55 protein-coding genes, 1 pseudogene and 2 riboswitches (2 of these 58 running past the window's edge) are annotated in these 57671 nt (G+C 40.3%); of the genes and pseudogenes, 7 read left to right on the top strand and 49 right to left on the bottom strand.

Going from position 1 to position 57671, the window contains the following annotated elements; translation table 11 throughout:
• The 5 genes from pflA to ACTQ1L_RS02340 all read right to left on the bottom strand — a co-directional run.
• Positions 1 to 637, bottom strand: partial view of a pyruvate formate-lyase-activating protein gene (gene pflA, locus ACTQ1L_RS02320; RefSeq protein WP_441365317.1) — the 5' portion only. 113 nt of this gene lie to the left of the window's left edge; only the first 637 of its 750 coding nucleotides appear in the window; its start codon is at positions 635 to 637; the stop codon falls past the left edge of the window.
• Between the two features lie 616 nt (positions 638 to 1253).
• The gene (gene pflB, locus ACTQ1L_RS02325) at positions 1254 to 3506 is read right to left on the bottom strand and encodes a formate C-acetyltransferase (protein ID WP_441365318.1); all 2253 of its coding nucleotides are present in this window, start codon (positions 3504 to 3506) and stop codon (positions 1254 to 1256) included.
• 181 nt (positions 3507 to 3687) lie between these two features.
• Positions 3688 to 3767: riboswitch (ZMP/ZTP riboswitch) on the bottom strand.
• A gap of 59 nt (positions 3768 to 3826) precedes the next feature.
• Positions 3827 to 4876, bottom strand: a complete 1050-nt coding sequence (gene rsmH / locus ACTQ1L_RS02330; protein WP_015515553.1) for a 16S rRNA (cytosine(1402)-N(4))-methyltransferase RsmH — start codon at positions 4874 to 4876, stop codon at positions 3827 to 3829.
• A 49-nt stretch (positions 4877 to 4925) separates the two neighbouring features.
• Positions 4926 to 6509, bottom strand: coding sequence for an ATP-binding protein (locus ACTQ1L_RS02335; RefSeq protein ID WP_441365319.1), 1584 nt, complete (start codon positions 6507 to 6509; stop codon positions 4926 to 4928).
• 137 nt (positions 6510 to 6646) lie between these two features.
• Entirely contained in the window at positions 6647 to 8032 is a 1386-nt protein-coding gene (locus ACTQ1L_RS02340; RefSeq protein WP_321112515.1) for an MATE family efflux transporter, read from the bottom strand.
• Between the two features lie 275 nt (positions 8033 to 8307).
• On the opposite strand from ACTQ1L_RS02340, the gene ACTQ1L_RS02345 reads away from it, so the two are divergent.
• On the top strand, positions 8308 to 9897 hold the full coding sequence (locus ACTQ1L_RS02345; protein WP_441365320.1) for an ATP-binding protein: 1590 nt from the start codon (positions 8308 to 8310) through the stop codon (positions 9895 to 9897).
• A gap of 126 nt (positions 9898 to 10023) precedes the next feature.
• On the opposite strand, the gene ACTQ1L_RS02350 is transcribed toward ACTQ1L_RS02345, so the two are convergent.
• The 16 genes and pseudogenes from ACTQ1L_RS02350 to ACTQ1L_RS02425 form a co-directional block, all read right to left on the bottom strand.
• Complete coding sequence (locus ACTQ1L_RS02350) at positions 10024 to 11523, bottom strand: sensor histidine kinase (RefSeq protein ID WP_321110566.1); 1500 nt, start codon at positions 11521 to 11523, stop codon at positions 10024 to 10026.
• A gap of 124 nt (positions 11524 to 11647) precedes the next feature.
• The gene (locus tag ACTQ1L_RS02355; RefSeq protein WP_321110565.1) at positions 11648 to 12337 is read right to left on the bottom strand and encodes a response regulator transcription factor; all 690 of its coding nucleotides are present in this window, start codon (positions 12335 to 12337) and stop codon (positions 11648 to 11650) included.
• A gap of 336 nt (positions 12338 to 12673) precedes the next feature.
• A complete protein-coding gene (gene metK, locus ACTQ1L_RS02360; RefSeq protein WP_441365321.1) occupies positions 12674 to 13855 on the bottom strand; it encodes a methionine adenosyltransferase in 1182 nt (393 codons plus the stop codon).
• 100 nt (positions 13856 to 13955) lie between these two features.
• Positions 13956 to 14058: riboswitch (SAM riboswitch) on the bottom strand.
• 296 nt (positions 14059 to 14354) lie between these two features.
• A complete protein-coding gene (locus ACTQ1L_RS02365; RefSeq protein ID WP_308499323.1) occupies positions 14355 to 15647 on the bottom strand; it encodes a UDP-N-acetylglucosamine 1-carboxyvinyltransferase in 1293 nt (430 codons plus the stop codon).
• Between the two features lie 187 nt (positions 15648 to 15834).
• Entirely contained in the window at positions 15835 to 16341 is a 507-nt protein-coding gene (locus ACTQ1L_RS02370) for a shikimate kinase (RefSeq protein WP_321110563.1), read from the bottom strand.
• Positions 16325 to 17545 (bottom strand): peptidyl-prolyl cis-trans isomerase, encoded by a 1221-nt coding sequence (locus ACTQ1L_RS02375; protein WP_441365322.1) that lies wholly within the window; start codon positions 17543 to 17545, stop codon positions 16325 to 16327. Before ACTQ1L_RS02375 ends, ACTQ1L_RS02370 begins: the two co-directional genes overlap by 17 nt.
• A gap of 163 nt (positions 17546 to 17708) precedes the next feature.
• A complete protein-coding gene (gene mfd, locus ACTQ1L_RS02380; RefSeq protein WP_441365323.1) occupies positions 17709 to 21242 on the bottom strand; it encodes a transcription-repair coupling factor in 3534 nt (1177 codons plus the stop codon).
• 208 nt (positions 21243 to 21450) lie between these two features.
• Positions 21451 to 22011 (bottom strand): aminoacyl-tRNA hydrolase, encoded by a 561-nt coding sequence (gene pth / locus ACTQ1L_RS02385; RefSeq protein WP_441365324.1) that lies wholly within the window; start codon positions 22009 to 22011, stop codon positions 21451 to 21453.
• 84 nt (positions 22012 to 22095) lie between these two features.
• Positions 22096 to 22899, bottom strand: a complete 804-nt coding sequence (locus ACTQ1L_RS02390; RefSeq protein ID WP_441365325.1) for a DNA-3-methyladenine glycosylase family protein — start codon at positions 22897 to 22899, stop codon at positions 22096 to 22098.
• Positions 22900 to 23006: 107 nt separating this feature from the next.
• Positions 23007 to 23420 carry a hypothetical protein gene (locus ACTQ1L_RS02395; protein WP_441365326.1) on the bottom strand — a complete coding sequence of 138 codons (414 nt, stop codon included), beginning with the start codon at positions 23418 to 23420 and terminating at the stop codon, positions 23007 to 23009.
• A 390-nt stretch (positions 23421 to 23810) separates the two neighbouring features.
• Positions 23811 to 24044, bottom strand: coding sequence for a hypothetical protein (locus ACTQ1L_RS02400; RefSeq protein WP_441365327.1), 234 nt, complete (start codon positions 24042 to 24044; stop codon positions 23811 to 23813).
• Positions 24045 to 24055: 11 nt separating this feature from the next.
• A pseudogene (locus ACTQ1L_RS02405) lies at positions 24056 to 24313 on the bottom strand (MerR family transcriptional regulator); the annotation flags it as partial.
• Between the two features lie 185 nt (positions 24314 to 24498).
• Positions 24499 to 24849, bottom strand: a complete 351-nt coding sequence (locus tag ACTQ1L_RS02410; protein WP_148873226.1) for a hypothetical protein — start codon at positions 24847 to 24849, stop codon at positions 24499 to 24501.
• Positions 24850 to 25005: 156 nt separating this feature from the next.
• Positions 25006 to 25503: a nucleotidyltransferase domain-containing protein gene (locus ACTQ1L_RS02415; RefSeq protein ID WP_009247521.1), complete on the bottom strand. Its 498-nt coding sequence runs from the start codon at positions 25501 to 25503 to the stop codon at positions 25006 to 25008.
• A gap of 84 nt (positions 25504 to 25587) precedes the next feature.
• Complete coding sequence (locus ACTQ1L_RS02420; protein WP_441079823.1) at positions 25588 to 27132, bottom strand: ATP-binding cassette domain-containing protein; 1545 nt, start codon at positions 27130 to 27132, stop codon at positions 25588 to 25590.
• A 622-nt stretch (positions 27133 to 27754) separates the two neighbouring features.
• Entirely contained in the window at positions 27755 to 28066 is a 312-nt protein-coding gene (locus tag ACTQ1L_RS02425; protein ID WP_441365328.1) for a hypothetical protein, read from the bottom strand.
• A gap of 227 nt (positions 28067 to 28293) precedes the next feature.
• Between ACTQ1L_RS02425 and ACTQ1L_RS02430 the strand changes: the two genes are divergently transcribed.
• Positions 28294 to 28947: a recombinase family protein gene (locus tag ACTQ1L_RS02430; RefSeq protein ID WP_441365329.1), complete on the top strand. Its 654-nt coding sequence runs from the start codon at positions 28294 to 28296 to the stop codon at positions 28945 to 28947.
• Positions 28948 to 29153: 206 nt separating this feature from the next.
• On the opposite strand, the gene ACTQ1L_RS02435 is transcribed toward ACTQ1L_RS02430, so the two are convergent.
• From ACTQ1L_RS02435 to ACTQ1L_RS02455, 5 genes are all read right to left on the bottom strand, one after another.
• On the bottom strand, positions 29154 to 29834 hold the full coding sequence (locus tag ACTQ1L_RS02435) for a FadR/GntR family transcriptional regulator (RefSeq protein WP_321111532.1): 681 nt from the start codon (positions 29832 to 29834) through the stop codon (positions 29154 to 29156).
• 26 nt (positions 29835 to 29860) lie between these two features.
• Complete coding sequence (locus ACTQ1L_RS02440) at positions 29861 to 31276, bottom strand: sensor domain-containing diguanylate cyclase (RefSeq protein WP_441365330.1); 1416 nt, start codon at positions 31274 to 31276, stop codon at positions 29861 to 29863.
• Between the two features lie 666 nt (positions 31277 to 31942).
• Positions 31943 to 32386 (bottom strand): Hsp20/alpha crystallin family protein, encoded by a 444-nt coding sequence (locus ACTQ1L_RS02445; protein WP_321111536.1) that lies wholly within the window; start codon positions 32384 to 32386, stop codon positions 31943 to 31945.
• Between the two features lie 520 nt (positions 32387 to 32906).
• Positions 32907 to 33920 carry a DUF7662 domain-containing protein gene (locus ACTQ1L_RS02450; RefSeq protein WP_441365331.1) on the bottom strand — a complete coding sequence of 338 codons (1014 nt, stop codon included), beginning with the start codon at positions 33918 to 33920 and terminating at the stop codon, positions 32907 to 32909.
• A 403-nt stretch (positions 33921 to 34323) separates the two neighbouring features.
• Positions 34324 to 35064: a hypothetical protein gene (locus ACTQ1L_RS02455; RefSeq protein WP_441365332.1), complete on the bottom strand. Its 741-nt coding sequence runs from the start codon at positions 35062 to 35064 to the stop codon at positions 34324 to 34326.
• Between the two features lie 114 nt (positions 35065 to 35178).
• On the opposite strand from ACTQ1L_RS02455, the gene ACTQ1L_RS02460 reads away from it, so the two are divergent.
• The gene (locus ACTQ1L_RS02460) at positions 35179 to 35370 is read left to right on the top strand and encodes a hypothetical protein (protein ID WP_441365333.1); all 192 of its coding nucleotides are present in this window, start codon (positions 35179 to 35181) and stop codon (positions 35368 to 35370) included.
• A 34-nt stretch (positions 35371 to 35404) separates the two neighbouring features.
• Here ACTQ1L_RS02460 and ACTQ1L_RS02465 read toward each other — a convergent pair whose 3' ends face one another.
• The 4 genes from ACTQ1L_RS02465 to ACTQ1L_RS02480 form a co-directional block, all read right to left on the bottom strand.
• Positions 35405 to 37546, bottom strand: a complete 2142-nt coding sequence (locus ACTQ1L_RS02465) for a sensor domain-containing diguanylate cyclase (RefSeq protein ID WP_441365334.1) — start codon at positions 37544 to 37546, stop codon at positions 35405 to 35407.
• Positions 37547 to 38148: 602 nt separating this feature from the next.
• Positions 38149 to 38412, bottom strand: coding sequence for a septation regulator SpoVG (gene spoVG / locus ACTQ1L_RS02470; protein WP_321112214.1), 264 nt, complete (start codon positions 38410 to 38412; stop codon positions 38149 to 38151).
• A gap of 23 nt (positions 38413 to 38435) precedes the next feature.
• The gene (gene glgD, locus ACTQ1L_RS02475) at positions 38436 to 39554 is read right to left on the bottom strand and encodes a glucose-1-phosphate adenylyltransferase subunit GlgD (protein ID WP_321112215.1); all 1119 of its coding nucleotides are present in this window, start codon (positions 39552 to 39554) and stop codon (positions 38436 to 38438) included.
• A complete protein-coding gene (locus tag ACTQ1L_RS02480; RefSeq protein WP_321112222.1) occupies positions 39551 to 40801 on the bottom strand; it encodes a glucose-1-phosphate adenylyltransferase in 1251 nt (416 codons plus the stop codon). The genes glgD and ACTQ1L_RS02480 overlap by 4 nt, the downstream gene beginning before the upstream one ends.
• A gap of 553 nt (positions 40802 to 41354) precedes the next feature.
• Between ACTQ1L_RS02480 and murC the strand changes: the two genes are divergently transcribed.
• The 4 genes from murC (at position 41355) to ACTQ1L_RS02500 (ending at position 46424) form a co-directional block, all read left to right on the top strand.
• Positions 41355 to 42734, top strand: coding sequence for a UDP-N-acetylmuramate--L-alanine ligase (gene murC, locus ACTQ1L_RS02485; protein WP_441365335.1), 1380 nt, complete (start codon positions 41355 to 41357; stop codon positions 42732 to 42734).
• Between the two features lie 257 nt (positions 42735 to 42991).
• Positions 42992 to 44155 (top strand): DnaD domain protein, encoded by a 1164-nt coding sequence (locus tag ACTQ1L_RS02490; RefSeq protein WP_441365336.1) that lies wholly within the window; start codon positions 42992 to 42994, stop codon positions 44153 to 44155.
• Between the two features lie 37 nt (positions 44156 to 44192).
• Positions 44193 to 45176 carry an ATP-binding protein gene (locus ACTQ1L_RS02495; protein ID WP_441365337.1) on the top strand — a complete coding sequence of 328 codons (984 nt, stop codon included), beginning with the start codon at positions 44193 to 44195 and terminating at the stop codon, positions 45174 to 45176.
• 54 nt (positions 45177 to 45230) lie between these two features.
• On the top strand, positions 45231 to 46424 hold the full coding sequence (locus tag ACTQ1L_RS02500; protein ID WP_441365338.1) for a ribose-phosphate pyrophosphokinase: 1194 nt from the start codon (positions 45231 to 45233) through the stop codon (positions 46422 to 46424).
• A gap of 256 nt (positions 46425 to 46680) precedes the next feature.
• Here the strand turns inward: ACTQ1L_RS02500 and ACTQ1L_RS02505 are convergent, their stop codons facing one another.
• From ACTQ1L_RS02505 to rplX, 19 genes are all read right to left on the bottom strand, one after another.
• Positions 46681 to 47205 carry a bL17 family ribosomal protein gene (locus ACTQ1L_RS02505; protein WP_015515540.1) on the bottom strand — a complete coding sequence of 175 codons (525 nt, stop codon included), beginning with the start codon at positions 47203 to 47205 and terminating at the stop codon, positions 46681 to 46683.
• Positions 47206 to 47471: 266 nt separating this feature from the next.
• Entirely contained in the window at positions 47472 to 48431 is a 960-nt protein-coding gene (locus tag ACTQ1L_RS02510) for a DNA-directed RNA polymerase subunit alpha (protein WP_012741353.1), read from the bottom strand.
• Between the two features lie 90 nt (positions 48432 to 48521).
• Positions 48522 to 49115, bottom strand: a complete 594-nt coding sequence (gene rpsD / locus ACTQ1L_RS02515) for a 30S ribosomal protein S4 (protein WP_055061004.1) — start codon at positions 49113 to 49115, stop codon at positions 48522 to 48524.
• A 19-nt stretch (positions 49116 to 49134) separates the two neighbouring features.
• Positions 49135 to 49530 (bottom strand): 30S ribosomal protein S11, encoded by a 396-nt coding sequence (rpsK, locus tag ACTQ1L_RS02520; RefSeq protein WP_012741351.1) that lies wholly within the window; start codon positions 49528 to 49530, stop codon positions 49135 to 49137.
• A 124-nt stretch (positions 49531 to 49654) separates the two neighbouring features.
• Positions 49655 to 50023 carry a 30S ribosomal protein S13 gene (gene rpsM / locus ACTQ1L_RS02525; RefSeq protein WP_012741350.1) on the bottom strand — a complete coding sequence of 123 codons (369 nt, stop codon included), beginning with the start codon at positions 50021 to 50023 and terminating at the stop codon, positions 49655 to 49657.
• A gap of 306 nt (positions 50024 to 50329) precedes the next feature.
• The gene (gene rpmJ / locus ACTQ1L_RS02530) at positions 50330 to 50443 is read right to left on the bottom strand and encodes a 50S ribosomal protein L36 (RefSeq protein WP_003022746.1); all 114 of its coding nucleotides are present in this window, start codon (positions 50441 to 50443) and stop codon (positions 50330 to 50332) included.
• Positions 50444 to 50566: 123 nt separating this feature from the next.
• Positions 50567 to 50785: a translation initiation factor IF-1 gene (infA, locus tag ACTQ1L_RS02535; protein ID WP_012741348.1), complete on the bottom strand. Its 219-nt coding sequence runs from the start codon at positions 50783 to 50785 to the stop codon at positions 50567 to 50569.
• A 47-nt stretch (positions 50786 to 50832) separates the two neighbouring features.
• Positions 50833 to 51627, bottom strand: a complete 795-nt coding sequence (gene map / locus ACTQ1L_RS02540) for a type I methionyl aminopeptidase (protein ID WP_441365339.1) — start codon at positions 51625 to 51627, stop codon at positions 50833 to 50835.
• A gap of 2 nt (positions 51628 to 51629) precedes the next feature.
• A complete protein-coding gene (locus ACTQ1L_RS02545; RefSeq protein WP_308650172.1) occupies positions 51630 to 52274 on the bottom strand; it encodes an adenylate kinase in 645 nt (214 codons plus the stop codon).
• 76 nt (positions 52275 to 52350) lie between these two features.
• Complete coding sequence (gene secY / locus ACTQ1L_RS02550) at positions 52351 to 53670, bottom strand: preprotein translocase subunit SecY (protein WP_321112135.1); 1320 nt, start codon at positions 53668 to 53670, stop codon at positions 52351 to 52353.
• Positions 53670 to 54110 carry a 50S ribosomal protein L15 gene (gene rplO / locus ACTQ1L_RS02555; protein WP_441365340.1) on the bottom strand — a complete coding sequence of 147 codons (441 nt, stop codon included), beginning with the start codon at positions 54108 to 54110 and terminating at the stop codon, positions 53670 to 53672. The genes secY and rplO overlap by 1 nt, the downstream gene beginning before the upstream one ends.
• Before the next feature lie 23 nt (positions 54111 to 54133).
• A complete protein-coding gene (gene rpmD / locus ACTQ1L_RS02560; protein WP_118003832.1) occupies positions 54134 to 54316 on the bottom strand; it encodes a 50S ribosomal protein L30 in 183 nt (60 codons plus the stop codon).
• 13 nt (positions 54317 to 54329) lie between these two features.
• The gene (gene rpsE, locus ACTQ1L_RS02565) at positions 54330 to 54839 is read right to left on the bottom strand and encodes a 30S ribosomal protein S5 (RefSeq protein ID WP_012741342.1); all 510 of its coding nucleotides are present in this window, start codon (positions 54837 to 54839) and stop codon (positions 54330 to 54332) included.
• Positions 54840 to 54851: 12 nt separating this feature from the next.
• Positions 54852 to 55220, bottom strand: coding sequence for a 50S ribosomal protein L18 (gene rplR / locus ACTQ1L_RS02570; RefSeq protein ID WP_321112133.1), 369 nt, complete (start codon positions 55218 to 55220; stop codon positions 54852 to 54854).
• A gap of 19 nt (positions 55221 to 55239) precedes the next feature.
• A complete protein-coding gene (rplF, locus tag ACTQ1L_RS02575) occupies positions 55240 to 55779 on the bottom strand; it encodes a 50S ribosomal protein L6 (RefSeq protein WP_117918971.1) in 540 nt (179 codons plus the stop codon).
• Between the two features lie 342 nt (positions 55780 to 56121).
• On the bottom strand, positions 56122 to 56523 hold the full coding sequence (rpsH, locus tag ACTQ1L_RS02580; protein WP_041254423.1) for a 30S ribosomal protein S8: 402 nt from the start codon (positions 56521 to 56523) through the stop codon (positions 56122 to 56124).
• A 243-nt stretch (positions 56524 to 56766) separates the two neighbouring features.
• A complete protein-coding gene (locus tag ACTQ1L_RS02585; RefSeq protein ID WP_015515536.1) occupies positions 56767 to 56952 on the bottom strand; it encodes a type Z 30S ribosomal protein S14 in 186 nt (61 codons plus the stop codon).
• 14 nt (positions 56953 to 56966) lie between these two features.
• Positions 56967 to 57506, bottom strand: a complete 540-nt coding sequence (gene rplE, locus ACTQ1L_RS02590; protein ID WP_321112132.1) for a 50S ribosomal protein L5 — start codon at positions 57504 to 57506, stop codon at positions 56967 to 56969.
• Positions 57507 to 57529: 23 nt separating this feature from the next.
• On the bottom strand, positions 57530 to 57671 hold the final stretch of the coding sequence (rplX, locus tag ACTQ1L_RS02595; RefSeq protein ID WP_012741337.1) for a 50S ribosomal protein L24. The gene runs 170 nt beyond the window's last position; the window shows 142 of its 312 coding nt (coding positions 171-312); its start codon lies off the right edge, out of view; its stop codon occupies positions 57530 to 57532.

Genomic DNA, 57671 nt, shown 5'->3' on the forward strand with positions numbered 1-57671 from the left:
GTGTGTGGTACGGCAGCACCTCAACCCTGTCCACCGTTTTAAGTGTGTCGATAAATTCTCTAAGCTGCTTTAAATATCTCTCATCCGTGGTGATTCCAGGCACAAGCACATGACGTATCCACATTTTTTTACCGTTTTTTGAGAGATATTGTGCCATATCAAGAATATTCTTATTTGTCTGTCCCGTAAGCTTTTTGTGCTCCTCGTCATCTATATGCTTGATGTCCAGCATGAAGAGATCTGTATATTTCATCAGCTCATTAAATTTGCCGAAAAACGGTTCTTCCACGGTAAACGGATTTCCTGATGTGTCAAGGCATGTGTTTACACCTTTTTCCTTTGCAAGCTTAAATAGCTCTGTGACAAAGTCTATCTGCAAAAGTGCTTCACCTCCGCTTACTGTGATGCCGCCTGTTTGCTTCCAGTACGCTTTATAGCGCATGGCGGTCTTTAGCACCTCCTGCGGTGTCATCAGCTTTGCACCGTCATTTTCGCCGCATTTGGCCCATGTATCCGGGTTGTGGCAGTATTTACAGCGCATATTGCAGCCCTTCAAAAATACTATATATCTCACTCCCGGGCCGTCTGCTGAGCCAAAGCTTTCTACCGAGTGTACTCTTCCTAGTGTTTCTCCCATGTTTTACCTCCTTCAGGTTGTTGTTGCTGCTACTTTTATTTTATGGTACGGAATTTTCGGCCCCCCGCCGACCGGGACTTTTCAATGCTCAGGTTCTTCGGGCTAAGAGGCTGTATGAATTATGATTTAGGTTTTCTATGCTTGACGCGACCGGCTTTTACGCGCCTTCCATGGCGCATAACGCCTTGCCCCTGCGTCCATGCATGGGCATCGCTGGCTGTGTTCATAATTCTAACAGCCTCTAAGCCCTGCGAAATTCGCATTGCAAAGTCCCGGTCGGCGGGGTGCCGAAAATTCCTTACGCTGTGGTGTTATTTAGTACATATACAGTTTATTTGGAAATCAGAATATGCAGGCACTTGGCCTGCACATTCTGGAATATCTATAATTGTATATTAACTCTGTAAATTTATACCACATACATAATATATGGCATATCCTAATATGATCTACGAATTGCTCCGTTGTCCTGCAACTTACGCAATTCTACAACCATTCGCAATCCGCTTCTTTTCTTACGAAAATCGCTTCTTGCTCATGTTTGTTCGGGTCACAAGAGCATACTACTCTTTCTGCAAGCAGAATCGTAGTACACTCTGTGACACCTTAGATCATATTACATTCTCTCGTGGCATGTACGTGAGATTACATCGAGCTGCTGCTCTCTTGTGAGGTCGATAAACTTAACTGCGTATCCTGATACTCGGATTGTGAAGTTTGCGTACTCCTCCTTCTCAGGATGCTCCATTGCATCGATGAGTTTCTCTTTACCGAATACATTTACATTGAGGTGATGTGCACCCTGATCGAAGTATCCGTCCATTACGTTTACAAGGTTGTCTATTCTCTCTCTCTCGTTGTTTCCGAGTGCTCCCGGGTTGATGGTCTGTGTATTTGAGATTCCATCAAGTGCCCACTCATATGGAAGCTTTGTGAGTGAGTTTAAGGATGCGAGAAGTCCATTCTGCTCTGCGCCGTATGACGGGTTTGCTCCAGGTGAGAGTGGTTCTCCGGCTTTACGTCCGTCAGGCATTGCTCCTGTAGCTTTTCCGTATACTACGTTTGATGTAATTGTAAGGATTGATGTTGTAGGCTCTGAATCACGGTATGTGTGATGCTTCTTTAACTTTTCCATGAATGTCTTAAGAAGCCATACACCGATTTCGTCCGCGCGGTCATCATCGTTTCCGTATTTAGGGAACTCTCCCTCAATTTCGAAATCCTTTGCCAGTCCGCTCTCGTCACGTACTACTTTAACCTTTGCATATTTGATTGCTGAAAGAGAATCGATTACGTGTGAGAATCCTGCGATTCCTGTTGCGAATGTTCTCTTTAAGTCTGTATCCATGAGTGCAAGCTCTGCTGCCTCATAGTAGTATTTGTCATGCATGTACTGGATAAGGTTTAATGTATTTACATAGATATCTACTAACCAGTCCATCATCTTGTCGTATTTCGCCATTACCTCGTCATAGTCAAGGTACTCTGCTGTGATAGGTGCGTAGTTTGGTCCTACCTGCTCACCTGATTTCTCATCAACACCACCATTGATAGCGTAGAGGAGACATTTTGCAAGGTTTGCACGTGCTCCGAAGAACTGCATCTCTTTACCTGTCTGTGTTGCAGATACACAGCAGCAGATTGCATAATCATCGCCCCATACCGGCTTCATTGCGTCATCGTTCTCATACTGGATTGAGCTTGTCTCAATTGAGATGCGGGCTGCATAATCCTTGAAGGTCTGAGGAAGCTTTGATGAGTAGAATACTGTGAGGTTTGGCTCCGGTGCAGGTCCCATGTTCTCTAATGTATGGAGGAAACGGAAGTCTGTCTTTGTAACCATTGAACGTCCGTCCACACCTGTTCCTGCCACGTCAAGTGTTGCCCATACAGGATCACCTGAGAATAACTGATTGTATGAAGGGATACGTGCAAATTTAACCATACGAAGCTTCATTGTAAAATGGTCGATGAGCTCCTGTGCTTCCTGCTCTGTGAGGATGCCCTTGTCCATATCTCTCTTGATGTAGATATCAAGGAATGTAGATACACGTCCTACTGACATTGCTGCACCATTCTGTGTCTTGATTGCTGCAAGGTATCCGAAGTATAACCACTGAACTGCCTCTTTTGCGTTTGTCGCAGGTCTTGAGATATCGTATCCGTAAATCTCTGCAAGCTTCTTCATCTCCTCAAGACATTTAATCTGCTCTGCGATTTCCTCTCTTAAACGGATAACATCATCTGTCATCTGTCCACAGCCACAGTTTGCCTTATCCTTCTTTTTCTCCTCGATGAGGTAATCAATTCCGTATAATGCTACTCGACGGTAATCACCCACGATACGTCCACGGCCGTATGTGTCAGGAAGACCTGTAAGGATCTTTGCGTGACGAACCTTCATCATCTCAGGTGTGTATGCATCGAATACTGCTGTGTTGTGTGTCTTATGATATTTTGTGAAAATCTCCTTAAGCTTGTCGCTTACATCGTAACCATATGTCTCAGCAGCCTGTACCGCCATCTTGATTCCACCGTAAGGCATGAATGCTCTCTTTAACGGCTTATCTGTCTGAAGACCTACAATCTGCTCGAGGTCCTTTAATGACTCATCTATATATCCAGGGCCGTAAGCTGTGATTCCTGTTACAACCTCTGTCTCCATGTCAAGAACTCCGCCCTTGGCACGCTCTTCTTTCTGTAATTTCTGGAGTGCGTCCCACAGCTTGTTTGTAGCATCTGTCGGATCAGCTAAAAAGCTCTCGTCTCCGTCGTATGGAGTGTAGTTGTCCTGAATAAACTGACGGACGTTGATTTCCTCTTTCCAAAGACGTCCTTCAAATCCATCCCACTCTTTCATTTCTATCATTGTAATATCCTCCTTAAAATGTGTGAATGTTACTTCGTTTGATTAGTTTTGTTTAACTGTGGTTAGTATATACTCACTACAGCATTTTTGTCAATATCCATGTTGTTTCTTTTGAGATACATTTCCTGGTTATTTATACAACTATGGCTGATTTTATAATCAAAAAGAGCCAACTGTCCGGGTTTATCGCCCAGACGGTCGGCTCTTATTTGTTATATTTCATGTGGTTATTCCACTTATCCGTCAGTCATATAACACGTTCATAGTAGACTATTTTTCTCAATAAAGCAATAGTGTTTTAGAACTATTTTTATTCTTTTCTATTCCGCACGAACCGCCCAGCGCATCTTCGTGGACCTGGCACGTCCGTTCTGAGCACATTCCTGTGCTGATGGGCGAATCACATCCTTGGAATAGTCGCTGTATATTCCTGCTTTATATCCTGCCTTGAGTGCCTTTTTGACCAGCTTGTCCTCTCCTGAATGAAAGGTAAGGATGGCAGCTCTTCCGCCGGGCTTTAATGCTCCCGGAAGCTTTTCCATAAACTCATATAGTACCTCAAACTCATGGTTTACGTCTATGCGAAGCGCCTGGAATGTGCGCTGACAGGTCTTTTTGATGATGTCCTTCTTATCCTTTTCAGGCAGAAAATCAAGTGTCTGTTCTATAATGTGACGAAGCTTTGTGGTCGTATCTATGCGGTTGCCCTTCCTGATTTCGTCTGTGATTGCCTTTGCAAGCTCCTCGCAATACGGCTCATCTGAGTTCTCATAGAGCATACCCGAAAGTTCCTCACGGGATATATTATCAAGACGCTCTGCCGCACTGATACCGGCATTTGGATTAAGACGCAGATCCAATGGTCCATCCACCTTAAACGAAAATCCACGCTCAGGATTATCTATCTGCATTGATGAAACTCCCAGATCGGCAAGTATGAAATCAAAGCCTCCTACTTCCTTTGCAATCTCATCTATTGTGCAGAAGTTCTGAAGCTTTATGGTGAGAATATCCTCTCCAAAGCCGGCTTCAGCGAGACGCTTTTTTGTCTTTTCAGACTCGATTGGGTCAACATCTGTAGCAAACATATGTCCCTGTCCTTCAAGCTTTTCAAGCATTGCCCTTGTGTGGCCACCGTATCCGAGTGTGGCATCAAAGCCTGTCTGTCCCGGCTTTATGTCCAGAAAATCTATGATTTCTTTTACCATTATAGATATGTGCATGCCCGCAGGGGTATTTCCCTTGCTGATGACATGCTCAATTGTATCCTTGTATTTCTCCGGATTTAACTCCTTGTATTTTTCCTCAAATTTTTTGGGATATTTTCCGCTATAATGCACGCGGCGCTTGTGCTGTTTTTCTTCGCTCATTTTATGCTCCGTTTCATTCTGGGTTAGAACTGTTACGCTTAATTAAAAATTATACAACAACCTCAAGTATTTTTTTACCATCGTATTCCAGTTCATTCACACCGATCTGTTTATTTTTATTGAAGTTAAAGCTCAGAAGATATCCTCTATCTTCTTTGTAGTAATCTAAATAGTCAAATAGCTGCTTTTGTCCTCTCAGATTATACTCATTTCCATGCCATATTTTCAGTTCAATAATAAATCTTTTTCCTTTATAGTCAACTATAACATCAGTGCGGCGATTATCTCTGGTTCTTGCCTCTACATAATAATTCCCGGTTCCGTTTATTATAGGTTTCAGATATAAAAGGAACAATTTTCTGCCATTTTCCTCGATAAATTTATGATCATTCTCCGTGTATATTTCTTCAAAATATTCATAGAATTTTTTCATGACCAAATCCATCTGCAGCATATCAGATGCTATATACTGATTTCTGTTTGAAGCAGCATCTATATATAGCTTGTCATTCACCGCCATCTCAGACAAAAATGTATCATAAAGCTGTGTCTCAAATATTCTGTTCGCAACTGCAACGATACCATTTCTGTCCTTCAAAAATCCAAATGTAACCCCAAGATCTATTATCGGATTTTCTCTCTTGAAAGGAAAATCTATTCCATCGAAAAGTATCTTTTGAAGCATATCTTTTAATGCCGGATAATCAAGCAGCTTCTTAGTCATATCATCAAACAAAGTATTAGGTTCTTTCAGAAGAAGCTTTATTGCCTGTAAAAGACCGGTTTTCGTCCATGCCTTTTTTTCATCTGCGTCTTTTTCATATGATGCAATTCTTTCATCTGTCAACTGGCATATTCGCGACACCAGATACGGATAACCTGATGTATAATCATATATTATTGATGCAATCTGTCCTATATCCATGCCCGTATTATGATCTCTCTCATAATCCTCAAGCATAGATTTTATATCGTTTATGTTAAAACTCATATCCATAGAAAAATCAACAGCTATATTCCATGGACTGTTATATTTTGTTTCTTCCTGCGGATGTATCTTTAATTTTAAAGATTTTACATCATAAACACCTGCCAGTATCACTGACTGAAATGTGATGTCTTTTCCCTGTTGACATTTCAGATATTTTTCTCTGAGCAGTCCTAAAAATGACAAAAAAATCTGATTATCTGAGCTTTTATCAACCTCATCTATCATAAGCACAACTTTTTTATTGCTGGCTTTGCATAGCTTGGTAATCTTCATTCCCAATGAACGCAGGGGAAATTTATCTGATAGCGGTTCATTCCACTCTTCAATAATAATCTCCGAAACGTTCTGATTTTTCAGACATTCCGCAATATCCATCATCAGTCCCTCCGCCAGAGTTCCCAGCGATGCAAAATACTCATCTACCGCCTCAAAGCTAAGACTGATAACCAGATAATCACTTTTAAGCCTCTGTTCGAGCATATAGAGCGTGGTCGTTTTTCCATATTGTCTGGCACGGTTTATTGTAAAATACTGACCTTTATCAATATAGTCATGAATAATCATGTCTACTCTGCCACTTATATCAACCATATAATTTTTTGCCGGTATACATGTTCCGGTAACGCAAAACCGCTTTGACATGTGTGCCCCTCCATACTCATAAAAATATGCCATACCTTTGTTACCGGTCACACTGTAATGTGAACAGTAGCAAGATTTCCTTAATAGCTACAGTATAACTTTTATTTCATTTTTCCGCAAGATAATGACTTACATTCCTATACCATCTGCACGAGCCACACGTCGCTTTTCACCATGAAGTATCCGATGACTACCTTTATCAGCTCTGTGGCCTGCACGAGGAAGTACACCGCTACTATGCCAAGTGCTGTGTATTTGGCGAGCACAAATGCCACCGGCACCACTATCACCCACGTAAATACGGAGTCAAACAGAAATGTAACCAGTGTCTTGCCGCCTGAGCGGAGTGTGAAATATGACGAATGTGTAAATGCACAAAACGGCATAATTATCGCTGATACCGCTATGAAGCTTGTTGCGAGTGACTTGATTTCATCTGTTGTGTTATATATCTGAGGGAAAAATCCTCCTACCAGAAGCATGACCGCCGCCATTATAGAACAGCAGAACACACTGAACACTATCATCTTGTTATCCGCATCCTTTGCCTTTTCAAGCTCACCGGCTCCAAGATACTGCCCTACAACTATACTGATGCATGCGCCAAGCTGTATAAACACGATATTGAAAAGGTTTGTTATCGTTGTCGCAATGTTTAAACCTGCGATTACCGAGAGCCCACGTACTGAATAGCACTGTGTAACCGTTGTCATGCCTGCTGCCCAAAAAAGCTCATTGAGCATGAGTGGCAGTCCCTTGATGAATATAGTCTTAAACTCACCAAACGGCATTCCTATTCCTCTGTAAGCGCCCTCGAGATATCTGTTCCTATCCCTGTTTTTATGCGCCCACAGCACAACTATTATTGTCTCAATATATCGCGACATCACCGTGGCAATAGCGGCTCCCGCCACACCCAGCTTTGGTATCGGTCCTATTCCGAAGATGAGCAGAAAATCAAGCACCGCATTGCTTCCAACTGATGCAAAGCTTGCAACCATCGGTACAAAAGTCTGTCCTGTTTCCTTTATGTTTGTCGCATAGGCCTGTGTCACCGCAAACGGTATGAGACCTATCATAACAATTTCCAGATATTCCTTTCCATATGCCAGTGCTACCTCCGTGGCACCGTTTCCTGCCGTATCTGTCAGATAAAGTGATATTAAACCTGTTCCGTTCGTGATAAACAGTGTCATCGCTATTGCTGTAACAAGCAGCGCTGCATACAGCTTGAATCTGAAGGAATACATATGCCCCTTATGATTTCCCTTGCCAAAATACTGTGCTCCGAATATACTTGCCGCTGACACCGCCCCAAACACAGCCAGATTGTACACAAATATGAGCTGGTTTACGATTGCTACTCCTGACATCTGCTCTGTACCAAGCTGTCCTACCATAATGTTGTCCAGAAAGCTTACCAGATTTGTGATTGCATTCTGGATTATCATTGGTATGGCCAGCATGAGATAGCGCTTATAAAATGCTTTGTCTCCTATATATTTTTGTCTGAATTTATGCATGTTTGTCCCCCTTTCGATTTCTCCATGGTTCTTTCGTGCAATGTTACTATTCTACTACGTCAGACTTTATTTTTCAAATATTTTATGTATTTTTCCTTAACTTATTTTAGAGTTGGAAAATTTAATTGAATAACGTGTTTAAAAAAACGGTTGTAACTCAATTTACAGCCGTTTTATTTTAAATTTTTCATTTCAAATCTCAAGTTATCTGATATAATGAGCGTAACGAATTATATCACATAAACATACCTATAATCATTCAGGAAGGAAATAATATGTCAAAAAGATTTAACACAACCGCAGTGTGTATCCCATCTGAGCATTACATGGTAAACATCGATAACCGTTTAAAACAGATAAAACAGCTTGTCGATGAAAACAAATATTTTACCATCAATCGTGCAAGACAATATGGAAAAACCACCACTCTGCGTGCGTTATACCGCTACCTGAAAAGTGAATACTATGTTGTGCTTATGGATTTTCAAACATTTGGAAGTCTTGATTTTGAGTCTGAACATACTTTTGCAATCGCGTTTGCAAATTCCTTTGTCAGGTTATTTCTCCGCAATGATCAGGCTCTTGATAATCCGGTAAATCCGTTATCAAAGCTGACTACTGACTCACAGAATGAGAATTTTTCTTTGCGAATATTGTTCAATGATTTAAATTATATATGCTCTGTTTCTGATAAACCGATCGTACTAATGATAGATGAAGTCGACAGTGCCGCAAACAATCAGGTATTTTTAGATTTTCTGTCACAGCTTCGAGCCGGATATATTGACAGGGATTTAGAACCGACTTTTAAATCCGTAATACTCGCCGGAGTCTATGACATAAAAAATTTAAAACATAAACTCAGAAACGACGATGAGCACAAATACAACAGTCCATGGAATATTGCAGCCGATTTTAATATTGATATGAGTTTTTCACAAAAGGATATCTGCGGAATGCTTTCAGACTACGAGGATGATTATCATACCGGCATGGACATTGAGCATATATCCGGTCTGATTTATTCTTATACATCCGGATATCCTTATCTCGTCTCACGAATATGCCAGATAATGGATGAAAAGCTGCCCGAAAAATATACATCAAAGCATGATATATGGACTGTTTATGGATTTAATTCTGCCATTAGGATTTTATTATCCGAAAAAAACACTCTATTTGAATCACTAAGTGAAAAGCTTAATTCATATCCAGGTCTTTCTGATATGCTAAAAACTCTTTTATTTACCGGCAAAAGCATATCCTACAATTACTATGAAGAGTCAATAAATATCGCTACAATATTTGGCTTTGTAAGAGATAATAACGGAGTACTTGTAATTTCAAACAGAATTTTTGAAACATGGCTTTATAATTTATATCTTTCCACTGCCGAAATGCAGCAAACTGATATCTATAAGGCTTCTTTGCAGGACAAGAGTCAGTTCATTGTAAATGGACATCTGGATATGAAACATATCCTCGAAAAATTTGTTATCCATTTTCATGATATATTTGGAGATAAGAATGATAAATTTTTGGAGGACGAGGGCAGACGTTACTTTTTATTGTATCTGCGTCCTATTATAAACGGCACCGGAAACTATTATATCGAAGCTCACACCAGAGACTTACGCAGAACCGATATCATCGTCGATTACCTTGGAAACCAATATATTATTGAAATGAAAATTTGGCATGGTGAGGAATACAATAACCGCGGTGAAAAGCAACTAGCTGATTATCTTGACTTGTATCATTCCAATACCGGATATATGCTCAGCTTCAACTTCAATAAAAACAAACATATCGGCGTACATGAAATAATGATAGATGATAAAAAAATCATCGAAGCTGTTGTATAATAACAGTACTATTTTCCAATAATTAAAGCTCCCGGCTGACAACACTATTTGTGCTGTCACTCGGGAGCTCTTAATTTAATTTTTTATTATAGTTTTACTTTTTATGTCAATATCCTGTTTATTTGTTTACTGCCGGTTCATATCCTGTGTTTCCTGATACTTTCTGATTACGAAAAACATGGTAGTTCCATCACCCTCTTTACTGATAGCCCATATCTTGCCGCCGTGATCCTCTATAATCTTCTTTACGATGGAAAGTCCTATGCCACTGCCTCCCGTGGCCGAATTTCTCGACGCATCCGCTCTGTAAAATCTGTCAAAAATATATGGCATATCTCTCTGGTCGATTCCTCGTCCATTGTCCTCGATTTCAACCTGTATAAAGTCACCAACATCATTTATCCTGATATCTATATAGCTTTGTGTCTTGTTCATATACTTCACCGAATTGCCGACTATATTATTAATCACACGGCGAAGCTGCTCCGGATCAGCAATGATAAGCACGTTGCCATCCACATGATTCTCATATGAAAGCCTGATATTTTTTGCCTCAAGATCGAGTCCTATTTCCTCAACACAGTCGTTAAAATAATCTGTGACATTTATCTTCGCAAAATTGTATGGAATCCTGTTCGTGTCAATCTTCGAGTAAAGTGTCAGCTCATTAATGAGCTTATCCATATCGTTTGCCTTATTGTAAATGGTTCTGACGTATTTATCGACCTTTTCAGGGGTGTTTGCCACTCCGTCAATTATGCCCTCGGCGTAGCCCTTTACCGCAGTAATAGGAGTCTTTAAATCATGCGCGATATTGCTTATTAACACTCTGTTTTCAGACTCATTCGTCACCTTTTCCTCGGCATTTTTCTTGAGGCGGGCACGCATCTGCTCAAACGCAGTACACAGCTCGCCAATCTCTCCGTCGCTCGGACTCGTCTCAAGCTCAAAGTCCAGATTGCCATCCTTGATATTTTCAGCGGCAATACGCAGCCTCTCTATCGGTGTGATGATACTCCTGTATATCCACACTATAAGCATGGCAGCCGTAGTAAGAAGTATAAATACAAGTGCAAATGCTCCCTCTATCAAAACAGTCCTGACCTCGGGAATCACGCACGCAGTTGATGTCACTATGTAAAGACTCGCCTCGTCACCATCACTGTCACGAAAATTAAGCTGCTTTATGAGCACCTTGTCATCACTGTCCATATAGCTGCTCACATCAGAGCTGCTATGCTTATTGGATATTCGCGGAAGCTTTCTCAAAATATCATCATTGTCAATTCCACCATTGAAAATGAGCTCTCCTTCACTTTTCACTATGAGATATGAATACTTCTTCTCCAGCTTCTTATTTATCTTAGTCAGATAATCACTATCAAGAAGCTTGGATGGTTCTATGAGCGATGTCTTCTCGAGCTCATCATATGTGTGCCCTGTCACCTTGTTCAGAAACTGCACCGTGTCAGTGAGTGCGAGCATGCCCGCATCCTCCATGCCATATGTCTTGTTTATGGCCTTTAGCTGAATATTATTGAAACCCACAAGCACTATACTGGTGAGCACAACAGGCACAAAAATAATTATGCAGAATGATATAGCAAGTTTTGTTTTTATCTTCATAGTATTCTCCATTTGAATAAATTAATAAGCCACTTTATATATACAACAAGGACATATCCTTTCTCATTTGAATTTGATATGTCCTATTAATACTACAATATCTACTATAATTTTATAAAAATCACTACAACTTAAATCTGTATCCCACACCCCAAATAGTCTCAATGTACTGAGGCTTTGCAGTGTTCATCTCGATTTTCTCACGAATCTTCTTGATATGTACAGTGACTGTCGCGATATCTCCTACCGAATCCATATTCCAGATTTCCTTGAAGAGCTCCTCCTTGGTAAACACATGGTTTGGATTCTCCGCAAGAAATGTGAGCAGGTCAAATTCCTTTGTGGTAAACTGCTTTTCCTCTCCGTTTACCCACACACGGCGAGCTGTTTTGTCAATCTTGATACCACGAATCTCAACGATATCATTTTCAGGTGCAGCGCTTCCAATGAGACGCTCATATCTGGCCAGATGAGCCTTTACCCTGGCAACAAGCTCTGATGGTGAAAATGGCTTTGTGACATAATCATCTGCGCCGAGTCCGAGTCCTCTTATCTTGTCGATGTCATCCTTCTTGGCTGAAACCATGAGTATCGGTGTGTTCTTTTTCTCACGAATCTGTTTGCAAATCTCAAATCCATCAATTCCAGGCAGCATAAGGTCAAGAATAAACAAATCAAAATCCTCCGCCAATGCCCTTGCGAGACCGCTTGTGCCATCATTCTCCACCTCTACCTCAAAGCCACTCAGCTCCAGGTAATCCTTCTCAAGATCAGCAATTGCAACCTCATCCTCTACTATCAAAATTCTGCTCATATCCGTTCCTCCTCAAAATTTATTCGTTATCGTCTGCCTATAGATATGTTTATAGTTACATTTAAAATTTTATTATTCGCGTATCACTTATACCTTCGATATGTTACCTGATAATCTCAGATTATTATAAATCATTATAATCCTCATTTGATTAATCTCTTACGACTAAACCATATATAAAAAAGCCATGGAAACCGACTCAATGTCAGTCCCATGACTTAATTATATCATATATCCGATAACTTCTGTCTAAATTTTCTCTAAATTCTTTCTAAGAAATATAATGTATACTATCCGGCACTCACAACCTAAAAAGCGCGAAGCCCCACATATTGTTTAGAGATATTTCTTGAGGTCCTCAACCTTATCAAGTGCCTCCCAAGGCAGCTTGATATCTGTACGTCCGAAGTGTCCGTATGCTGCTGTCTGGCGGTAAATAGGTCTTCTGAGATCAAGCATCTTGATGATTCCTGCCGGACGAAGGTCGAAATTCTCTCTTACGATTTCAACAATTCTGTCATCTGCAAGCTTTCCTGTGCCGAATGTATCAACCATGATAGATGTTGGCTGTGCAACACCGATAGCATATGAAAGCTGAATCTCACATCTGTCAGCAAGTCCTGCTGCTACAAGGTTCTTTGCTACGTATCGTGCTGCGTATGCTGCTGAACGGTCTACCTTTGTACAGTCCTTTCCTGAGAAAGCTCCGCCGCCGTGACGTGCATATCCACCGTAGGTGTCTACGATAATCTTACGACCGGTGAGACCTGCATCTCCGTGTGGTCCACCTATTACGAAACGTCCTGTAGGATTGATAAAGAACTTTGTCTTATCGTCAATCATTTCCTTTGGAAGAATTGGATCAAATACATATTTCTTGATGTCCTCATGGATCTGCTCCTGGGTAACATCCTCGTCGTGCTGTGTTGAAAGTACAACTGCCTCAAGTCTTACCGGCTTTCCTGCCTCATCGTACTCTACTGAAACCTGTGTCTTTCCGTCTGGACGAAGGTATGTAAGTGTGCCGTCTTTTCTAACCTTTGTGAGCTGGAATGCAAGCTTGTGAGCGAGTGCGATTGGGTATGGCATGTACTCCTCCGTCTCATTTGTAGCATATCCAAACATCATTCCCTGATCTCCGGCTCCGGTGTCGAGGTCGTCTGTAAGGTCGCCCTCTTTGGCCTCGAGTGCCTTGTCAACTCCCATGGCGATATCAGCAGACTGCTTGTCGATTGAAACCATTACTGCACATGAGTTTCCGTCGAGTCCCTTCTTTCCGTCATCATATCCGATCTCAAGTGCTGTTTTTCTGACGATTGCAGGAATATCAAGCTGTGCCTTTGTGGTAATCTCTCCTGTTACAAGGATGAAGCCTGTACAGCTTGCTGTCTCACATGCGACACGGCTCATCGGGTCCTGCTGTATGCATGCATCAAGGATGGCATCTGATACTGCATCGCAGAGCTTATCCGGATGTCCCTCAGTTACTGATTCTGATGTAAATAATAATTTCTCCATTAATTATCTGTTGCTCCTTTCATACTATGTGACCAATATTTTTCCAATAAAAAAACCACTTACTTTAAATAAGTGGATTAAAATTAAGATAATAAAAATCCTCTTATTGTTCGATTACTCGCTCAGGTTGGCACCTTCCTGTTTTCTAACGGGGTTGCCGTGACTTCATAGATCCTTTGTATCTCCATCACTCTGAATAAGAGAAGTTACAATATAGAATTTTTCAAATCTCTGTGAGCTATATTACTACCACATGATATATATGTCAAGTACCATTTTCGATACAATTTTTATGCTATCGCGCACCACTTTGTCCGTTCGCTGTCATATCAAGCTTTGAGAGTGAAGGTTTTACAAAGTACAATACAAAGTTCCTGCTTTTGTTTTTGAAAAAAGGGTTACGGAGTAGTTACTCAAAAAAATTATAAAATAACCAAAAATAAGAACCGTACATCTACAGTAAGATGCTGCCGGTTCTTATTTTATATATACCTATCTATTACGATACCTTGAGTATGAACTTCTGAAGCTCCTTCTCATCCTCTACCCTGGCAATCTTTGCGCCAATCTTTGTAAGCTTCTCCTCGAGTGCCTCATAGCCTCTCTGGATATAGTAGATATCATCAACCACTGTGATGCCCTCTGCTGCAAGACCTGCTATAACCAGTGCAGCTCCTGCTCTTAGGTCAGGTGCATTCACTCTGGCACCTGTGTATCTTTTCACACCGCTGATGATTGCTATATTGCTCTCTACCTTTATATCAGCTCCCATTCTGGTGAGCTCGTCAACATACTTGAAACGATTCTCAAATATGCTCTCTGTCACTGTACTGGTGCCCTCAGCGATACCCAAAAGCACCGCCATCTGTGGCTGCATATCTGTCGGGAAGCCCGGATATGGAAGTGTGGTGACCTGTGTATGCTTTAAATGTCCGTCTGATATTACTCTGACTGAGTCATCAAACTCCTCTACCTGGCAGCCCACCTCCAAAAGCTTTGCTGTGGTGGCCTCAAGATGCTTTGGAATGACATCCTTTACCAGCACGTTGCCTCCTGCTGCCGCAACTGCAAACATGAATGTACCGGCCTCAATCTGATCCGGAATGACAGAATACTCTGTAGCATGTAATTTCTCCACACCTACAATTCTGATGACATCGGTTCCTGCGCCCCTGATATTTGCTCCCATGCTATTTAAGAAGTTTGCCACGTCAACGACATGAGGCTCCTTAGCCGCATTCTCGATAACAGTCTTGCCATCTGCCATGGCTGCAGCCATCATGATATTGATTGTGGCACCTACAGAAACCTTATCCATATATATGTGTGTGCCCTTAAGCTCCTTTGCCCTGGCGATGACAAGGCCATGAGCTATGTCTATGTCCGCTCCCATGGAGCGGAAGCCCTTCATATGAAGGTCAATCGGCCTGCTTCCGATATCACAGCCTCCCGGAAGCGCAACCTCTGCATGCTTGTATTTTCCAAGTAATGCACCAATTAAATAATATGATGCCCTGATTCGTCTGATGAATTCATTATCGACATTTACGCCCCTGATAAATGAACCGTTTATCTTTACCTTGTGTATATCCACGCGCTCCACATGTGCGCCGATTTCTTCGATTGCCTGAAGTAAGACATTGATATCCCTTACATTTGGCAAATTATCTATTGTTACAGTCTCGTCTGTCATTATGGCAGCAGCCAAAATAGCAAGCGCAGCATTTTTAGCCCCACCAATCTCAACTTCACCGTATAAAGGATTTCCACCTTTGATTACGTACTGTTCCATATTCCACCTCTATGAATTCAGGAGTATACTTCCTCCTAATATACTATTCTCAATTTACACTATTGTTATACATCCAACTACAAATTTCATTTATGACGACGTATTTAAGCCGCCATTTGTGCCGGTGCTGCTTTTAATAAATGACGCAGCAGCTACTATTATCTAATCATATCACGATAAATAAGCACTATAATTCAAGTGCCTCTACCAGCTTCTCTACTGTCTGCTCCACATCAAGCCCCTCCTCGGAAACCTCGATGTCTGCATACTGCTCATACAATTTTGAGCGCTCCTCAAAAAGGGTCTCTAAAGTCTGCCCTTCCTTTAATACTACACCTCTACCCTTTATATCTGCAAGTCGTTTTTCCAAAATAGCATAAGAAACCTTGAGATACACAACTCTGCCTATCTCCTTAAGATGCTCCATGGCCTCTTTTCCGTATACAACCGAACCGCCTGTAGCTATAATGGCCCTATCAGCCCTGATAGAGGCATTGACACGGTTCTCTACCTCTATAAATCCGTCCGTGCCCTTTTCCTCAATTATCTCGTGCAGAAGCTTTCCCTCCTGCTCCTGTATCAGTAAATCCGCATCCAGGAAGCTGTATCCAAGCACCTTTGCAAGTATTACGCCTATGGTACTCTTTCCAACTCCCGGCATGCCTATAAGTACAATATTAGTTTTCTGTTCCATCTACTGCCTCAGTATTCTCTGTATCTGTACTATTGGTGCTTTCTGACTGCTGTGTGCTCTCTGTAGCACTTGTGTCTGCCGCCTTATCGTCCTTCTTGGTAGTAGTAAAATAATTGTGAATCTTGATCTTGTCAAGCTGCTTCTGCTTTACAGACCATTTTTCATCATCCTGCCATCCTGAAAGGATGCCATTGTAATATTTGTCCTCTTTATTGCCCTTTACGGTTTTTCTGTTTGACTCTGTTGCTTCCTCATCGGTCTTTTTGTCGAGCCTTACGATATAGTAAGTGCTGTCTGTGGTGATGAGGTCTGAGGTCTGTCCCTCCTCGAGGGAATTGAGTGCATCCACAACGCTCTGATCAAGATTGTTTGCAGTGTATACACTGTCCTTTGTCTTGCTGTCCGATGACTCTGAGCTCTCTGTAGACTCTGTGTCATCTGATTTCTTATCTGAATCAACTGTCTTCTCCGCATTCGGATCAACATATGTGGCGTATGTGCCTGTTGTGGCTGTAGTGCCTGCTGCCTTGGCTGCATCCTCTAAGGATGATCCGCCTGCAAGCGCCTCTACCACTGCATCTGCCTGTGCCTTTATCTGTGCTGACTGCTCATCTGTATATGTCTGATACTGGTAATTAGAGTCATATGCACCCTTGTAATCGAGCTTCACAATGGTGTATGCAGCCATATTGGCTTCCTCATCCGTCACGCTTGAATCAGCATTTTTGATGATTGCAGCATACATCTTACTCTTTATGAGGCGAAGCTCTAAATATTCCTCGACAATCTCCTCTGTAGCACTCATCTCGTCTATCACATCATCGGAATTTGCCTTCATAAACTTCTCTGCGGCCTTTTTGATTTTCTTTTTCTCATCATCAGAAACCTCTACATCGTAATCTGACTGATGTGCCTTTAATGTGTAAAGCTCATGAGCCTCCTCGATAGCATTTTTCTTCCATGTCTCAAGCAAAGTATCATTGCCTGATACTGTCTTGTCCCAGTAGCCCTCGCCCATGTACTGTATATACATGTCATCATAACCGGCCTCCTGGTATCTTATCATAAAATTAACAAGCCCGAGCTTGATATCCTCTTTATTTAATGTCGCAACTGTTGCGTTTTTATTTATTGTACATCCTGTAAAAGCTGTAACTGAGAGTGTTGCAACTAATAACATGGCTATTACTTTTTTCGTTTTCATTATATCTATCCTCTTTAAAATTGGTATAGTATCGCTCGTATATTATAGAGCTTTTCAGACTTGCTGGCAAGCATTTTCTAAACTTTGTAAATTATCGTCAATTTCGCGTAAAGCAAGGGGCTTTTCCTATGCTATATGCTACATGATTCCAAAATTCGGGTAACTATTCAGCCGAAATCAGTTCCTTACGCATTTGCGAAATCAGTTCCTCCACCACATCAAGCACATCCCGCTTCTTTGCCACGCTGCCATTTTTTAAATCAAATGTGAAATATGGGTTTTCTGCCATATTGAATTTGAGTGAGGATTTATGCTGGGCAATAAGCTCCGGTATCTTCTCCGGATTTATCCTTGCCCGTTCAAACATGGTAAGCTTTATCAATGAGCCTGTCTGCTTTATCTCAGTGATATATACAGCATGTGCCAGCGCCTTGAGCCTTGCCACGCGAAGCAGGCTGAGCACAGATTTTGGTGGTTCGCCAAACCTGTCTATAAGCTCCTCGAGCATCTCATCCTTCTCTTCCTCTGTCTCTATGCCCGCAATACGCTTGTATATATCCAGCTTCTGGAATTCGTTTGCGATATAACCTGCCGGAATATAAGCATCGGTTACGATATCCACGGTCGTGTCAAATTTGTCACTGATATCCTCGATGCCCTTTGCCTCTTTTACAGCCTCGCTCAACATCTTGCAGTACAAATCGTAGCCCACTGCCTCCATGTGTCCGCTCTGCTCCGCGCCGAGCAGATTGCCTGCACCGCGGATTTCAAGGTCTCTCATGGCAATCTTAAAGCCGCTGCCAAGGTCTGAGTACTCCTTTATCGCTGCAAGACGCTTTTCTGCCACCTCTTTTAGCATCTTGTTGCGCCTGTACATGAGGAATGCATACGCAGTACGATTAGACCTGCCGACTCGTCCGCGGAGCTGATAAAGCTGTGAAAGCCCCATGTTGTCCGCATCGTGTATAATCATTGTATTGACGTTTGAGATGTCAAGTCCGGTCTCTATAATGGTCGTGGATACAAGCACATCTATTTCACCATTGATGAAACGGTACATGATGCGCTCAAGCTCCGTCTCCTTCATCTGTCCGTGCGCAAATGCAACAGTCGCATCCGGCACCAGTTCCTGCAGCTTTGCTGTTATGTCTGCTATGTCGCGCACCTTATTGTACACATAGTACACCTGTCCGTTTCTGGCAAGCTCCCTGTTAATTGCCTCTCTGACAAGCTCATCATTGTACTCCATGACATATGTCTGAATCGGTACACGGTCCATCGGCGGCTCCTCAAGCACGCTCATATCCCTTATGCCGATTAAACTCATGTGGAGTGTCCTCGGAATCGGTGTAGCAGTCAGTGTGAGCACATCCACATTGACCTTCATCTGCTTAATTTTCTCCTTGTGAGTCACTCCGAAGCGCTGCTCCTCATCGATTACCAAAAGTCCCAGATCCTTAAACTGCACATCCTTTGAGAGTATACGGTGTGTTCCGATAATGATATCGACCTCACCCTTTTTGAGCTTTTCTATCGTCTTTTTCTGCTCCGCCGGACTTCTGAAACGACACATCAAATCCACATTCACCGGAAAATCCTTCATCCTCTGCGAAAACGTATCGTAAATCTGCTGTGCCAGAATGGTTGTCGGGGCAAGATACGCCACCTGCTTGCTGTCCTGCACCGCCTTGAAGGCTGCACGGATTGCAACCTCCGTCTTGCCATAGCCCACGTCACCGCAAATCAGTCTGTCCATTATTTTATGGCTCTGCATATCAGTCTTTGTGGCTTCAATTGCAAGAATCTGATCCTCAGTCTCATCAAAAGGGAAAAGCTCCTCAAACTCTCTCTGCCACACCGTATCCTCGCCGAAGGCATAGCCGTTTTGCTGCTCACGCTGGGCGTACAGCTTCACCAGGTCTCCTGCAATCTGCTTTACCGCACCTCTCACCCTATTCTTTGTCCTGGTCCATTCCTGACCGCCAAGCTTGTTGAGCTTTGGCTTTTTTGCGTCCTTTCCGGCATATTTTTGTATCATATCAAGCTGGGTAGCGAGGATATAGAGATTGGAGCCACCCTGATACTCTATCTTGATGTAGTCCTTTACCTTTTTATCCACCTCAAGCTTTTCAATGCCGCGGTAAATACCTAGTCCGTGGTTTTCATGCACCACATAGTCCCCCACCGACAAATCGGTAAAGCTCTGTATTTTCTCACCCTCATAGGTGCGGTGACGCTTCTTTTTCTTCTGCTGCGCCCCAAAAATATCTGACTCCGTAATCACGGCAAACTTTAGGATAGGATACTCAAAGCCTCTTCTCACCTTGCCGTAGCAGACCATAATCTGCCCCTCGGAAAGCTCATGGTCGTAGTTTTCAGTGTAAAAGCATGTGATTCCCTGGTCTGTGATATCCTCTGAAAGCCTCTTTGCCCTTGTCCTTGAACCGGATAAAAGAATGACTCTGTAACCGTTTTTCTTATAGCGCTTTAAGTCCTTTATCAAAAGCTCAAAGCTGTTGTTGTATGGGCTGACGCTCTGACAGTGAATACCATAACTTCCCAGCTGGTGCAGTCCGTTTGCTTTATTATCAAGTGCAGCGAGTGCGATGCACGAATACTTTCCAAGCTTTGCCACTATCTCCTTCTCTGTAAAAAGACCGTTCATCTGCCCCGGAAGTATATATCCCATCGCAAGTCTCTGCTTCATGCTCTCTGAAAACTCAGTCTCTGTAAGCTTTCCCTGCTCTGCGCACCTGGTCAGCTCATCGAAAAATATAAGGCTGTCCGATGGATTAAAATAATCCAAAATCCCGACTCTCTCGTCAAAAAAGTACGACAAAAAAGCATCCATGCCCGCATACATGGACAGCTCTCCCCACTCCTCGGTAAGCTCGTCTGCCATCACACTCACTCTGTGAGCTTCCTCTGTCTTCATCTGCTTTCTAAGCTTGTCAGACACACGCTTTGCCTCTGCCTTAAGCTTTTCAATTCCCCCGGCCTTTTCCTCATCGCTAAGTACAAGCTCTGCCGCCGGATATATGCTCACCCGGTCAATATTTTCAATGGATTTCTGGCTCTCGCAGTCAAAATATCTGATGGTGTCTATCTCGTCTCCCCACAGCTCAATTCGGATAGGATTCTCCTCCGTCAGCGGAAAAACATCAAGAATACCACCCCTGACAGAAAACTGTCCCATCGTCTGGACCTGATACTCTTTTTCATAGCCCATTCTGATAAGAGCAGCCTGAATTTCCTTCAAATCCAAAAGCTGTCCCTGCTCAAGTGTAAGCACGTTTTCCCACATCTTTTCTATCGGCGCCATCGTATTCATCAGCGCATCAAAGGTGGTCACAAGCGTCACTCTCTCCTGCTCACGGATAGCCTTCAAAGCCCTGATGCGCTCCGCTGTCAGGAGATTGCCCCTGATATCCGACTGGTAAAAAAGCACATCCTTTGATGGATAATACACCACCTCTTTGTCAAAAAAACTGTACTCATCGTACAGTTCCTTCGCCTTCTGCTCCCCAAAGGTCACGATAAGCTTGTTTTTCCTGTGACCTCCAAAGGCATATATCATCTGTGATTTTTGCGCATCTATGCATCCCGTGACAGATATAAGTCCGGACGATTTTTCTGCCGTTTTTGTCATCTCCTCAAAGCCCGCAAGGGAAAGGAGTGGCTCTGTAAATGCTTTCACTTTCAATTCTCCATTTCTGTCTGTTCAAAATCACCTTGTCGATTTCCAGCTAGACAACGAAAATTAAGTTGTTGATACATTGAGCGAGGATGCGGTTTCGAGAGTGCATGTCAAAAAACGCAGGCGTAGCGGGCTACGTCAAGGCTTTTTGGCATGTGCTATCGGAATCGCAGACCGGTCAATATATCAATTACTTATTATTCGCTGTCTAGTTATATATGTTCATGGCCTTATCCGTCTCGCCCTGCATCATAAGAACTGCTGCATCCATCGCATGACCGATAGCTTCCTCCACCTTTGCCCTGTCCTCAGAACTGAAACGCCCGAGCACATGGTCAGCAAGATCCCAGCCCTGCGGCTTCTCTCCAACACCGACCTTGATACGGCTGAAGCCCTGTGTGCCGGTCATTGCAATGATACTCTTGATGCCATTGTGACCGCCGGCGCTGCCCTTTTTGCGGATACGGATACGCCCCGGTTCGAGCGAAATATCATCAAAAATAACGATCATTTCCTCATCCGGATCAAGCTTATAAAAATTCATTACCTCAGCAACAGACTCACCGCTTAGGTTCATGTATGTCTGCGGCTTCACAAGCAGCACCTTCATGCCCTCAATCACTCCACTGCCACAGAGCGCCTTGTGCTTTTTGTCTGTCACACTTATATTATATTTATCCGAAAGCGCATCTATCACATCAAATCCAATATTGTGTCTTGTGTGCTCATATTTTTTGTCAGGATTTCCAAGTCCTACTATAACGTACATCGTTTATCCTTTCTCTTTCTAATATTATTTTATCTACATGTCATATGCATATTGTCACATGTCATCTATGTATCTATCCAGAATCTACAATTCAAAATAAAACAAATACTGCTGGATAATTCCCGCCACACCCTTGTAGCGTTCAAAATCAAAGCCATCACTATAATATTTGTCCAAAAGCTGCTTTACATGCGTATCTATCGGAAACGCATCCACATGATGCAAACCGAAAAGGCATATGCAGTTTGCCACCTTTTTGCCAATTCCTTTGCGAGTAAGCAGGTTTTCCATCGCCTCATCATAGCTCATTTTGCGCAGATTATCAAGCCAGTCAGGATTATTAGCACCATACTCATATATTTCCTTCAGATACGGTGCCCTATAGCCAAAGCCCATGCTCCTGTCATCAAATACCTCATCCGGTACCTCAAAAGGCTTGGGAAATGTATACAGTTCTTCCCCCTCTGCACTGCCGTCTATTTTATGTCCGCACCGCCTGCAAAGTAAATCCACACTGTTTGTGATTCGCTTAATGTTATTATTCTGGGAAATCATAAATGTAACAATCATCTCCCACAAATCCTGCCTTAAAATGCGCACACCACTGCCATATGCATATGCCTCCTTCAGATGCGCGTCATCTCCGTCTGCTATAAGCTTTGCAATCCCCGCATAATCTGTATCCATATCCAGATAGCTTTTCCATATATTGTTCCAGTCTGCCTCATCACAGTCCAGCTCAAACTCATTCCCATCCTGCTTAATCCGAAGTGCCCTGTCAAATGCCACTACCGTGTATTCATTTTCTCCTGTATTCTTCCATCTGAAGCACTGACCACTGTCAGCAATCTGTTTTAAATCCAGATTATCTATTTTCGTCTTGTACATATCTGTTTGTCTATCCTCTTTTATTGTAGCTATACTCTAAAAAGCCGGTCTTTCTGTGGCTTATTGTACCACGGATAGACCGGTTTGTGTGAAATATATTTGGATTATTATACCAGCTCAGGAATTTTATAGCCTGCTTTTCTCATCGCTTTTTCAAATTCATCAAGCGACATCTCTGCCTTCTCGGCACCTCTTTTTGCAGAATAGTCTCCCTCCTGTACGGAAAGATAAATTTCAAAAAGACGGCCCTGCTGCATGCCCTCCTGAATGCCACGCTTTTTATGGTCATCCCATGCCTTACACATATTTACCACCTCTTCCTTTTCATCATACTTAATGTCAGTTCCTACAAACAGATTGATAGCTGCTACTGTCTCAACGTCAACTCTTGTAAAGGTTTCGTCTTTTGTAATTAAATCATTCAGCTTTTCCTCATCTGACGCATTTTTCAATAACTCAAACAATGGCCTGAGCCCTGTCTCGAACTTGGAAAAGTCTGTAATTTCCAGTGGATTCAGCAAATTAATCCTGTAATCATTGATGAATGGGAGTATTTCCACGTATATGATGTGTACAATAATCTCTTATATAAAAGCCGGCAAAATCCCCATCCCCCGCTTTTCTCGCAATGTTTTCACATCTGACATTTCAATTTTCCTGCTATTAACTGGTAACATAAAGCATTGAAAATTTCCATGTCTTTGTCGAAAAATGCGAAGTGGTCTGCCCTCTTCAAAGTGATACGCACCGATAAAAATATGCTGTGGTGTCGTATTTACAGAAATATAATGCTTTGAGTTGATTTTAACACAGAGAGGACATTTTGTCATCAAATTTCTGTCTAAAAGACAAGGGCATTGATACTCTATATCAACACCCTTGTTTTTATTGCTATAACCGTTCTGTGATTATTATACCAGCTCTGGTATTTTATATCCTGCTTTGCTCATCGCTTTTTCAAATTCATCAAGCGTCATCTCTGCCTTTTCGGCACCTCTTTTTGCAGAATAGTCTCCCTCCTGTACAGAAAGGTAAATTTCAAAAAGACGGCCCTGCTGCATGCCCTGTTTCATTCCTTGTTGTATTCCTTGCTTCATACCCTCCTGAATGCCAAGCTTTTTGTGATCATCCCATGCCTTACACATATTTACCACCTAAGCAGCTCTATCTGCTGTTCCAAAGCTTTGCTTATATCAAAATCCGGACTATTTATAATTGCCTTGATGTCTTTAAGAGGAAACTCCAATTCGCGAAACAGTAGTATGTGTTGAAGGCGCTCCAAATCTGCATCGTCATACAGTCTGTAGCCTGCATCGGTGTATCCCGTCGGATGAAAAAGACCAATCTTGTCATAATATTGTAGAGTGCGTATACTCACTCCGGCAAGCTTACTCACTTCATGCACTGTCATCATTACTATTTCCTCCCTTGACTTGGTGACTTTAGCATAAACTATTACGCAACGTCGGAGTCAATACTTATTTCAAAAAAATTTTGCAAATAAAATTGAATATAACAATTCTACAACTACAAATCTTCTGTTGCTTTCAATCTCTCCGTAAGACTGGAATTTGATAAGCTCCTCTAAGAGATTATGTTTCAATTTTCTTCTATGTATTTCACTACTCTATCTATATTTCCGCTTTCATATTCATCATGTGTTAATTTGAAACACTCATCCTTACTAACACTGCTGTAGTCTATATACCTAGCAATATCTTCTGGAATTAAAAACAAGTTTACTCCTTCTCGTTTCAGCGATTGTAAATCTCCGTGATTGACATCAACAATTACTTCCGCTTCCCAATTTTTTGCTTTAATTACAGACTGTAAATTTTCTTTTAATACAGCACTTCTCTTTTTTTTAAAAATATTAAAATGTCCATCATGTCCAACCTGTGAATTTCTCCCATTAGTTACATAGGGTACAATGGCTATTTTTTTTATCATTAACTTGTCCTCCTTTTCCACTTCTTATAACTTCCGATTGTTTTAATTCTTCTCAGTTCCGCCTTCTTGCCCTTCGGACAAGAAGTATCCCTCGTTCAAAGAGCTCGGTCAATTCAAATCTTCTATTGCTTTCAGTCTCTGCTGAAAACTGAAATTTTACTTTTCCTTATATTCATCTGGTATTGCTATTTGAAATGTTTCACACAACAGCATCACATCATGCACATCATTTTTATCGTGTTCATATCCCAAATGAAGCATTACCTGACTCAATGGTTCAATACAAGAAACAGTTATATCTCCAACTTTTCCAATACCGGAAAAAGTTTTTGATGGAAATATATCTCCCTCATAAACAATTCCGTCATCTGTAAATTCAAAACAATGTAAATCAATGATTCTTTGTTTATCATCTTTCCAGACAGTATGACCATCCGTTGTATAATCAGTATTTACTTCCTCAAATCCATGCTGCTTAATCACATAAATATAATCATGATAATGTTTCAGTTCAACAAACAAATCAATATCATTGTGTATTCTTGATTCTCTTTTAAGAAGTGCATCAACACCCCATCCGCCATCTAAATATACTTTAATTTCGTTTTGCAAAGCATATTTTATAATTTCACATGCATCTTCTGTACGTACCATAATCTATCCTCCAAATTCAAATCTTTGTATGCTTTCCAACTCACTAAAAGCCTGAAATTTGTCAGTCTTTCATCCTTTTTGTTATCAATCACCAATTAGCTGTAATCCATTAGGATTTAGCTGATATATTTTATCGCACACCTCTTCAATATACTTTCTATCGTGAGAAATGCTAATGACAGCCCCCGGAAATTCTCGGAGCATTTTTCTTATTACCGGGCCGGATAATGGTGAAAAATTTCTTGTAGGCTCATCCAGAATAAGAACATTCGCACCACTTAAACTCATCCTCAAAAGAAGCACTTTCGCCTTTTGTCCACCAGACAACTCCCGAATAGGATGCTCCATTTCATCTGGCGTGTATTTAAGTGAACCTAGGTATGTTCTAATTCTTGTTCTTTCTTCCTTGTCTCCGGATTTATCAAGAAAATCAACAGGAGTCATATCCAAATCAAGTATCTCTTCATAGTTTTGCGGCATATACTCTGCCTTAATATCATCTCGCTGCGAAAGTTCTTCCGCTATTTTTCTTAAAAGAGTCGTTTTTCCCACTCCATTAGCGCCAATAATACATATTTTCTCCGAGCCTCTTATTTTCAAGTTAATGTCTTCAGCCAAAATCCTTTTCTCATCCCTAGTCGTAAGTTTTGCAAGAGTATACTCTATAACTGTTTTTCCTGCCGGAATAGATGAATCTTTGTCTCCCATTTTAAAGAAAATAGCCTCCTCCTGTTCCGGCATCTCCGTCATGTTTTCATCTTCCTTTTCAAATCTTCGTTCCATAGACTTAACTGCGTGCATTTTGTCCTTCAAATTCTTTGCCACCGACGGCGCTTGTCTGGAACAATTTGCTAATGCGCTTTGCACACTCTGAGACACTCTTTGATATTTCTCATCTCGAATCTTTTTTTCCCTACGGTCACATAGTGCCCTCTGTTCTTGAAGTTCAAATTTATGAAGCCGTTCCTCCACATAGTTTCTATAGGGAAGCTTGGCCACGGTATATCTCGCTTCTGTTTTTCGCTTAATCTGCTCGATATGTATTACCATGTTGGCGGTACGCTCTATCAATGTTTCATCGTGTGAAATAAAAAGCACAATATGCTTCCATTCATTTATGGTTTTTTCCAGTAATGTAAGCGTCGCAATGTCAATATCATTTGAAGGTTCGTCTAACAATAGCACAGAAACATCGCGAATAAAAAGCCGCATGAGTTGTACCTTGACTTTTTCTCCTCCTGAAAGGCTCCCCATCATCTGACTACTGTAGAAAAAATCATTTTTTATTCCAAATTTCCCTGCAATAACAGACAGTTCTTTTGGCGTTTTCTCCCAGAATATTTCTTCCTCAGAAAAATATTCGTATACGGTTTTTTTCTTATCTTCATCGGGCATCTCTTGCGGAAGATAACCAAGACGTTCGTTTCCCATTACTCTTTCCCCATCCGCTTCTATATAGTTTTCTATAAGCGATGGATCATATATCCACTTCATTAATGTTGATTTTCCGTTCCCTTCTTCTCCAATGATAACTGCTTTATCTCCATCATTTAGCACAAGGTTGAAATCATCAAGAATTACTCTCAGGTCTTTTTTATGTGTTAAATTTAATTTCTTTATCTGTAACATAAAGTTCCTCCTTTTCGAAACACGAGTCAATTATTTTTGTACACACAAAAACGAGCCTTTTTTGCATACGCAAAAATAGACTCGCTAAATAGACCTTTATTACTTTCCCTAAGGAAAAGCAAAGGAAATGCCTCTTGCGATAATCCAACTTAAGCGTACACAAAAATAAACCTATTTTCTACAGGCTCAATAACTATATGTGTCTTACTTAAATTAAATTATCTATTAATCATTTCCTCACCTTACACGAAATGTGCCTTCCTTTTTTCTAATGACGATACTATCATACTGCATTTTTTTTGTCAACACATTCCACCTTATAGATGCGCAAATTCAAATTTTCGCTCTCCTCGAACACCGCCAATTATATCATGATATATACTATTTTTCTACATGCTTTTTGACCTATGCGGTGTTTTGTGATGCCCGTACATCATTCTCCAGCATCCTCTTTATCTTTTCCTTCATACTTGACACATATGCATATTTTTTTTATTTTGCTTTGCCATATTTTCTTCATCTCCTCTAAAATTTTAAATATAGTTGTCTATCCTACTGCTTTATTTTAAATTATTTTTAGAATTTGCAATACAGCTATTCCTTCAGAATGTATATAAGCATGTTATCTAAATTGACTTCTATCATGTGATAATAAATAATTATATTCTTCGATAGATATTCTTTGTTCCACAGTCCATGTATGAAATGATATATGATAACATAAACAAAAATAACGCTTTCTATTGTACATATATGTGCTACACAAAAAGGCTCGATGAATCGGGTCATCAACTGAATTTTCTCTTTCAACTGTCAATGATTCCACAGTTATAACTTCACCTAGACCATTTTTAAAACGGCACCAGCGTGGATGTATTCGTCCGTCAGTATCAAAAAACGCAGATACCTGTGCCTTAAAACTGTCATTTTCCATTTGAGTACCTCTTAAACTTGTTAGTTTAGTAATTTATTTAAATTATAGCACATTTTGACTAAAACAGCAAACAAATGTTCTTTATTTATAATACACAGTGTCATTTAAACTTATCAACTAATTAGTTTATTAAAATATGTTATTTTATATTGATTTATAGTTATTCAGACACTATAATAAAAAGTAAATATAACTATAGTTAAATTGATACAACGAAAGGCATTTATATGGGAAATTACTACAGCTACAAACGTATATCAACCGACACTGAACGGCAGAGCTTCAACCGACAGATTAAATCGCTTGAGAGATATGCAAAAGACCACGACATAGAATACTTGATAGATTTTACAGAGGAAAAATCTGCCAAAAATTTTACAGACAGACCCCAATTTAAAAAATTGGATAAATTGCTACAGACTGGAGACACCGTTGTGTTCAAGGATTTGTATCGTTTTACCAGGGAAGCAGAAAATGGCTATAAGAAATACATGGAATGGCTCGACAGAGGTATTAACATGGTATTTCTTGATAATCCAACGGTAAGTAGCGACTACATTCGACAAATGATGACAACGGCAGAGCAACAGGACATTGTAACCAAAACTGCTATGGAAAGCATTATTAAGCTTCTGATCATAGTGGAGCTAGACAGAGGAGAGAAGCAGCGTCTCTATATATCCCAGTCTATTAAAGATGGAATTGCTGCAAGTAATAAGAGGAGTGGAAGAAAAACAGGTCAGCTTGATAAGATGTCTAATGCTCTCAGAGAGGATATTTTGAAATATTTATCTGATAGATCTATCAAACAAGTGGATTTAATGAAGAAGTATAATATAAGTAGGAATACGTTAAAAAAATATATTTCTTTAATACAATAAATACATCTCTCATCGTATTATATAGTAGTAGTTTTTATAGACCCTCTCCAATGTCTTTACAACTATTAGGTCATAGTCCATTCAACCAAAATGACTTATGATGTATAACGTAAACAGGTTGCTGGGCAACTATTTCAAGCGCCAGAACCATAAAATATAGTACTGCCGGTCACATCGCAGTGTGGCCGGTGATAACCGGACAGTCATTAATTTATGGATTTTATATGCTTCTGGTTGTAGATCAGATGCAGATACATCGCATCGTGGGCACGGACGGCATCGTGGGCTGCAATTGCATCTGCAATTTCACGATGAGTTTCGATGGTTTCATCACGCATGGTGAGTTTTGCAGACTCACGGATCAGAGGAATTGAACTGTTGATGATAGGAACCAGCTTTGGAACAACTATATTTTTGCTGCTTAAGGCAATAGCAGTATGAAATGCTATATCCTTTTCAGCGTGATTTTTATTTGCAAGAAGGAGCTTTTCGGCATTTTCACATGCAGTAAGTATGTTTTGGATATCTGTCTCATCTGCACGGATAGCGGCCATGGCAGCTATGGATGGTTCGATTAGAAATCTGATTTCCATCAGATCTTTAATCATCTTTTGTTTATCTTCAACAAAGGTCAGGCCGAAGGGATCATCAATCATCCCGGGAGTGGCGGAAACATATGAACCGGAGCCCTGGCGTATGGTGATTACATTACGTGATGCGAGTGCTCGCATAGCTTCACGCAGAGAGCTTCTTCCGACATTCAGTTGTTCACACATTACGGTTTCGTTAGGAAGCTTGTCACCCGGCTGCAGGTTTTCCTCCAGTATGTATTTGATAATTCTATCTGCAATCCTTTGGGAAAGAGTTTTTTCTTTGGAATTTTGCATGTGATTTGCCCCCTATGTATACTACTTTACGGCTCATATATTGTGGCACAAAAGCCACCCTGTTTCTTACTTTTATACATTGCCTCATCCGCTTTGCAATAAAGTGAATCATAGCTGATATCAGCTATTCCATCGTAGAAGCAAGCTCCAAGGCTTAGTGTTATTTTCCTGTCGCCCAGTGCCTTGATGTTTATTTTTTCTGTACGTTTAAATATTCTTTCAAATATTTCATTGGCATTCTTTTTGTCTGTAACTCCCGGAAAATACATAGCAAACTCATCACCGCCAAGACGCATGATAATATCATTTTTTCTGCAGATATTTTGCAATGTATGGGCGATTGCAATAATCACATCATCTCCCACTGAATGACCATAGGTATCGTTAATCGACTTAAATTTATCGCAGTCGATAATACACATCACGCCCTTTACCTTGTTATGCAATGACTGTTCTATAAGGCTTGCACCATGTCCACGATTATAAATTCCTGTCATAAGGTCTGTCTGTGCCATGCTTAAGAGACTGTTTTCTCTCTCTTTCTGCTCTTCAATGCTCTCTATACAGTATATGACATGAAGCAATCTGCCATCGTTGTCGTAATCAACCGGTATAAACCTGCCACGGCACCAGCCAAATGCTGTTCCATAAAATTCACTGACTATTGACGACCTTCCGTCAAGCCTTTCCTCTATAGTATCTATATCCACGAATGCAAGTTCTTTCGACAGATATTCATTTGCGCAGCAATTTTTTAACAGCTTTTTTATATGTATTTCAAAGCTTCCATCTGTAGTATCCTGAAATCCATTATCCGTGTTTTTGATCACCTCATATAGATGTGTCTGAACATTGATGTAATGAATAAAAATGTAAATCTGCGCAAAAGCAGCATATCCCATAAATCTTGCCTTACGGTTTTTTGTGTTGTGTGTATTGCGTATTTTAATCATCGAAATTATCAGAGTGGACATCATATCCAGAAACAGTGTAAGCCCCATACTGTCGGTATCAGGCGGATTATCCACGCCAAAAAATCCACTGATTTCATCTTCGTATCTGAATGGTGCAACAACGAGCCTGTGTATATTCTGTCCACTGAGAAGCTCATACGAATCCGGATGTGTTTCCTTTATGTCCTCCATATCATCTATGATGACGTTTTTTTTCTGTTCAAAGAGATCATACCACCAGCCTATAAGCTCCATTGGTACATTCTGTAGATTATCAATCTCAGGCTTCACACCATCTGCACACCATTCGTAGGTGTTTTTCGTAATATTTTTCTTTGGACAATCCTCAAAAATATATATTCTGTCAGCTCCTATATGCCTTCCCAGATATCTGATAAACTCATCAATCTGTTCATCAGGAGTTCCATAGCTGAGTGCTGACCTCATAGCTTTATTGATGGTCAGTTCATATTTAATGACTGTTTTCATTCATTATACTCCTATATTATGATACCTTTTGCCCCTTGTATCATATTATTATTTATACTCGAGTCCGAATTCGTCAGACGAATTTAGTATAGTACTATTTTTCTAAGGGCGCAATACTATATTCTCAATAATCTTTATGTGAATCTTTCTATTAAATATGTGGTTTTGCACAAAATGGTAGGATTTTTTCGCAATTTTCTCAAAATACGTATGATGATTTTCATCTTGTTTTATGTAATGATGCAAGCCCCGGCTGCCCGACCGGCACACACAGCTTCCCCACTTTATACAATATTAATTGGAAGCGCTAAATTGGAACTTCCAGCTCAATCATTATCATAGAAGATTATTATTTACAGACTTTTCTTCATAGTCTCAATTTATAAAGATTGAATCCACATGAAATCAGTGTGAGCTCGAGAATTACATTTTTCTCGCCTCTCCGGAATAGTCTTTTATTCTTCTTAATGGCAGCTATCTGCTATTTTCTTCCTGGCAATCTCGTAAATCCGTTGAACCGTTGTTCTTGCGACTTGCATAGATGCTGCATCCCAAAGCTTCCATATATTCAAATCATTCCTGTGACCGTATTGTAATAATTTTAATTTAAAAAGCCGCCCAGACCATAGGCCTGTGCGACTTCTCATAAAATAACTTAAATTAAGTTTATCCTTCAATAGCAATATGCTTTGTGGTCTCAACTTTCTTTGGATCCTTCTTCGGAACTGAAAGTTTAAGAATACCATCCTCATACTTTGCCTTGATATCTTCCTGTTTCAGCTCATCACCTACATAGAAAGACCTGCTCATAGCACCGGAATAGCGCTCCTTACGGATGTACTTGCCATCCTTTTCATTCTTCTCTTCCTTGTCAAGTCCTTTGGCTGCGCTGATAGTTAAGTAACCATTTTCCAGCTTAGCCTCAATCTCATCCTTCTTGAATCCCGGAAGATCTATATCTACTTCATAGCTATTGTCAGTTTCCTTGACATCTGTTTTCATAACGTTCTTTGCATGTTTACCATAAAGCACCTTGTCAACATCAGGAAATGAAAAATCCATCCAATCATCGTTAAATAAGTTTTCTCCAAAAATACTAGGCATCAACATAAGTCATCTCTCCTTCTTAATCTATAAAATCTGTGTCAACCTGTTTCTTTGGAACCGGGATGTTTCAAGAACTCAAAGCCTTTGCTTTTTGTTCCTTTCCTTTGTTCTTGACTATGTTATACACCTAAAATTAGCACTCGTCAATAGAGAGTGCTAATAATTTATAAATTGTTTATATTTTATGTTGTCATTTACATAAATTATATATCCGGATTTATGAAAACAGTCGGCTAATGTAGTCTTGCACATTTTCTTTACTAATGTTATTATAAAAATGTGAGTGGGAACGAAAATAGCGCTTACTATCCCTTTTTTAACAAACATTTTTTATAAGCTAAACTCCAAAAAAGCCAGCCGGTTGCAAACGGCTGGCTTTTGGCTGTATTCATTTAATAATCTGTACTACAGTTTACGTCCGCACATAGGACAATATTCAATCTCTATTCCGTTAATGAACACTAGCAAACTATTAATGCCTATGATAATCTTCAGTGTCTTATTATCCGGTATCACGGCTGCATCAACATTCATCACAGTCTTTAACTCTACTGTGGTCCTGTTCAAAAGCAACCTGCCACATACACATATCCATCAATTTCATCGTAGGATACTCTGCTCCATGTAGACTTAACTCTGCTCTTACAATCTCGAAATCATCTTTATAAGTCAGATAATATTTAGCAACGTCTTTTACAGATTCTCTATTGTAGTTACCTGTAGAAATGCCATATTGCTTTACTGCCTGCACATAATATCTGTCATAAGCCGGAACACATCCAAGTGTACCCAATAGAATTTTTGTCACCAAAGTATCCGTAGCATTATTTATTACCCCATTAAATGAAGGCATCTCTTCTGCATATGCCTTGCGGATTCTAGTACTTACTTCATCTAACAGATCAAGATTTTTATTCTTTATAAGTTCTTCAGCTGTTATGCCTACTAGCGGATTATACTGTTTTTCCATTATAATTTTTACAATTGGAATATGAACTTTATAGTCCTTCTGTAAAAGAAAAGAGGAACCACGATACATTCCCCAACTTGCTAGATAAAATGCCAAATGGAGTGCAAGATAATCAAATGTGTTCTCGTCCACATTGCTTCTGTTCAGAATAAATGCATTATAGCAATGCTGCCATGACAAATATCTTCCATGCGTATCCTTTACTGTTTCATTAAAGTATGTACGAATGCATCGTATAGCGTCTGCCACAGGCAGAGTTGCCATCTTTGGTTGCGTCACCCTCTTGGATACGTTTTCACGCTTTCTTGAGTTATATACTTCCTCTCTGACGAATTCTACAGTCTGTTCAGAAATATTAACTTGGCGTGTTAAATATCCTGCATTAAGCCAGCCAAATGCAAAAGAATGTGATTCTGAATTAGACCATTGTGCCGGATATGAATATGCTGAATCCGACAACTTAAATCCTATTATTTTTTCTATTTCTGAAAAGGACATTTTAAGTTCGTCCATCCCACATTTCTTCAAATATATTGTTAAAGCAATAAACTTATCTCCTTTGGGCATCTTTTATCCCTCCTAAAAATCTTCTAATATCTTATATCGGCAGACCGCCCTTGTATATATTATAAATCTTATCAGATATGATGTCCAAAAATATGTACTTTAAGATAGATAAAAAACTTATACAATATAGTTCGTATTTCCGTGTCTAAAAGTTCGTATACAAAAAAGAATGCCGTAAATACGCAAAAAAACAGTTCGTAAAATTGCATTTTTACGAACTGTTTGTATTTTTGGTCAGTTTTGCAAACTTTCTTTGCGCATGATTTCAGTCATTTATACACAACAGGTACAAAAAGGGAGATGCGCAATTCCTCTATATGGATTGGTAACCACATCGGTAACCATTTCTCTGATACGCTTATAAATAGAGATAGCCCTCGAAAGGGCTATCTTGATGTACTGATTACTTATCTGTTGCTGTGAAGAAGTACTGACCATCAATGAATACATCTGCATGGTCTGCAACTGTAAATGTATTATTGAAATCTACTGCATTATATGCATCTGTCTGAGTAGCTGTTAATTTACCTAAAAGGAAAACTACCCCATCATAGTTGCTTGGATGATGTACTGTAAGAGTAACTGTATTTCCATTCTGTTTGGCATCCATAGAACAATCATACTGAGTACCATCTATATCCAATACACATACATTATCATGTGAAGCTCCACCACCAATTAATGCTGTTGTTAACTTACTTTCGTAACTTGTACCTGTATATCTATCAAATGCAGAAATATTATAAGATACTCCAGAGTTATCCAAATTCTTATCTGCTGTAACTGTAAATGTTGTATCTGAGTAACCCTCCTCAGAAGATGCAACTGTTGCAACTGATGTATTAACTGCTAAATCTGTAAGCTCATCACTACCATATTTAGCTACTGGAATAGTCATTGAACCGTTAGGTGTAACTGTAAGACCATTCTCTGTAAGGAAATCAGCCTTAACTTCCTCTGTAGGTGCTTCGGTTTCTACCTCTGTAGGTGCTTCGGTCTCAGTAGCTGCTTCACTCTCTTTTTCTGTTGTAATCTCAACCTGTGATTCATCTGTTTTTGTGACCTCTTTTTTGTCTCCACAACCTACAAGTACCAATCCTAACATTGATACTGCTAAAATTCCTGTTAACATTTTCTTTTTCATATGTAACATTCTCCTTATATATTATATTTATAGCATAAAAATGCCATATATCTCACATAGTAGCACATTATAAAAAGCACTACAACAATATTATAAATATGTGAGGTATTAACTATGTTTAAATTACAAAAAGATTATCCCGATTATGAATATAAATCTTTACGCTTGCCTACTAAATTAATAAAACAAGTTCAGACACTGGCTGACGCAAATAACCTTTCATTTAATAAGGTTGTTATCCAATGCATTGAATATGCTCTAGATAATATGGAAAGTAAACTGAAAGTTGTTGGGTTCTTTACATAGATTAAATATCAATTTATAAATCAAACTTTATAAATCAAACTCGTCTTCTATCTTTTCCTGTTCGTCTATAATATTCATCCTTATCTGCATACATCAACTTATCAGCCATTGCCTTAATTTCTTCAAAATTAAGTTCTATATGTTCTGAACAAACAACTACTCCCTTAGACACACTAAGTTCAGAAATAAGATTTCCCTGGAAGTTTTCAGTTAAATAATCAAATGTCTTAACTGCATCCTGTGCTTCTTCTCTCGTTCCTCTCAGTAATGCAACAAACTCATCGCCACCTACACGATACGTCCTTCCAAGACCTGAGAATGCATTATACATACACTTCGAAGCGCCAATAATTAACTCATCCCCTGCTTCATGACCAATATTATCATTAACTGCTTTTAAACCGTTCAAATCCATCATAATAAGAACGTATTCTATTAAGTTATTATTTTTCTTGATTATTTCACAGTCAACTTCAAACCCTCGTCTATTATATAAGCCTGTAAGCTCGTCCTTTATAGATGTTTCATATCTTCTGTTGTATGCATCCTTTGCCTTCTTCTCTCTCATACTAATAATAACAAATGAAGTTGCCATTATTAATACGGCTGCAATAAAGATAAATACAATTGGAAGTATAATTTTATATACATCCAATTTAACAGGATTATTATCTCTTATTACTATATACCAATCAAATCCTTCGAGATACTTGGTCATATAACAGCCATTCTCCGATAACTGATAATAAAAATCATCATCTGATATATTGCCAAAATATGAATTATCCAAGTAGCCTGTTTCTATAGAACTTACATCCGTATCAACCTGTATAAGTCCATCATGATTAACTAAATCTACTTTGATATTGTATTCTTCCTCGAACCTGGCAAGTATGTCTACAAGGTCATTCATATCAACTCCGACACCACATACTCCCAAAATGTCTCCATTCGTGTCAATAATACCGTAATTAATAAACACCGAAAGACTCCCGTTATTATCTTCATCAGTATCAACATTAACTGTATATCTTTTCCCTGAATCCAAGTAATCCTTATACCATATATCATGGCTGTCATTTTCAACATCAAGATACCTACTTATGCCATTATATGAATAATATGCTCTTGTTTTATCCGAAACAACAAATACCATTTTATAATCAAATTCATCACCAATGGATACCAGACGATTAGTCATATCGTCTTTGACACTCTCCGCCTCTTCTCTGGTTTTCCCCTCTATGTAGGTTCTTATATCAATATCACTGCTAATCGTCTGAGAAACAGTAATTGGCTTAATTAATTCATTCTCAATCTTTGCTGAAACCATCTGCGCAATTGTTCTGCTCTGTATTTCAGAGTTTTCCTTAGTTACCTGCTGAATCACATTCACACATGCTATGATGGAAATACTCATGCTAAGTAGCATTATGATAAACATAATAACAGTATCAAATCTACTGTCATTAATCATATTCATATGTTCATCCACATTATGAGACCAATCATACATATATGCAGCAAACATTACAAATGAACCTATTCCCAGTCCTAAATTGGTTATAGAAAATCCATAAATAAAGGACTGTACAACTGTTGCAATTATTGGAATAAACGAAAACAGCATCATTGAAATGAAGCTTCGTTTTTCCAAATACTTTCTATACTTAATCGCCATACCTGCTCCTATAAATATGACGACAAGTGATATTAGTGTATATACATACCAGAAATTATTCCTGTGATAATAATTTGCCTCATCGAAATAATACATCCATGGATAAAACAAATTAACCACAACAATGAAAATATTAATGCACGAAAAGATATTGGCAATTTTAACACTATTGCCACTTACTTCAGCACCTTTTTCAACAAAAACAGAACTAACATACCTAACATAGGTATTTGCCATTGCTATGTTCATAGCAAATACCATAAGATTAGCAATTCTAGTTACTAAAATATTAAAAGGACCAAGGTTACCTCTAAAAATATATGCCAAAGTCTCTCCAAAAAACAGAACTGTAGCAATAAGAAATAATCGAACGAACATCCTCATACTCTTCTGTTTTGGATTATTTGCTTTAATTGAAACAAACATTATTAGACAGAACAAACAAAAGAACATATCCATTGTTGCCTGTGCAATTTCAAGACTTGTAATATTCATCTATTTTTCTCCTCGTCGATTGATACTCTTTTTTACCTTATATTTGAATTGATGGATAATGCTTGTTTTTTATTCTTATACAAGATTACTGTTTTTTCTTCGAAAGGTAAATTTATCAATTCTGCAACTTCAAATTTTCTGTTGCCTACAAAATAGAATATGAAATACATTAAATAGGCATTTCGTATGCAAGGTACTTTCGTACCTCACATACTACACTATACCATAAAAAACACATCCTTTCCACCAGAACCATATGATTATTCTGTAGACTTTTCCTTTTCTTTTTGTTCCGCAATCTTCTCATGAATATTGGTGTTATACAGCTTATAAAGGCTCGTAGTACTTTCTAATATCTTCAAATACATTTTTGACTTTCATCCTCATTCAAATTTCCAGTTAAAAAAACTTTTCTGAACAATCGCTCCAACAACAAATATTAATATGAACGCCAAAATATGCATACCCCATACCTCCTGCTTCCAAAAATATAAAAATAAGCCATCATAAGAAAGATTTTTTATCTCTTTCTTATGATGGCTATAGCTTAGCATGTTACGAGTCCCAAAGTCTGCCCTCGCAACTCGAATCTTTGTTTGATTTTATGCATTCTCAATCTCTGTCTTATACTTTTCAAGAATCATATTCTGGATATTCTCGCGTGTGGCAGATTTAATCGGATGGGCTATATCCCTATACTCGCCATCGTTTGCCTTACGGCTTGGCATGGCGATGAAAAGTCCCTTTTCTCCTTCGATTACCTTGATGTCATGTACCACGAATTCATCATCGATTGTGATTGACACAACCGCCTTCATCTTGCCCTCTTTTTCTACCTTACGAATTCTGATGTCTGTAATCTGCATATTTTTGTCCCCCTGGTTTGTTTTTAAATTACATATCTTACATTTTTTTCTTTTACTATCATGACTCCATCCTCACCACAATAACAGGTGTTTGGATTGATGGTTCCGTGGCTCTCTACGATGCAATTTTCGAGGTGCACATTGTCGCCTATGTAGACGTCATTGAGTAGCACACAGTTCTTCACGGTAGTGTTTTTGCCCACAAATACCTGCTTGAAAAGCACCGAATCCTCCACGCTGCCGTTTATGATACAGCCACTTGATACGAGGCTGTTTGAAATGTCTGAGCCCGGATTAAACTTGGCCGGTGGCAGGTCGTCCACCTTTGAGCAGATGGTCGGCTCCTCCTTGAAGAAATAGCTTCTGACGTCAGGTCTTAAGAAATCCATATTGGTCTTGAAGTATGCATCAATATCGGCGATATTGTTCCAGTATGAATTTATCTTGTAGCCATATATTTTCTTTACATTTTTGTAGCGCACGAGGATATCATTTACGAAATCGAATCTGTTTTCCTCGGCTGCTGCCTCCAAAAGCTCTATGAGCTGTCGTCTCCTGATGACATAGATACCTGTGGAAATGGTATTGGATGAAGCCTCGATTGGCTTTTCATCAAACTCTGTGATTCTTGACTCATCATCCATGCGTACCACACCAAAACGGCTGACATCGTCGTTGTACATCATGTCCTTGCATACCACTGTAATGTCTGATTTTTTCTCGATGTGGAAATCCAGCACTCTGTTGAAATCCAGCTTGTATACACAGTCACCGCTGCTGATGATGACATATGGCTCATGGCGTCTCTTGAGAAAATCAATATTCTGATACATCGCATCTGCCGTGCCCCTGTACCAGTCACTGTTGTCTGCTGTGACTGTAGGTGTAAAGATGAATAAGCCCCCCTGCTTTCTGCCAAAATTCCACCATTTTGCCGAGCTTAAATGCTCATTCAATGAGCATGCATTGTACTGCGTCAATATCGCAACTGTCTGTATATGTGAGTTTGACATGCTGCTGAGCGAAAAATCTATAGCCCTGAAGCTGCCTGCTATCGGCAGGGCCGGTACTGCTCGTTTTGCTGTCAGTTCCTTCATCCTATTGTTATTTCCACCGGCCAAAATAATTCCTATTGCCTTCATTTTCCGTCACCTGCCTTGATAATAACTTCTCCGCCCTCAAGCACACCATCTTTGTAATCCTCTTCGTATGTAACACCGGAGATTGCTGTATTTTTGCCTATCTTTACCCCGTCCGGTATCACAGAATCTTCTCCTATAGTGACCAGCCCAAATGAGTATATGCTCTCATTCAATACATTTGGCTTCTCCTGTCCGAAGCCAAGTGTCACATTATCGCCCACCTTGCAATTTTCGGCAATGATGGACTTGTCTATCGTGACATTGGAGCCTATCTCCGTGTCACGCATGATGATGGAATCACGTATTACTGCGCCTCTTCCAATCTTGACGTTGGCACCTATGACAGAATGCTCCACATGACCGTAGCATTCACAACCCTCACCCATGATGCTTCTCTCCACATGGCCTCCTTTGGCTATATAAAGTGGCTCGATGGCATCATTCTTTGTGTAAATCTTCCAATACTCCTCGTACAGGTTGAACTCCGGAATGAGGTCTACAAGCTCCATATTGGCCTCCCAATATGACCCCAGTGTACCTACGTCCTTCCAGTATCCGTTGAACTCGTATGCAAACATACGTCTGTCATTTTCAAAGCAGTATGGTATGACATGCTTGCCAAAATCACAGTTTTCCTGATCCTTTAGTGCAAGTAAGGCTTCCTTTAGCACCGGCCATGAAAATATGTAAATGCCCATTGATGCGAGATTGCTGCGCGGATGAACCGGCTTTTCCTCAAATGCATTGATGCGCTTATCATCATCGGCTATGACGATACCAAATCGGCTGGCCTCCTCGATAGGCACCGGCATGGTTGCTATGGTCACATCGGCATTGTTTTCCTTGTGGAAGTCAAGCATCACCTCATAGTCCATCTTGTAAATGTGGTCTCCTGACAGTATCAACACATAGTCCGGGTTGTAACTGTCTATATACCTCATATTCTGGTAGATTGCATTGGCTGTACCTGTGTACCACTCGCTGTTGCCACTCTTCTCATAAGGAGGCAGTATTGCCACTCCTCCGTTATTCCTGTCGAGATCCCACGGAATACCTATTCCGATGTGGCTGTTAAGCCTGAGCGGCTGATACTGTGTAAGTACACCCACTGTATCAATGCCTGAATTGATGCAGTTGCTAAGCGGAAAATCTATGATTCTGTATTTTCCACCAAACGAAACTGCCGGTTTTGCTACGTTCGCTGTCAGAACACCAAGTCTGCTGCCTTGACCGCCTGCTAAAAGCATGGCTATCATTTCTTTCTTAATCACGTTATCACTCCTCGTCTGTCCTAATTTTTGTTGTGCCCATCCGGTCCCCACCACTAGTTTCTGTAATAACCGTATCTGTAATGTTTCTATAATAAATCACAATTGTTTCCATATAAATTATAGTTGCTGCTGCATAAATTGCAGTTACTGCTATATACTTTAAACCCATCAAATTCATATGGTCCGGATGAATTATTTTTATATAAAAAATTATACCACAGCCGCATTATCACTTCAACATTTTTCACAAAATCAAATAATATTTTTCTTTTTTTTCGACATTTTGCACAAGTGCCATTTATCGTATATCTGTTTAACCTGCAAGGGTTCTTATCATTTGAAAGTCATGCCTGCTTTCACCTTATTTTTCCTTTGCAAATACTATATTTAGTTGTATAATTAATTTAAAGTAACTATTCAGAACAAGAAAATCTGTTGCTTACATGCAATCATGACGCATCGGCTTTTTGTTCTCAGTGTTTCTTAATAGTTACAATATAAATTATAATAAATCAGGCAGGTAAAATTAATGTATAAAATAGATTTCAGCAAACCAATACACATCCATTTCATAGGCATCGGCGGTATCAGCATGAGCGGTCTCGCAGAGATTCTGCATGAGGAGGGCTTTACAATTTCCGGCTCCGATTCAAAGGAATCAGACCTCACAAAGACTCTTGCGGCCAAGGGCATAAAAGTCATATATGGCCAGAGCGCAGACAATATCACCTCCGGTATCGATCTGGTGGTTTACACTGCAGCTATCCACGAAAGCAATCCTGAGTTTGCCGCAGCAAAGGCAGCCTGTATTCCGATGCTTACAAGAGCCGAGCTTCTCGGACAGATTATGGACAATTACGATTATTCCATCGCTGTAGCCGGTACACACGGCAAGACTACCACCACATCCATGATCAGTGAGATTCTTCTCGCCGCCCAGACAGATCCTACCATTTCCGTAGGTGGTATTTTGTCATCTATCCACGGCAATCTGCGTGTGGGCGATTCAGAGTACTTCATCTCTGAGGCGTGTGAGTACACAAACAGCTTTTTGAATTTCAGACCACGCTACAGTATTATTTTAAATATTGAGGCTGAGCATCTGGATTTCTTCAAGGATATCAACGACATCAGACATTCCTTCCACGAGTATGCATCAAACACTCTCGCAGACGGTGCTACCATCATCAATGGTGAGATTGACCGCTATGAGGAGATTGTCGCAGGTCTTCCTCAGAAGATTATCACCTATGGCTTTGATTCAAAATATGATTTCTATCCGGAAAATATAACCTATGACGATAAAGCTTGTGCATCTTTTACAGCTATGAGACAGGGTAGTCCACTTTTCGACGTAAAACTCTCTGTTCCTGGCGCTCACAATGTAAGCAATGCGCTCGCAGCCATAGCTTTATCCACCACACTCGGTCTTGATGAGGAGTCTATCCTCACAGGTCTCGACAAATTTGGCGGTGCTGACAGACGTTTCCAGTACAAGGGCAAGGTAAATGGCGTCACAATCATTGATGACTACGCTCACCATCCAACCGAAATCCGTGCAACCCTGACAGCCGCACAAAAATATCCACATGACAGACTTGTCCTTTGCTTCCAGCCACATACCTATTCCAGAACCAAAGCATTCTTAAATGATTTTGCCGATGTCCTTTCAATGGCAGATGTTGTGGTGCTAGCTGATATCTATGCTGCTCGTGAGCAGAACACCTATGGCATTTCATCTAAGGACATCCTGGATTTATTGCTCGAAAAAGGTGTGAATGCGCACTATTTCGCATCATTTGAGGAAATCGAGAAATTTTTATCAGAAAATTGTGTAAACGGCGACCTGTTGATAACAATGGGTGCCGGAAATGTAGTAGAAATCGGCGAAGACCTGCTTAAGAAATAAGTTATCCACGTTATCCACATGCAAAATGTTAACAACTCTCATTTTGTGTGTGGATTTTTTAAATAATTTTCAACAGCTTATATACCCTGTGATACATTGATTTTTCAATTATTTTACATGGTTATCCACGTTATCCACATTTTTTTGTGGATTCAGAAAGCCCGAGTTTACAAGGCTTGTAGCACTTTTACCATCTTCACACGGTTAAAATATTGTGCTATAATTGCTCACAGGTTAAGCGAAAGAGAGTTTTTTATATGACAGCGATAAACATTAGCAGTGACATAGCAACATCATTCACTACTGTGTCAGATATTTTTATAGATCAATACATGCCAAAGGCAAACGGTGAGTTTGTCAAGGTATACCTTTATCTGCTCCGTGCGACAGGCTCCGGGGCAGGCATAGCAACCATTTCAGAGATTGCCGATCATTTCAGCAACACCGAGGCCGATATCGTACGCGCCCTCAATTACTGGGCATCTGAAGGCATTTTGCAGGTGCAAACCGGCGCTGATGGTCAGATTACCGGAATCAACCTCTGCAGCCTTGCTGTATCCGGTATACAGGCTGCTCAGAGTAATATACAAAGCGCTGTGGCTGATAATACCGCACAGAATAATTCTACCGCGAATATCCAGATGCAGGATTCTGTTGTGGAAAAGCTTAAGAGCCAGGCTACTGACAAACCTGCTCCTTCACAGAAGGAATACACACTTGATGAGATTAAGGAGTTTAGAAAGAATCCTGACATTTCAGAGCTTTTCTTTATTATAGAGACATATCTGAAGCATACGCTCTCATCCACAGACACCAATATGGTGCTCTACTGGCTGGACGAGCTTCATTTTTCTACCGACCTGGTAGAATATCTCGTAGAGTACTGCATTACCAAGGGACATTCAAGCCTTCGGTACATGAACAAGGTCGCTCTCGGCTGGGCCGATGCCGGCATAAAGACCGTAGACCAGGCCAAGGACGATGCAGCCGCACACTCACAGATTTACTATACTGTAATGAAGGCTCTTGGAATCACAGGTCGCAATCTGGTTGACTCTGAGGTGTCACTCATAAACAAATGGGTCGGCGAATATGGCTTCGATATAGAGCTTGTAAAGGCCGCCTGCAGTAAAACCATTTCAGCTATCCAGAAGCCAAGCTTCGAGTACACAGACTCGATACTCGCGAACTGGAGGAAAAAGGATGTTCATACATTAAAGGATGTTGAAGTGCTTGATGCCAACTTTGCCAAAGCCAATAAAGCCTCTGCTACAGGCTCATCACAAGGCACAAATGCTGCAAACGGTTCCTCAAAACCAAAAAGCAATAATTCAGGTTCCAAGAATAAATTTAACAACTTCAATCAGCGCAACAATGATTACGACAAGCTGGAGAAGCTGTTTCTCAATTCTACGGTATGATTTTTCAAGTTAGATTTATACATCCCAAGGAGGATATATGGCACTTACCAATGCTCAATATGATGAGATAATGCGAGGCTACGATAAACGCCAGCTTCACAACAAATACATACATGACAAGCGTATTGAGGACGCCTATCGCAAGGCGCCCCGCCTCAGGGAGATTGACTCAGAGATTGCATCCGCATCTGTCAGGCAGGCGTACAGGCTTATGGACGGCGATGAGAATGCTCTTGCCGCTTTACGCCTTGCAATCGAGGACTATAAGGAGGAGCGTGCTGCACTGCTATCCACACTCGGATATCCGCTTGATTATTTTGAGCCTATTTACACCTGTCCAGATTGCCATGATACCGGGTATATAGACGGACAGAAATGTCATTGCTTCAAGCAGGCTATCATCAATACCGTTTATTCACAGTCCAATATCAGGGAGATTTTGTCTCGTGAGAATTTTTCCACTCTCTCATTCGATTATTACTCAGATGAGCAGAAGAATCCTGCGACAGGGCTGTCTGCGCTCGCCACAGCAAAGCTTGCCGTGACGAACTGTCATGAATTTATAGACAATTTTGAAAACAAACCTAAAAACATATTTTTCTACGGGAATACCGGTGTCGGAAAGACTTTTTTATCTAATTGCATTGCAAAAGAGCTTTTAGATGCAGGTTACTCCGTAATTTACTTTACAGCGTTCCAATTATTTGATATATTAAGCAAAGGTGTGTTTGAAAAGGATGCAGATGCCATCGCAGCGCACCAGAATATATTCGACTGTGATTTACTTATCATAGACGATCTCGGAACCGAGCTTTCCAACTCATTTACCACATCACAGCTTTTCCTTTGTGTAAATGAGCGTATACTGCGACAGAAATCTACTATTATTTCCACTAATCTGAATCTGGAGCAGATAGCAGAGATTTACTCCGAGAGAACACTTTCAAGAATTTCAAGCAATTATAGTTTTATCAAGCTCTTCGGAGATGACATACGAATTAAAAAGCGTCTTTCCAAATAGCGCTTTTTATATATATTTAGTTTATTTATTATATGGTTATATGGAGGAATAACAATGCCAAACGATGAGAGAATTTTGGAGACTATGCCAACTGGTACACTTGGACTTGTTGCAACCGACAGTTGTATAGGTCTTGCCCAGAAGGTAGATGCATACTTACAGGGCTGGAGAGAGCACAGAGAGCACCAGCATGCTAACGAGAGTGCTTTCAAGGACTACTACAAAAACAGCTACATTATCAAGCCATCTACACCTAGATTCGGTTCCGGCGAAGCTAAATGTGTTATCAACCAGTCAGTTCGTGGTTATGATCTGTACATCATGGTAGATGTAACAAACTACAGTCTTACCTACACAGTATGCGGTCAGACAAACCACATGTCACCTGATGACCACTACGCAGACTTAAAGCGTGTTATCGCTGCAGCCGCCGGAAAAGCAAGAAGAATCACAGTTATCATGCCTTTCCTTTATGAAAGCCGTCAGCACAGACGTACAGGCCGTGAGTCTCTTGACTGTCCATTGGCTCTTCAGGAGCTTATCAACATGGGTGTAGACAATATCATCACCTTCGATGCTCATGACCCTCGTGTGGTAAATGCTATTCCTCTGAACGGTTTTGAGAATGTAATGCCTTCTTACCAGTTCATTAAGGGCATCTTAAAGAACGTAAAGGATATCACTATTGATGCTGACCATCTCATGATTATCTCTCCTGATGAGGGTGCTACAAACCGTGCTATCTACCTTGCAAACGTACTCGGAGTAGACATGGGTATGTTCTACAAGCGTCGTGATTACAGCCGTATCGTTGACGGACGTAACCCTATCGTGGCTCATGAGTTCCTCGGAACAAATGTGGAGGGTAAGGATGTTCTTATCATCGATGATATGATTTCTTCCGGCGAGAGTATGATTGATACAGCAAGAGAGCTCAAGAAGCGTAAAGCTAACAGAATCTTTGTTGTTTCTACATTCGGTCTCTTTACAAACGGCTTTGCTTCATTTGACAAGGCTTACGAGGAGGGTCTCATCTACAGAGTAGTTACAACAAACCTTATCTACCAGTCACCAGAGCTTCTCTCTAAAGAGTACTATATCAGCTGTGACATGAGCAAATACATCGCATACCTCATTGATACATTAAACCACGACTGTTCTATCAGTGATCTTCTCTCACCATATGACAGAATCAAGAAGTGTGTTCAGAAGTACAATGACGAGCAGGCTGCAGCAAAGAATAAATAATTAATCGTATTAATCGAAAAGCCGTGTAAAATTAATATGTACCCCTTTTACTGGATATCCAGTGAAAGGGGTATTTTTATGCGTTACAGTTACGAATTCAAACCAAAGGCAGTCGAACTATACATGCAAGTAAGACGCATCAGTTTTTCTCAATAGTTCTGAATAATTATCTTAGTAATATAAAAAACCAGAGAAGTGAGTGTCATCCACTCAAATCTCTGGTTTTATTTAGTCTAAGATTTATACCGATTAAATATTAAACTAACTCAAGGAGAACCTCTAAAGCTCCGTCACCTTTACGCTGTCCAATCTTAACGATTCTTGTGTAACCACCGTTACGATCAGCATACTTAGGAGCGATCTCATCGAATAACTTGTTTGTTACATCGATAGTCTTTGTTCCCTTCTTTGTGCCGTCAGACTCTTTAGCTGTGTAAAGAACCTTGAGCATCTGTCTTCTGGCATGAAGACGTGAAGCAGAATCCTTCTTGATCTTCTTCTCTACTTCGTCATAAACAGTAACTTTCTTTCCGTCTACAACCTCTTTTACTCTCTTGCCATCTTTGTCCTTGCGGGCAACCTTAGCTGTTACAGTAACCTCTTCGAAGTTGTCTTTCTCTTTTACTGCTAATGCGATAAGACCCTCAGCGATCTTGCGAACCTCTTTAGCCTTAGCCTCTGTAGTAACGATCTTTCCGTTAACAAGAAGCTGTGTAACCTGACCTCTGAGTAAAGCCTTTCTCTGGCTTGATGTTCTGCTTAACTTACGATATTTTGCCATTTTAATTTCCTCCATTTGTGGGACATCCGGTCACGCTCTTCGGTCTTACTGCCAGACATCGTATCTTGTTGTGATAAAGCTTTGCCTTATTTCAAAAAGCAAATGCTCTAATCAGTTGCCACTCATGTATCAGACACGGTCACGCTCTTTGGTCTTACTGCCCCTGCCGCTATGAGTTTTGTCACACATAAACATAAATATGATATTTAAAATTTATATATGACCAATTTATTTAGAAGAATCAGTGCAAGGATTATTCGAATGAACTATTCCTCAGTCTGATTTAACTCTAAACCTAATTCTTTTAATTTTGCTAAAACTTCCTCTAAAGACTTGCGACCGAGGTTACGAACCTTCATCATGTCCTCAGGTGTTCTATTGATAAGCTCTGCAACAGTGTTGATTCCTGCACGCTTTAAGCAGTTGTATGAACGAACTGAAAGCTCAAGCTCATCGATGTTCATCTCAAGAACCTTCTCCTGAGCATCGTTTTCCTTCTCGACCATAACGTCAACCTGCTGTGCTGCCTCTGAAAGATCGATGAACAGATTTAAATGCTCACTTAACACCTTAGCTGCAAGGCTGACTGCCTCGTCCGGCTCCAATGTACCATTTGTAAATACATCTAATGTAAGCTTATCGTAATCTGTAACCTGACCTACACGGGTATTCTCTACAGTAAGGTTAACACGCTCAACAGGAGTGTAGATTGAATCTACAGCAAGAACTCCGATTGGTGTATCCTCGTTCTTGTTCTTCTCTGCTCCGACATAACCTCTGCCGTTTGTGATTGTAAGCTCCATGTAAAGCTTAGAATCTGCTCCACCATTCAAGTGTGCAATCTCTAACTCAGGATTCAAAATCTCGATATCTGAATCAACCTGAATATCAGCTGCTGTAACAACGCCTTCACCTTCGAATTCGATATATGCAACCTTTGGTTCATTTGTAGAACTATTATTGCGAATTGCAAGGTTCTTGATATTCATGATGATTTCTGTAACATCTTCCTTAACACCAGGAATAGAGCTGAATTCATGTAAAACACCATCAATCTTGACCTGGCTCACTGCAGCGCCCGGTAAAGAAGAAAGCATGATACGTCTTAAAGAGTTTCCAAGTGTTGTACCGTAACCTCTCTCTAATGGCTCTACAACAAATCTGCCATATGTCTTGTCTTCTGAAATTTCTGCGATTTCAATTTTTGGTTTTTCAAAATCGAACACTTCAAATTCCCTCCTTCTCGGGTATCGTTGTTATATGTTATCAAAGAGTGGATAAGCCGGGAAATAAATCCCCGGCAAATCAACCTAATTTTACTTAGAATATAACTCGACGATGAGCATCTCATCTACAGGAACATCAATCTGCTCACGTGTAGGTAAGTCTTTTACAGTTCCCTGTAATTTCTCAGCATCTACATCTAACCACTCTGGAACGATTCTTCCGCCAGCTACCTCGACGATATCTTTCATTCTCTGAGTATTCTTTTTGCTCTCTTTAATTTCGATAACATCGCCAGCCTTTACAAGGTATGAAGGGATGTTAACAACTTTTCCGTTTACTGTAACGAACTTGTGATCAACGATCTGTCTTGCTTCTTTTCTTGTTCTTGCGAAACCAAGACGGAAGATTACGTTGTCAAGTCTTGACTCAAGGATTGTCATAAGGTTGAGACCTGTTAATCCTTTCATCTGATCTGCTTTCTTGTAGTAGTTACGGAAAGGCTTCTCTAAAACACCATAGATGAATTTAGCTTTCTGCTTTTCTCTTAACTGAAGTCCGTACTCAGATACCTTTCTGTTTGCTCTTGTAAGGTTTCTTCTAGACTTCTTATCATATCCTAAATAACTTGGCTCTAAACCAAGTGATCTGCATCTCTTAAGTACAGGTACTTTATTAACTGCCATTTTAATCTATACCTCCTGATTAGACTCTTCTACGTTTTGGTGGACGACATCCATTGTGAGGTACCGGAGTAACGTCTCTGATTGATGTAACCTCAAGACCACATGCTGAAAGTGCACGGATAGCTGCCTCTCTTCCTGAACCTGGTCCCTTAACGAATACGTCAACTGTCTTTAATCCATGGATTAAAGCTGCCTTTGTAGCTGTTTCTGCTGCCATCTGTGCAGCATATGGAGTAGATTTCTTTGAACCTCTAAATCCAAGACCACCGGCACTTGCCCATGATAAAGCATTTCCTTCAGCATCTGTTAATGTAACGATTGTGTTATTGAAAGATGCCTGAATATGTGCCTGTCCGCGTTCAACGTTTTTCTTTACACGCTTTTTAGTTGTTTTCTTTGCAACATTCTTAGCCATATTTAAACTAACCTACTTTCTACTTTCTAAACTTTATATAAGTTATAATGAAGCTCTGCTTCTTCGTCCGCAGAACTAAACGCGCACTACGTTCAAGTGGCGTTTTCACTTATTTTCCAAGTGATTATTTCTTCTTGTTTGCTACTGTTCTCTTAGGACCCTTGCGAGTTCTTGCATTAGTCTTTGTTTTCTGACCACGAACCGGAAGTCCCTTTCTATGACGGATACCACGATAGCATCCAATCTCCTGAAGTCTCTTGATATTTAAAGCGATTTCTCTTCTTAAATCACCTTCAACTGTCATTGTCTCGTCGATAACAGCGCTGATTCTCTTAACCTCGTCATCTGTAAGATCTCTAACACGAGTGCTTGGATCAACATTAGCTGCTTCAAGGATACGGTCTGCACTTACTCTTCCGATTCCGTAGATGTAAGTTAAGCCGATTTCTACACGTTTTTCTCTTGGTAAATCTACACCTGCAATACGAGCCATGTGTGTTTACACCTCCATAATTTTTAGTTATTTACTATAGTAACGATACATCTGCAACTTGACGTATACTCTCCGAAACACATATGTATCTACAGCTACGGTTGCACGTCCTGAAATGTGTGTAGCCATATGCGCTCCCATATTTGCATTTCGTCTCATATCACTCGGTATTATAATATGAAACCAGAATGCCTCTGTTTATTATGAACAGCGATGATAAATATCTCGCTGCAGCCGCACATAATGATGTGAAAAAAGGTTTAATAAACCAAACGCACAAATAACAGGGTCAAATATTTGTACTAATTAACCCTGTCTCTGCTTATGCTTTGGATTCTCACAGATAATTCTGATGCTTCCTTTTCTCTTGATAACTTTGCACTTTTCGCAAATAGGTTTAACTGATGATCTTACCTTCACAGCAAATCCTCCTTTCTCTATAAAAGTCCTTTTCAGGTACTTTTCCAAAAGTGTCCAGATAGCATTATACATGGACACTTAAGGGAAGTCAATATATTTTTCAAAAAAAATTATCTGTAAAAATTACTTATCTCTCCAGATAATTCTGCCCTTTGTCAGATCGTATGGTGACATCTCAATTGTTACCTTATCTCCCGGTAAAATTCTGATGAAATTCATACGAAGCTTTCCACTGATTGTTGCTAAAATCTGGTGTCCGTTCTCAAGCTCTACCTTAAAAAACGCATTTGGTAACTTCTCAACTACAACACCTTCAACTTCGATAACGTCTGCTTTTGACATTTTGATTCCTCCTGTAAATAAATCCTTGGGTTTCGTTATGATTATTATTAGATTAGTTCCAGAAATCCGGCTGCTTTTTCATCCTCTGTCAGAGAAAGTATCTCCGGCTTTCCTTTTGTAATAAGTATGGTATTTTCATAGTGTGCTGACAACGATAAATCCTCAGTCACAACCGTCCATTCGTCATCCATCCACACCACATGCGGTGAACCTGCATTAATCATAGGCTCAACCGCCAGTGTCATGCCCGGCTTAAGTCTGAGCCCTTTTCTAAAGCCCTGTGGTCTGAAGTTCGGCACCTCAGGATCCTCATGTAAATGGCTTCCTATGCCATGACCTACAAGGTCATATACAACTCCGTATCCAAAGGACTCGGCAAGCTGATGTATGGCTCCTGAAATATCATACAGTCTGTTTCCCGCAACTGCATTCTTTATTCCTGCAAAAAAACTGAGACGTGTTCTTTCTATAAGAAGTCTTGCTTCTTCTGAAATCTCTCCCACGCCTACTGTTCTGGCTGCGTCTGAGTGGTATCCTTTGTAGATAACACCAGCATCAAGGCTCACGATATCGCCCTCCTGTAAGATACGCTCATCAGTCGGGATACCATGCACAACCTCCTCGTTTACTGAAACACATATGGAGGCTGGATATCCGCAATATCCTAAGAAAGACGGCTCGCATCCATAACTACGAATCATTTCTTCGCCCAGCCGGTCCACATCCTTAGTGGACATTCCCGGTTTGATTTCTTTACCGAGCTGCTGATGAACGGCCGCCAGAATCCTGCCGGCCTCTCTCATCAGCTCTATCTCATGCTCTGATTTGATAGTTACAGACATTATTATTCACCTAAAATACCTACAATGGCTGAAAATACTTCATCCATAGGCTTTGTTCCGTCTACAGATTTTAAAATGCCCTGCTTGTCATAGTACTCGATAAGTGGCTGTGTCTGCTCGTGATATACAGATAAACGTTTCTGAACTGTCTCAGGTTTATCGTCATCTCTGAGTACTGTGTCAGCGCCACATGCATCACATTTGCCCTCAACCTTTGTTGGGTTGAAAACGATATGATATGTTGCTCCACAGTTGAGGCAGGCTCTTCTTCCACCCATACGGTTAACAATGTTCTCATCAGGAACATCTACATCGATGGCATAATCCATCTTCTCCCCAATCTTTGTGAGAGCATCATCAAGTGCCTTTGCCTGTGGAATTGTTCTTGGGAAACCGTCTAATACAAATCCGTTTTTGCAATCATCCTGCTGAATTCTATCCATAACAAGGTCACAGGTAAGCTCATCCGGAACAAGTGCTCCCTGATCCATATAAGTCTTTGCCTTCTTACCAAGCTCTGTTCCGTTCTTGATGTTTGCACGGAATATATCTCCTGTAGAGATATGTGGTATAGAATATTTTGCAGCTATCTGTTTTGCCTGTGTACCTTTACCGGCACCAGGTGCCCCTAACATGATGATCTTCATAAAAATTTTCTCCTTTTATACAAAACTTGTTGATAGCACGAATGGAGATACTGAATTCAGTATCTCCAATGTACAATTAATCATCTAAAAATCCTTTATAGTATCGAACTCTCATCTGTGATTCAATTTGCTTCAATGTCTCAATAACAACTCCGACAATGATGATGATTGAAGTTCCACCAAAGGATACATCTGCGTTGAATACTCCATTGAAAAATATCGGAACAAACGCGATAAACGCAAGTCCAATAGCTCCAATAAATACAATGTAGTTTAATATCTGATTTAAGTAATCGCTGGTTGGCTTTCCAGGTCTGATACCGGGTATAAAGCCACCTGAACGCTTCATATTGTTTGCAATCTCAAGCGGATTAAATGTAATGTTTGTGTAGAAATAAGCAAATGCTATAATCAACACAATGTAAACAATAAGTCCGATTGAATATACCGGCTCCTTTGGATCACACCAGTTAGACTGTGATAATCCTTTTAATATCTTAGAGCCTATTCCATTTCCATTGCCTTTTCCAAGGAAGCTGGCAATGATAACAGGTGTCTGCATAAGAGACTGTGCAAAGATTACCGGGATAACTCCACTGGTATTTACCTTTAGTGGAATGCATGTCTGCTGACCACCCATCTGCTTGTTGCCTCTTATTTTACTAGAGTACTGTACAGGAATCTTGCGCTGTGCATCCTGAAGCAATACTACAAATACTACCATTGCAGCAATTATTGCTACTATGATAAGTCCTGCAACAATCGCCTTTGGAACGTTCGCTGCTGAAGCAATGAACTGTGACCAAAGTGTACTTAAATCCTCTGGAATACGTGAAATAATATTGATTGTCAATACTATTGATATTCCGTTTCCTACACCCTTTTCTGTAATACGCTCTCCAATCCACATAAGTACAGCTGAACCTGCTGTAAGTGAAGTAACGACCATAATAACAGTCAATGGTGTCTTTTCTGTAAGGTAATCCTGTCTGTAAAAACCAATTACCATCATGACTGACTCAAGAAGGCCTAATGCAATTGTGAGATAACGTGTTATCTCAACAATTTTCTTTCTGCCATCCTCGCCATCGCGTTGCATCTCTTCAAGCTTAGGTATTGCAATTGTAAGCAACTGCATAATGATTGAAGATGTAATGTATGGTGTAATATTCAGCGCAAATACTGACATCTGCGAGAATGATCCACCTGTGATAGCATCAACAAAGCCTAAACCATCTGCTGATTTACTGTTTAACCAACTCTGAAATACGGAGCCCTTGACACCAGGAATCGGAAGCTCGCTTCCGATTCTGATGACAATAAGCATCATGAATGTAAAAAGGATTCTATTACGGACATCCTTTATTTTAAACGCATTACGGAGTGTCTTAAGCATTAGATCACCTCTGCTTTTCCACCAAGAGCTTCGATTTTCTCTTTTGCACTAGCACTGAAAGCGTTAGCCTGAACTGTAAGCTTCTTAGTAAGTTCTCCATTTCCAAGGATCTTTACGCCATCTCTAGGATTCTTAACGATTCCTGTCTCAATTAATGTCTCAACTGAAACTACTGCATCGTTGTCGAATCTCTCAAGAGCTGAAATATTTATAGGTACGATTGTAAGAGTGTTTCTGTTCTTGAAACCTCTCTTAGGCAATCTTCTATATAATGGCATCTGTCCACCTTCGAAACCAGGTCTTGGTGCTCCTGAACGAGCCTTCTGTCCTTTATGTCCCTTACCAGCAGTCTTACCGTTTCCTGAGCCGTGTCCACGACCTCTTCTGAAATTATCACTGTGGACTGAACCCTCAGCCGCTTTTAAATTAGATAAATCCATCACGGTACCTCCTTATTTTATTCTTAAACTTCTTCTACTTTTACGTATGGTGCTACTTTGCGAACAGCTCCCTGTGTAGCTGCATTGTTTGGTAACTCTACAGTTTTGCCTAACTTAGTAAGACCAAGAGCCTCAATTGTCTTCTTGTTCTTAGGAACAGCACCAATTGTAGATTTGATTAATGTAACTTTAACTTTATCTGCCATTTTAGCGTTCCTCCTAACCTAAGATTTCTTCTACAGATTTACCACGAAGCTTTGCAACATCCTCAGGGCTTCTTAACTGCTTAAGAGCCTCGATAGTAGCAAGTACTACGTTCTGCTTGTTGTTTGATCCTAAAGACTTTGTACGGATATTCTGGATACCAGCGATCTCGCATACTGAACGTGCAGGACCACCAGCGATGATACCAGTACCTTCAGGAGACTTCTTTAATAATACGGAAGCACCTGTATATTTTCCTGTTACATCATGTGTAATGGAGTTGTTCTCGTCTAACTTAACATTTACCATGCTCTTGATAGCGTCCTCTTTACCCTTACGGATAGCTTCAGGAATTTCTGCTGCTTTTCCAAGACCTGCACCTACATGGCCGTTCTTGTCACCAACAACAACGAGAGCTGTGAATCGCATGTTACGTCCACCCTTAACAACCTTTGTTACACGCTTGATGTCAACTACCTGGTCAACTAATTCTAATTGACTAGCGTCAATGATTTCACGTTTCATGTTTGTCTCCTCCTAAAAATCTAAGCCAGCTTCTCTTGCTGCTTCAGCTAATGCTTTAACTTTTCCTGCGTAAATAAAACCGCCTCTATCGAAGACAACAGTTGAAATACCTTTATCTAATGCTTTCTTTGCGATTACAGTACCAAGCTTTGCTGCTGCATCTACGTTATTAGTCTTCTCGAGCTCTGCCTTGATATCCTTGTCAAGTGTTGATGCAGAAACGAGTGTATTTCCAACTGTATCATCAATAATCTGAGCATACATATGGTTATTACTTCTGAATACAGATAAACGAGGACGCTGTGCTGTACCAGCAAGATGATTACGCATTCTGTTATGTTTCTTTACACGAACTTCTGTTCTTGATTTCTTACTAACCATTACTTGTCCACTCCTTTAATTATTTTTTACCAGTCTTACCAACTTTACGTCTAATAACCTCATCAGCATATTTGATTCCCTTGCCCTTATATGGCTCAGGTCTTCTCTTATCCCTGATCTCAGCTGCGTACTGGCCAACTTTTTCTTTATCGATACCCTTAATGATAATCTTGTTATCCTGAACCTCTGACTCAAGTCCTTCCGGATCCTCCATCTCAACCGGATGAGAATATCCTAAGTTAAGAGTAAGTTTCTTTCCAGCCTTAGAAGCTCTGTAACCAACACCGTTAACCTCAAGAGTCTTTGTATAACCCTCAGTTACACCAACAACCATGTTGTGGATAAGTGTTCTTGTTAATCCATGTAAGGATTTCATTTTCTTCAAATCATTAGGTCTTGTAACTACTATTTCTTCACCCTCTAATTTGATATCCATCTCTGATGGAAGAGTTCTCTCAAGAGTACCCTTTGGACCTTTTACAGTCACATGATTATTTTCTGCAATTTCAACTGTTACTCCAGCAGGAACTGCGATTGGCATTCTTCCTATACGTGACATGCCCGTACCTCCTATATTTTGATATTAGGTTAATAGTTATTTAGTATTTCTGACCTTGTGGTCAGGTTATACTTTAAGATGTTACTTGCTGTATCCCTACTATACATCATGGATGCATCGAATATGGATACGTGATGAAATATACTTAATATAAATTAAGATCTTTAGGGGCATGTTCTCTTCGCTAATGAAGTTCTTCTCGCTTTGCTCAAAGAACAGCATTCTCACTAGATTCGTTCAACGCTTACACGTGCACTAATCAAGTGTTCATGGCTCAGAGAACGCCCTCGCACTAAATTCACACAGCGCGCAAGCGCTTGTGTTCATTAAGTTGCTTTCGGGCTACCAAACGAATGCTAAAACTTCGCCACCAACCTGAAGCTTTCTAGCCTCTTTATCAGTTACGATACCCTGGTTAGTTGAAAGAATAGCGATTCCAAGTCCACCAAGTACTGAAGGAATCTCATCCTTGCCTGCGTATACACGAAGACCTGGCTTAGAAATTCTCTTGATGCCTGTAATAACCTTCTCGTTCTTATCAGCACCATATTTTAATGTAACATGGATTGTCTTGATTTTTCCATCCTCAACGATGTCGTATTTCTCGATGAATCCCTCATCTACAAGGATTCCAGCGATTGCTACTTTAATCTTAGAAGCTGGGATGTCTACTGTATCATGTTTTGCAGTATTTGCGTTACGAATTCTTGTAAGCATATCTGCGATTGGATCACTTGTCATCATCATAATGAACGATATCCTCCTTAAATATGTTTGTTAATATAGTTATTTATAAAAACAGCTGTTGCTGAAAGGAAGTTCTCTTCGCTGATGAAGTTCTTCTCGCTTTGCTCAAAGAACAGCATTCTCACTAGATTCGTGCAACGCTTACACGTGCACTCATCAAGTGTTCATGGCTCAGAGAACGCCCTCGCACTAAGCTCACACAGCGCATATGCGCTTGTGTTCACTAAGTTGCTTTCGGGCTTACCAGCTAGCTTTCTTAACGCCTGGGATCTGTCCCTTGTATGCTAACTCACGGAAGCATACTCTGCAGATTCCGTATTTCTTTAAAACTGAATGTGGACGACCACAAATTCTACAACGTGTATAAGCTCTTGTAGAGAACTTTGGTGCACGCTGCTGTTTGATTTTCATACTTGTCTTAGCCATTAGAATTCCTCCGATTATTTAGCGAATGGCATATTGAACTGTGCCAATAACTCACGTGCCTCTTCGTCTGTCTTAGCTGTAGTAACGAAGATAATGTCCATACCACGAACCTTATCTACCTTATCATACTCGATCTCAGGGAAGATGATCTGCTCTTTAATTCCAAGGGCATAGTTTCCACGGCCATCAAATGCGTTAGGGTTAACACCTCTGAAGTCACGTACACGAGGTAATGCTAAGTTGATGAGACGATCTGCAAACTCGTACATCTTCTCACCACGTAATGTAACCTTACATCCGATTGGCATTCCTTCTCTGATTTTAAAGTTAGCTATAGCATTCTTTGCTTTAGTTGTAACTGCTTTCTGTCCTGTGATGGCTTCCATATCCTTAACGGCTGCCTCAAGAATCTTAGCGTTTTCCTTAGCTTCACCAACACCCATGTTAACTACGATCTTGTCAAGCTTTGGAATTTCCATTGCGTTTTTGTATCCGAACTTTTTGATCATTGCGTCCTTGATCTCATTTTCGTACTGTTCTCTAAGTCTACTCAATGTCTTAATCCTCCTCTCTCCAATTAGTCGATAACCTTGCCTGTTGATTTAGCAAAGCGAACTTTCTTGTCTCCATCCATCTTGAATCCTACACGAGTAGGCTTTCCGTCATGGATGAGCATTACGTTGGAAGCATCAATTGGAGCCTCCTGATGAACGATACCG

The organism is Agathobacter sp. LCP21S3_B2, from assembly GCF_052118705.1.
GTDB lineage: Bacteria > Bacillota > Clostridia > Lachnospirales > Lachnospiraceae > Roseburia.

Coding starts and splice junctions, on each gene's coding strand:
- ACTQ1L_RS02335 (WP_441365319.1), bottom strand. CDS start 6,509: ATGTCAAAGCGGTTTTGCGTTACCGGAACATGTATACCGGCAAAAAAT.
- ACTQ1L_RS02440 (WP_441365330.1), bottom strand. CDS start 31,276: ATGAAAACAGTCATTAAATATGAACTGACCATCAATAAAGCTATGAGG.
- secY (WP_321112135.1), bottom strand. CDS start 53,670: ATGCTTAAGACACTCCGTAATGCGTTTAAAATAAAGGATGTCCGTAAT.
- ACTQ1L_RS02435 (WP_321111532.1), bottom strand. CDS start 29,834: ATGCAAAATTCCAAAGAAAAAACTCTTTCCCAAAGGATTGCAGATAGA.
- ACTQ1L_RS02430 (WP_441365329.1), top strand. CDS start 28,294: ATGGGAAATTACTACAGCTACAAACGTATATCAACCGACACTGAACGG.
- ACTQ1L_RS02490 (WP_441365336.1), top strand. CDS start 42,992: ATGACAGCGATAAACATTAGCAGTGACATAGCAACATCATTCACTACT.
- rpmD (WP_118003832.1), bottom strand. CDS start 54,316: ATGGCAGATAAAGTTAAAGTTACATTAATCAAATCTACAATTGGTGCT.
- ACTQ1L_RS02370 (WP_321110563.1), bottom strand. CDS start 16,341: ATGGAACAGAAAACTAATATTGTACTTATAGGCATGCCGGGAGTTGGA.
- ACTQ1L_RS02420 (WP_441079823.1), bottom strand. CDS start 27,132: ATGTTACAGATAAAGAAATTAAATTTAACACATAAAAAAGACCTGAGA.
- rplO (WP_441365340.1), bottom strand. CDS start 54,110: ATGGATTTATCTAATTTAAAAGCGGCTGAGGGTTCAGTCCACAGTGAT.
- ACTQ1L_RS02500 (WP_441365338.1), top strand. CDS start 45,231: ATGCCAAACGATGAGAGAATTTTGGAGACTATGCCAACTGGTACACTT.
- ACTQ1L_RS02455 (WP_441365332.1), bottom strand. CDS start 35,064: ATGAAAAAGAAAATGTTAACAGGAATTTTAGCAGTATCAATGTTAGGA.
- rplR (WP_321112133.1), bottom strand. CDS start 55,220: ATGGTTAGTAAGAAATCAAGAACAGAAGTTCGTGTAAAGAAACATAAC.
- ACTQ1L_RS02495 (WP_441365337.1), top strand. CDS start 44,193: ATGGCACTTACCAATGCTCAATATGATGAGATAATGCGAGGCTACGAT.
- ACTQ1L_RS02340 (WP_321112515.1), bottom strand. CDS start 8,032: ATGCATAAATTCAGACAAAAATATATAGGAGACAAAGCATTTTATAAG.
- ACTQ1L_RS02505 (WP_015515540.1), bottom strand. CDS start 47,205: ATGGCAAAATATCGTAAGTTAAGCAGAACATCAAGCCAGAGAAAGGCT.
- rsmH (WP_015515553.1), bottom strand. CDS start 4,876: ATGAGCGAAGAAAAACAGCACAAGCGCCGCGTGCATTATAGCGGAAAA.
- ACTQ1L_RS02350 (WP_321110566.1), bottom strand. CDS start 11,523: ATGAAGATAAAAACAAAACTTGCTATATCATTCTGCATAATTATTTTT.
- rpsM (WP_012741350.1), bottom strand. CDS start 50,023: ATGGCTCGTATTGCAGGTGTAGATTTACCAAGAGAAAAACGTGTAGAA.
- ACTQ1L_RS02355 (WP_321110565.1), bottom strand. CDS start 12,337: ATGAGCAGAATTTTGATAGTAGAGGATGAGGTTGCAATTGCTGATCTT.
- pth (WP_441365324.1), bottom strand. CDS start 22,011: ATGTACGTTATAGTAGGACTTGGAAATCCTGACAAAAAATATGAGCAC.
- ACTQ1L_RS02375 (WP_441365322.1), bottom strand. CDS start 17,545: ATGAAAACGAAAAAAGTAATAGCCATGTTATTAGTTGCAACACTCTCA.
- ACTQ1L_RS02445 (WP_321111536.1), bottom strand. CDS start 32,386: ATGTTGATGCCTAGTATTTTTGGAGAAAACTTATTTAACGATGATTGG.
- ACTQ1L_RS02410 (WP_148873226.1), bottom strand. CDS start 24,849: ATGATAAAAAAAATAGCCATTGTACCCTATGTAACTAATGGGAGAAAT.
- metK (WP_441365321.1), bottom strand. CDS start 13,855: ATGGAGAAATTATTATTTACATCAGAATCAGTAACTGAGGGACATCCG.
- rpsH (WP_041254423.1), bottom strand. CDS start 56,523: ATGATGACAAGTGATCCAATCGCAGATATGCTTACAAGAATTCGTAAC.
- ACTQ1L_RS02415 (WP_009247521.1), bottom strand. CDS start 25,503: ATGGTACGTACAGAAGATGCATGTGAAATTATAAAATATGCTTTGCAA.
- ACTQ1L_RS02480 (WP_321112222.1), bottom strand. CDS start 40,801: ATGCTTTTAGCAGGCGGTCAAGGCAGCAGACTTGGTGTTCTGACAGCG.
- ACTQ1L_RS02450 (WP_441365331.1), bottom strand. CDS start 33,920: ATGCCCAAAGGAGATAAGTTTATTGCTTTAACAATATATTTGAAGAAA.
- ACTQ1L_RS02460 (WP_441365333.1), top strand. CDS start 35,179: ATGTTTAAATTACAAAAAGATTATCCCGATTATGAATATAAATCTTTA.
- ACTQ1L_RS02425 (WP_441365328.1), bottom strand. CDS start 28,066: ATGGAAAATGACAGTTTTAAGGCACAGGTATCTGCGTTTTTTGATACT.
- glgD (WP_321112215.1), bottom strand. CDS start 39,554: ATGAAGGCAATAGGAATTATTTTGGCCGGTGGAAATAACAATAGGATG.
- rpsK (WP_012741351.1), bottom strand. CDS start 49,530: ATGGCTAAGAATGTTGCAAAGAAAACAACTAAAAAGCGTGTAAAGAAA.
- rpsD (WP_055061004.1), bottom strand. CDS start 49,115: ATGGCAGTTAATAAAGTACCTGTACTTAAGAGATGCAGATCACTTGGT.
- spoVG (WP_321112214.1), bottom strand. CDS start 38,412: ATGCAGATTACAGACATCAGAATTCGTAAGGTAGAAAAAGAGGGCAAG.
- ACTQ1L_RS02365 (WP_308499323.1), bottom strand. CDS start 15,647: ATGGAACAGTACGTAATCAAAGGTGGAAATCCTTTATACGGTGAAGTT.
- pflB (WP_441365318.1), bottom strand. CDS start 3,506: ATGATAGAAATGAAAGAGTGGGATGGATTTGAAGGACGTCTTTGGAAA.
- ACTQ1L_RS02345 (WP_441365320.1), top strand. CDS start 8,308: ATGTCAAAAAGATTTAACACAACCGCAGTGTGTATCCCATCTGAGCAT.
- ACTQ1L_RS02400 (WP_441365327.1), bottom strand. CDS start 24,044: ATGTGTAAGGCATGGGATGATCACAAAAAGCTTGGCATTCAGGAGGGT.
- rpsE (WP_012741342.1), bottom strand. CDS start 54,839: ATGAAACGTGAAATCATTGACGCTAGTCAATTAGAATTAGTTGACCAG.
- ACTQ1L_RS02585 (WP_015515536.1), bottom strand. CDS start 56,952: ATGGCTAAGACAAGTATGAAAATCAAACAGCAGCGTGCACCAAAGTTC.
- rplF (WP_117918971.1), bottom strand. CDS start 55,779: ATGTCACGTATAGGAAGAATGCCAATCGCAGTTCCTGCTGGAGTAACA.
- murC (WP_441365335.1), top strand. CDS start 41,355: ATGTATAAAATAGATTTCAGCAAACCAATACACATCCATTTCATAGGC.
- map (WP_441365339.1), bottom strand. CDS start 51,627: ATGTCTGTAACTATCAAATCAGAGCATGAGATAGAGCTGATGAGAGAG.
- ACTQ1L_RS02465 (WP_441365334.1), bottom strand. CDS start 37,546: ATGAATATTACAAGTCTTGAAATTGCACAGGCAACAATGGATATGTTC.
- ACTQ1L_RS02545 (WP_308650172.1), bottom strand. CDS start 52,274: ATGAAGATCATCATGTTAGGGGCACCTGGTGCCGGTAAAGGTACACAG.
- ACTQ1L_RS02390 (WP_441365325.1), bottom strand. CDS start 22,899: ATGTACAAGACGAAAATAGATAATCTGGATTTAAAACAGATTGCTGAC.
- infA (WP_012741348.1), bottom strand. CDS start 50,785: ATGTCAAAAGCAGACGTTATCGAAGTTGAAGGTGTTGTAGTTGAGAAG.